The sequence below is a fragment of the Deltaproteobacteria bacterium genome, from assembly GCA_029860075.1.
Taxonomy (GTDB): domain Bacteria; phylum Desulfobacterota; class JADFVX01; order JADFVX01; family JADFVX01; genus JAOUBX01.
Genome location: JAOUBX010000035.1, coordinates 1 through 43,180 on the forward strand (window position 1 = coordinate 1; position 43,180 = coordinate 43,180).

44 protein-coding genes are annotated in these 43,180 nt (G+C 45.5%); 36 read left to right on the top strand and 8 right to left on the bottom strand.

Features of this window, described 5'->3' with window-relative positions; all coding sequences use genetic code 11:
- From OEV42_11545 to OEV42_11675, 27 genes are all read left to right on the top strand, one after another.
- The coding region (locus OEV42_11545; GenBank protein ID MDH3974902.1) for an NAD(P)/FAD-dependent oxidoreductase at positions 1-234 on the top strand (234 nt) is incomplete at its 5' end.
- Positions 225-1,478: a beta-ketoacyl-[acyl-carrier-protein] synthase family protein gene (locus OEV42_11550; protein ID MDH3974903.1), complete on the top strand. Its 1,254-nt coding sequence runs from the start codon at positions 225-227 to the stop codon at positions 1,476-1,478. The genes OEV42_11545 and OEV42_11550, both read left to right, overlap by 10 nt.
- Positions 1,471-1,731, top strand: a complete 261-nt coding sequence (locus tag OEV42_11555; protein ID MDH3974904.1) for an acyl carrier protein — start codon at positions 1,471-1,473, stop codon at positions 1,729-1,731. The genes OEV42_11550 and OEV42_11555 overlap by 8 nt, the downstream gene beginning before the upstream one ends.
- A gap of 32 nt (positions 1,732-1,763) precedes the next feature.
- Entirely contained in the window at positions 1,764-2,504 is a 741-nt protein-coding gene (locus OEV42_11560; GenBank protein MDH3974905.1) for a 1-acyl-sn-glycerol-3-phosphate acyltransferase, read from the top strand.
- A complete protein-coding gene (locus OEV42_11565; GenBank protein MDH3974906.1) occupies positions 2,494-3,819 on the top strand; it encodes an AMP-binding protein in 1,326 nt (441 codons plus the stop codon). The genes OEV42_11560 and OEV42_11565 overlap by 11 nt, the downstream gene beginning before the upstream one ends.
- Positions 3,820-3,902: 83 nt before the next feature.
- Positions 3,903-4,799: a hypothetical protein gene (locus OEV42_11570; GenBank protein ID MDH3974907.1), complete on the top strand. Its 897-nt coding sequence runs from the start codon at positions 3,903-3,905 to the stop codon at positions 4,797-4,799.
- A gap of 7 nt (positions 4,800-4,806) precedes the next feature.
- The gene (locus OEV42_11575) at positions 4,807-5,280 is read left to right on the top strand and encodes an acyl-CoA thioesterase (protein MDH3974908.1); all 474 of its coding nucleotides are present in this window, start codon (positions 4,807-4,809) and stop codon (positions 5,278-5,280) included.
- Positions 5,277-6,398 (top strand): beta-ketoacyl-[acyl-carrier-protein] synthase family protein, encoded by a 1,122-nt coding sequence (locus tag OEV42_11580; protein ID MDH3974909.1) that lies wholly within the window; start codon positions 5,277-5,279, stop codon positions 6,396-6,398. Before OEV42_11575 ends, OEV42_11580 begins: the two co-directional genes overlap by 4 nt.
- Before the next feature lie 4 nt (positions 6,399-6,402).
- Complete coding sequence (locus OEV42_11585) at positions 6,403-7,119, top strand: hypothetical protein (protein MDH3974910.1); 717 nt, start codon at positions 6,403-6,405, stop codon at positions 7,117-7,119.
- A gap of 3 nt (positions 7,120-7,122) precedes the next feature.
- Positions 7,123-8,367 (top strand): cobalamin-dependent protein, encoded by a 1,245-nt coding sequence (locus tag OEV42_11590; GenBank protein MDH3974911.1) that lies wholly within the window; start codon positions 7,123-7,125, stop codon positions 8,365-8,367.
- 20 nt (positions 8,368-8,387) lie between these two features.
- Positions 8,388-9,755 carry a cobalamin-dependent protein gene (locus tag OEV42_11595; protein MDH3974912.1) on the top strand — a complete coding sequence of 456 codons (1,368 nt, stop codon included), beginning with the start codon at positions 8,388-8,390 and terminating at the stop codon, positions 9,753-9,755.
- Positions 9,752-10,936, top strand: a complete 1,185-nt coding sequence (locus tag OEV42_11600; GenBank protein MDH3974913.1) for a DUF2062 domain-containing protein — start codon at positions 9,752-9,754, stop codon at positions 10,934-10,936. The genes OEV42_11595 and OEV42_11600 overlap by 4 nt, the downstream gene beginning before the upstream one ends.
- Entirely contained in the window at positions 10,929-11,867 is a 939-nt protein-coding gene (locus tag OEV42_11605; GenBank protein MDH3974914.1) for a hypothetical protein, read from the top strand. The genes OEV42_11600 and OEV42_11605 overlap by 8 nt, the downstream gene beginning before the upstream one ends.
- 381 nt (positions 11,868-12,248) lie before the next feature.
- On the top strand, positions 12,249-12,506 hold the full coding sequence (locus tag OEV42_11610) for a phosphopantetheine-binding protein (protein MDH3974915.1): 258 nt from the start codon (positions 12,249-12,251) through the stop codon (positions 12,504-12,506).
- Between the two features lie 6 nt (positions 12,507-12,512).
- Positions 12,513-13,697 carry a beta-ketoacyl-[acyl-carrier-protein] synthase family protein gene (locus OEV42_11615; protein MDH3974916.1) on the top strand — a complete coding sequence of 395 codons (1,185 nt, stop codon included), beginning with the start codon at positions 12,513-12,515 and terminating at the stop codon, positions 13,695-13,697.
- Positions 13,694-14,758, top strand: a complete 1,065-nt coding sequence (locus OEV42_11620) for a beta-ketoacyl synthase chain length factor (protein ID MDH3974917.1) — start codon at positions 13,694-13,696, stop codon at positions 14,756-14,758. Before OEV42_11615 ends, OEV42_11620 begins: the two co-directional genes overlap by 4 nt.
- 204 nt (positions 14,759-14,962) lie before the next feature.
- A complete protein-coding gene (locus OEV42_11625; GenBank protein ID MDH3974918.1) occupies positions 14,963-15,652 on the top strand; it encodes an outer membrane lipoprotein carrier protein LolA in 690 nt (229 codons plus the stop codon).
- Positions 15,653-15,712: 60 nt separating this feature from the next.
- The gene (locus tag OEV42_11630; protein ID MDH3974919.1) at positions 15,713-16,411 is read left to right on the top strand and encodes a DUF3261 domain-containing protein; all 699 of its coding nucleotides are present in this window, start codon (positions 15,713-15,715) and stop codon (positions 16,409-16,411) included.
- A gap of 181 nt (positions 16,412-16,592) precedes the next feature.
- Positions 16,593-19,082: an MMPL family transporter gene (locus tag OEV42_11635; GenBank protein ID MDH3974920.1), complete on the top strand. Its 2,490-nt coding sequence runs from the start codon at positions 16,593-16,595 to the stop codon at positions 19,080-19,082.
- A gap of 158 nt (positions 19,083-19,240) precedes the next feature.
- Positions 19,241-20,794, top strand: coding sequence for a GGDEF domain-containing protein (locus OEV42_11640; protein ID MDH3974921.1), 1,554 nt, complete (start codon positions 19,241-19,243; stop codon positions 20,792-20,794).
- Positions 20,795-21,294: 500 nt separating this feature from the next.
- Positions 21,295-21,846 carry a hypothetical protein gene (locus OEV42_11645; GenBank protein ID MDH3974922.1) on the top strand — a complete coding sequence of 184 codons (552 nt, stop codon included), beginning with the start codon at positions 21,295-21,297 and terminating at the stop codon, positions 21,844-21,846.
- A 460-nt stretch (positions 21,847-22,306) separates the two neighbouring features.
- On the top strand, positions 22,307-22,906 hold the full coding sequence (locus OEV42_11650) for a TetR/AcrR family transcriptional regulator (GenBank protein MDH3974923.1): 600 nt from the start codon (positions 22,307-22,309) through the stop codon (positions 22,904-22,906).
- 229 nt (positions 22,907-23,135) lie between these two features.
- Positions 23,136-23,783 carry a glutathione S-transferase family protein gene (locus OEV42_11655; protein ID MDH3974924.1) on the top strand — a complete coding sequence of 216 codons (648 nt, stop codon included), beginning with the start codon at positions 23,136-23,138 and terminating at the stop codon, positions 23,781-23,783.
- 53 nt (positions 23,784-23,836) lie between these two features.
- Positions 23,837-24,154 (top strand): hypothetical protein, encoded by a 318-nt coding sequence (locus tag OEV42_11660; protein MDH3974925.1) that lies wholly within the window; start codon positions 23,837-23,839, stop codon positions 24,152-24,154.
- A 40-nt stretch (positions 24,155-24,194) separates the two neighbouring features.
- On the top strand, positions 24,195-24,608 hold the full coding sequence (locus OEV42_11665) for a hypothetical protein (protein MDH3974926.1): 414 nt from the start codon (positions 24,195-24,197) through the stop codon (positions 24,606-24,608).
- A complete protein-coding gene (locus tag OEV42_11670) occupies positions 24,605-24,916 on the top strand; it encodes a hypothetical protein (GenBank protein MDH3974927.1) in 312 nt (103 codons plus the stop codon). Before OEV42_11665 ends, OEV42_11670 begins: the two co-directional genes overlap by 4 nt.
- 33 nt (positions 24,917-24,949) lie before the next feature.
- A complete protein-coding gene (locus OEV42_11675) occupies positions 24,950-25,588 on the top strand; it encodes an HAD family hydrolase (protein ID MDH3974928.1) in 639 nt (212 codons plus the stop codon).
- Positions 25,589-25,610: 22 nt separating this feature from the next.
- On the opposite strand, the gene OEV42_11680 is transcribed toward OEV42_11675, so the two are convergent.
- From OEV42_11680 to leuC, 5 genes are all read right to left on the bottom strand, one after another.
- The gene (locus tag OEV42_11680) at positions 25,611-26,933 is read right to left on the bottom strand and encodes a hypothetical protein (protein ID MDH3974929.1); all 1,323 of its coding nucleotides are present in this window, start codon (positions 26,931-26,933) and stop codon (positions 25,611-25,613) included.
- A gap of 86 nt (positions 26,934-27,019) precedes the next feature.
- Positions 27,020-29,299, bottom strand: a complete 2,280-nt coding sequence (locus OEV42_11685) for a choice-of-anchor D domain-containing protein (protein MDH3974930.1) — start codon at positions 29,297-29,299, stop codon at positions 27,020-27,022.
- Positions 29,300-29,519: 220 nt separating this feature from the next.
- Positions 29,520-29,666, bottom strand: coding sequence for a hypothetical protein (locus tag OEV42_11690; protein MDH3974931.1), 147 nt, complete (start codon positions 29,664-29,666; stop codon positions 29,520-29,522).
- Between the two features lie 223 nt (positions 29,667-29,889).
- A complete protein-coding gene (gene leuD / locus OEV42_11695; GenBank protein MDH3974932.1) occupies positions 29,890-30,528 on the bottom strand; it encodes a 3-isopropylmalate dehydratase small subunit in 639 nt (212 codons plus the stop codon).
- Between the two features lie 34 nt (positions 30,529-30,562).
- Complete coding sequence (leuC, locus tag OEV42_11700; protein ID MDH3974933.1) at positions 30,563-31,966, bottom strand: 3-isopropylmalate dehydratase large subunit; 1,404 nt, start codon at positions 31,964-31,966, stop codon at positions 30,563-30,565.
- A gap of 432 nt (positions 31,967-32,398) precedes the next feature.
- On the opposite strand from leuC, the gene OEV42_11705 reads away from it, so the two are divergent.
- From OEV42_11705 to OEV42_11735, 7 genes are all read left to right on the top strand, one after another.
- Positions 32,399-33,865: a B12-binding domain-containing radical SAM protein gene (locus OEV42_11705; protein ID MDH3974934.1), complete on the top strand. Its 1,467-nt coding sequence runs from the start codon at positions 32,399-32,401 to the stop codon at positions 33,863-33,865.
- A 106-nt stretch (positions 33,866-33,971) separates the two neighbouring features.
- Entirely contained in the window at positions 33,972-34,919 is a 948-nt protein-coding gene (locus OEV42_11710; protein ID MDH3974935.1) for a dialkylresorcinol condensing enzyme, read from the top strand.
- A 56-nt stretch (positions 34,920-34,975) separates the two neighbouring features.
- The gene (locus tag OEV42_11715) at positions 34,976-36,127 is read left to right on the top strand and encodes a beta-ketoacyl-ACP synthase III (protein MDH3974936.1); all 1,152 of its coding nucleotides are present in this window, start codon (positions 34,976-34,978) and stop codon (positions 36,125-36,127) included.
- A 162-nt stretch (positions 36,128-36,289) separates the two neighbouring features.
- Positions 36,290-36,700 (top strand): helix-turn-helix transcriptional regulator, encoded by a 411-nt coding sequence (locus OEV42_11720; protein ID MDH3974937.1) that lies wholly within the window; start codon positions 36,290-36,292, stop codon positions 36,698-36,700.
- A 22-nt stretch (positions 36,701-36,722) separates the two neighbouring features.
- Complete coding sequence (locus OEV42_11725) at positions 36,723-37,721, top strand: BtrH N-terminal domain-containing protein (GenBank protein MDH3974938.1); 999 nt, start codon at positions 36,723-36,725, stop codon at positions 37,719-37,721.
- 56 nt (positions 37,722-37,777) lie between these two features.
- Positions 37,778-37,960 (top strand): hypothetical protein, encoded by a 183-nt coding sequence (locus OEV42_11730; protein ID MDH3974939.1) that lies wholly within the window; start codon positions 37,778-37,780, stop codon positions 37,958-37,960.
- A 17-nt stretch (positions 37,961-37,977) separates the two neighbouring features.
- Positions 37,978-38,124, top strand: coding sequence for a hypothetical protein (locus OEV42_11735; protein MDH3974940.1), 147 nt, complete (start codon positions 37,978-37,980; stop codon positions 38,122-38,124).
- A gap of 40 nt (positions 38,125-38,164) precedes the next feature.
- Here OEV42_11735 and OEV42_11740 read toward each other — a convergent pair whose 3' ends face one another.
- Positions 38,165-39,529 carry a B12-binding domain-containing radical SAM protein gene (locus OEV42_11740; protein ID MDH3974941.1) on the bottom strand — a complete coding sequence of 455 codons (1,365 nt, stop codon included), beginning with the start codon at positions 39,527-39,529 and terminating at the stop codon, positions 38,165-38,167.
- A 189-nt stretch (positions 39,530-39,718) separates the two neighbouring features.
- Positions 39,719-39,955: a hypothetical protein gene (locus OEV42_11745; GenBank protein MDH3974942.1), complete on the bottom strand. Its 237-nt coding sequence runs from the start codon at positions 39,953-39,955 to the stop codon at positions 39,719-39,721.
- 86 nt (positions 39,956-40,041) lie between these two features.
- Here OEV42_11745 and OEV42_11750 point away from each other — a divergent pair, with 86 nt between their 5' ends.
- Positions 40,042-40,566, top strand: a complete 525-nt coding sequence (locus OEV42_11750; GenBank protein ID MDH3974943.1) for a helix-turn-helix transcriptional regulator — start codon at positions 40,042-40,044, stop codon at positions 40,564-40,566.
- A gap of 58 nt (positions 40,567-40,624) precedes the next feature.
- Here the strand turns inward: OEV42_11750 and OEV42_11755 are convergent, their stop codons facing one another.
- On the bottom strand, positions 40,625-40,858 hold the full coding sequence (locus OEV42_11755) for a hypothetical protein (GenBank protein ID MDH3974944.1): 234 nt from the start codon (positions 40,856-40,858) through the stop codon (positions 40,625-40,627).
- Positions 40,859-41,126: 268 nt separating this feature from the next.
- On the opposite strand from OEV42_11755, the gene OEV42_11760 reads away from it, so the two are divergent.
- The coding region (locus OEV42_11760; protein MDH3974945.1) for a NapC/NirT family cytochrome c at positions 41,127-43,180 on the top strand (2,054 nt) is incomplete at its 3' end.

Below are 43,180 nucleotides of genomic sequence, written 5' to 3' on the forward strand. Positions count from 1 at the left end.
CACGCCTTTTACCTTGAGAGATATACGGGTTCCCCCGGGGGCGCATCTTATGGATTAAAACAGTCTGTACAGGAGATGAAGCTTGGCCCTGTCACATCCATTCTGGGCCTTTATCTGGCAGGCCAGAGTATTCTCATGCCGGGCATTATGGGAGCATCTATTTCGGGACTCATCGGCGCTTCTAATATAATAGGCATGGAGTCCCTTTGGAATGAGGTTAGAAAATGTCGCTAAGAAGAGTCCTTATTACAGGAAGCGGTACCGTCTCCCCCTTCGGACTGGGAAGGGAAGCCCTCATAAATGGCCTCTATTCAGGTTCATCAGCCGTCACATCGCTTAAAGAGCAGTGGAATGATAAAATAAGCGACCTCAACTGCTGGGTAGGCGCTCCCTTAAAAGAAAAGCTTCCCCTGAAAAGTATTGGCCGTAAATTCAGAAGAACCATGGGTAATACGGCCATTATGGGCGTTTTGGCAGCAAAAGAAGCGATAGAGAACTCGGCCGTAAGCGACAATATCTTTCAATCAGGCAGATGTGGCGTCAGTTTTTCATCAACCACAGGGAGCACACACTCCTTATCCAGTTTTTTTAAAGAATATTATGATAAGGCTTCCCTGAAAAATGTCTCATCGGGGCTTTTTTTCCAGGTAATGAGCCATACGACGGCAGCGAATGTGGCCCATGCCTTCAATATTACGGGGAGAGTCATATCACCTGACGCAGCCTGTTCTTCCTCGGCTCAGGCCATTGGTCTCGGCTTCGAAGCGATCAAGCATGGAATTCAGGACGTTATGCTCTGTGGCGGGTCAGATGAACTTGATGCGATTGTCTGCGGCACTTTTGACTTGCTTAACGCTACTTCATACAGATACAATGACCATCCTGAAAAAACACCGAGACCTTTTGATGCAAATCGTGATGGCACTGTCTGCGGTGAAGGTGCAGGCTGCCTGGTTCTCGAAGCTGAAGAATCTGCTTTATCGAGGGAAGCGCCCATACTTGCCGAAGTAATCGGCTTTTCAACTCTCTCTGACGGTTCACACCTTGCCCAGCCTCACAGTGAATCGATCGTAAAGTGTATTGAAGGGGCCCTTCATAATGCAGGCATTGCACCGGGAGACGTTGACTATATTAATGCCCATGCCACAGGGACCCTTCTTGGTGATGCAGCAGAAGCGGAAGCGATCAATAAGGTTTTTGGCGATAAGGCCGTTCCCGTAAGCAGCTTAAAAGGACACATGGGACATACTCTGGGGGCCAGTGGCGTTCTGGAACTGGCCGCTTCACTTGCCATGATGGAAAGAGGTAAACTTGTTCCGAGCCTGAACTTTGAACTTGCAGGGGAAGGATGCCGGGAAATAGACTGTTTTAAATCGGTCAGGGAGGGTGAAATAAATATTATTATGAAAAATAGTTTTGCCTTTGGCGGTATCAATGTTGTGTTAATTTTGAGGAGGTATAAGAAAGATAATGACTGAACAAACGATCGCTCAACGTACCAATAATATTCTCGTTGAACTTTTTGAACTGGAAGGTGAAGAGTTAACTCCCGAATCATCACTTTATGAAGAACTGGGACTGGACAGTCTCGATAGTGTCGACCTTATCGTTGCCCTGGAGAAGGAATTTGGATTCAAGGTTGTAAGAAGCGTTGACGAAGAAAAAATCCGGGCCATAAGACTGCTTAAAGATTTATACGGTTTCATCGAAGAAAAAATTAATCAGGGCTAGCGTTTCCACGTTACCTTCATTGCCCGTTTTATATGAATTATCTATTATACCCATTAAACGGCATCTATCTTCTCTATCTTTTATTAGGGACTTCTTTATTTGCCTGCTCTCTCCCCCTCTATTATTTAATCTACAAAATGGTCAATGGAGGAAGAACGGATGACGCGCTAAGATATTATAACTACCTCTACGGCTCATTTCTCATCAGGATTTCCTGGCCTTTGCTTCGTGTAAAGCGGCTGGGGGAAGAGAATATTCCCAAGGGTAAACCTTGCGTAATCGTCGTTAATCACAGGTCCACTGCGGACATATTTCTGGCCCCCCTATATACGACGAAGAACACCATCGTCTTTGTACGCTCATGGCCTTTTAAAATATGGATGTTTAAATGGTTTATGAAAGGCGCCGGTTACGTCGATATTGAAAGAACACCGTTGAATGAATTTAACAAAATAAAAGGAAAGGACCTTGCCGCCGGAGGAGCCGCCTTTCTCTTTTATCCCGAAGGACACCGTTCACGTGACGGAAAGCTTCAGCGATTTCAGTCAGGCGCCTTTATTACGGCTGCCGGCCTCAATATTCCCGTCCTTCCCGTTTGTCTGACAGGAACGGAAAAGTTTCTGCCAATGAAGCAACATCTCGTAAGACCTGCTACGGTTAAAGTGGAAATCCTCCCGCCTGTATTCCCTTCTTCCCTGCCCGAAGAAAAAAGGGCCTTAAAATTGAGAAGGCATATCGAAAATATTTTCAAGGAACATCTCAATGAAAAATAAGTTTGAGCAACTTATTAAAGAGACACATGCTTTTAAAAACAGGGACTTTGATTCTCGGGAAGCGATAAGGGCTATGCAGGACACCCTGCTAAGCCACCATGTAACCTACGCGGCCAATCATTCCCCTTATTACAAAGCCCTCTTTAAAAAACTCTCAATCAATGCCGAATCAATAAAAAGCGCGGGTGACTTATCTAAAATTCCCTGCATTGCCAAAAAAGAACTCACTTCCCATAACAATGAATTTCTGGCCATCAGTGAAAATGATACGGCAGACATATGCCTTACGTCGGCAACGACGGGAAACCATCCTACCGTGATTTACCAGTCTTCAGAGGATATTGCGCGGCTTGCCTATAATGAGGAAGCGGCCTTTCGTATGGTGGGTATTAATAATAATGACCGTATAATGGTATGCGCTGCCATAGACCGCTGCTTCATGGCCGGTCTTGCCTACTATCTGGGTGGTCTCACTTTAGGCTCAACCATGATTAGAGCCGGATCGGGAAGCCCTGCACAACAATGGGAACTCATAAAAACAACGAAACCCACCGTTCTTGCAGGAGTCCCCTCACTGATAAGAAAGCTGGGGCAATTTGCCAAAAAGCAGGGTGAGGACCCCAAAAGCATGGGGATCAGAAAAATTGTCGCCATTGGCGAACCTATACGTTCTACTGACTTAAAACTGCTTCCTGTACCCCATGAAGTGGAAACCCTGTGGGGAGCCAGGCTCTATTCCACTTATGCCTCAACAGAAATGGCAACCGCCTTTTGTGAATGCCGGGAACGGTGCGGAGGCCATTTAAGACCGGAACTGCTCATCGCAGAGATTGTCGATGACGAAGGAAACCCCCTTCCTCCCGGTGAAAAAGGCGAGGTAACGGTTACACCGCTGGGAATAAAGGGAATGCCGCTGTTAAGATTCAGAACGGGAGATATATCTTTCATCATTCCCGAACCCTGCCGCTGCGGCCGGAATACGATTCGTCTCGGCCCCATTATCGGCCGCAAAAACCAAATGCTCAAACTGAAAGGAACAACGCTCTTTCCCGCATCCCTGCTTTCAGCCCTCGACAGTATGAAAGGTGTTGAAGGCGGTTATATTGAAGCAAGAAAAAACGACGATGAAACAGACAGGGTTTTGCTTCACGTGGCCCTTTCTGATCCGGCAGTTACCGTCAAAATGATCGTTGATCATATCAGGGCCAAAGCGAGGGTCGTTCCCGAAATTTTTATTATTAAAGAGGAAGAATTAAACAAAAAAATATTTCCCCCTGAAAAGAGAAAAAAAATGACTTTTTTCGATTACAGGTAAGGGTTTTAAGCATAATCAACCATCCCGAAGCAAGCTGTGGGAAATTATACCCGCCGGGGATTAAACTTTAACGCAGGTTAACTATGGAAAGTATGAAATCAATTTTTCAGTTGCCCACAAACTCGACTGAATTTATCCCACACAGAGAAACCATGCTTCTTGTCGATGAACTGCTCCAATACGGTGAGGGAAAAATCAGGGGAACGGCTAAAATAACGAGAGACAATCCTTTTTTGGATGAGTCAGGCGCCGTGGGGCAAAACTGCCTCGTAGAGATCATGGCCCAGACCGTGGCAGCCGGTAACGGTTATGACTGCATGCTAAGGGGTGATACGCTTAAAACAGGATTTCTCGTCGGTGTCAATGACTTTTCCTTCTATGAAGACGTTAGAATCGGTGATGAGCTGACTATTACCACAAAGGAAGAATCAAGCTTTGGAGATTTTTCCTTTGTAGAGGGGAGCATTAATGCAGGAAGCAGGTTAATTGCAAAGGGAAATCTCAAACTGTATGAAATAAAAGGCGCGCCGGAAAAAACAGCAGATTGGAAGCCGCCGGAAGAAGGTGACGGCACAGCAGAAGGCAGGGCTATTCCGGTAAATGACAAGACGCCTTTCTTTAAAGCCATCTCCCGATCTTCAATCAACTTTCATATTAATGATGATAAGGAGCAGGTAACATCGGACTTTTGCTTTAAAGATAACTTTCCCGGTTTTAAAGGACACTTCCCTCAATTTCCCATCCTTCCCGGTGTGATTATGATGGAAACCATTATGGTACTTGCTGAAACGCTATGCCGGAAAGAACTGAAAATCATCAATATCTCGAAGGCCAAGTTTTCCAGGCAATCCTATCCCGGTGATCTCTTGAGCGGTGAGGTCTCCATAACGTCAAGGGGAAATCTCCGGCAAATCAACGCAAAACTAACCTGCAATGGAAGACCTGTTTCCTCCCTTATATTGGAAGCAGCTTCAAAGTGATAATAAAATGAGCAGACGTAAAAAAGCGATATATTTCCAGAGAGAGGCAGGCAGGCCTGCCCCCCTGGTTGCCGCATCGATGAGAAAGGTAAGGTTTGAAGAAGTCGATCCTCTCGGCATCGTCTGGCATGGGCGCTATGCAAGCTATCTGGAGGATGGACGTGTCGCCTTTGGTGAAAAATATGATTTAAGCTACATGACGATGAGAAAAGAAAGATTCCTTGCCCCCATCGTTCAGATGCACGTTGACTATCATTCTCCTCTTCGCTATGACGACGACTTTACGATTGCGGCAAGGCTCGTCTGGAGTGATGCTGTAAAACTGAACTTTGAATACATACTTGAAAACAGCAAAGGCATGGTAGCGGCAACGGGCTATACGGTGCAACTGCTGACAGACCCTGAACAGAATGTCCTCCTGGCCCGTCCCCCTTTTGTAGAAAATTTATGCCGGCGCTGGATGAAAGGAGAGATCACTTGAAAGAAGTTGTCGTCACCCAAATGGCTGCTTTGTCCGCCATTGGAGATTCTCTCCATGAAATGTGGGAAAAACTGCTGGAAGGCCGGTCTGCCGTCAGAAAAATAGACCGTTTTTCTACTGAAAAACTTGAATTTCATTCCGGCGCATCCATCCCCTGGCTCGATAGCTGTGAGAGCGATAACAGGATCATCGAACTGACGCGAAAGCTTTTAAATCAAAGCATTGCGCCACCTGAAAAGACTTATGTCATCTGGGCAGGCATTAAAGGGGATACGGAATATATCGAACAAAAAGCGGAAGGGACCATAAAAACATCTCATTTCCTTGCAAGCCATTACCGCCGCTTTGCATGCCGGGCATTAGGCATTGAGGAAAATGGTATGGACCTTAACGCCGCATGCGCTTCTTCCACAGTTGCTCTCGCCATAGGAGCTGAACTCATTGCCTCAGGACAACAGTCAAGCGTACTGGTTTGTTGCGCCGATATACTGAGCCGTTTCAGCTTTACCGGTTTCGCGGCGCTAAGAGGCCTTTCAGCAACCCAATGCCGCCCCTTTGACGCCCAAAGAGACGGCCTGGTCCTCGGAGATGGCGCGGCGGCAATACTTCTCACCCATAAAGAGACAGCCAGAGACAACAATTATCCCCTTCTTGCCAGGCTTTCCGGCTGGGGTATCGCCAATGACGCCAATCACATTACAGGACCTGCAAAAGACGCAAGAGGACTCATTAAGGCAATAAGCTCGGCCACGGACCAGGCAGGCATATCACGGGACCAGATAGAAGCCTACTGCGCACACGGCACGGGAACAGTCTATAATGATGCCATGGAACTAACGGCAGTAGAATCAGTGTATGGATCGCGCAAATTTCCTGTCTTCTCCGTCAAGGGAGCCATCGGCCACACCCTGGGAGCAGCAGGTGCTCTGGAAGCAGCCCTGTCTGTTAAATCACTGGCTGAAAAAAGAGTCCCTCCTACGGCAGGCTTTGAAAACCATGAAGAGAGGACGGCAGGCCGCCTTTCATCATCGTCCCGGAATTTCGAAGGCAATTGCATATTAACGACAAATTCCGGTTTTGGCGGCTGCAACGCTGCACTCATATTCGAAAAGGTATAAGCATATGGAATTCAACATCAGAGGCGGATCATGGATAAATGGTGAAGGTTTCGGGATCCTTTCCGAAATCGGCGCCAACAAGTCGATAGCGCTGACGCATTCAGATCCGATTATTCCCGGAGCAAAAGAGCTCTTTCACGAACCGCTGCAGCGCTATGGCAGATTCGATACCTTTACAAAGCTTGGTTGTGCCGCCGCTGCCCTTGCCCTTGCCGATGCAGACCGCGGAAAAGCGGCTAATGGTGAGACATGGGGCATGGTCATCGCTTCCGATTATGAAGTCATGGCGACGGACCTCGAATACTACGAAACAACGGAGGAAGAAGGAGGCGCTTTTTCAAGCCCCAACCTCTTCTCCTATACCCTTCCCGTTATTACCCTCGGCGAATGCGCCGTTTACTATAAACTGACGGGGCCCACATTTTGCGTGGGCGACAACGGTTTAAGAGGCCTTAACGCGCTCAAATGTGCAGCATCAATGATGGCTCAAGGCAAAGCGACATCGATGATAGCCGGCTGGCTCGATGCCCCCCCTCCCCTCCCGGAAAGGGGACAACCTCAAAAAGGACATGCCGGTGCACTTTTTATTGTTCTTGACCTCTCCGATGAGAAAATAATATCATTAGAAAGAAAATTACATTATAAAAACAATACTTTTTACAATTATCAGGGCAATGAACTCAAATCATTACTTGATCTATTTTCATCAAAGGAGAATTAATCAATGGAGCTGAAACTTATTTATCCCAAATGGCGCAAACTCGACAGGCAGACACATTTTCACCTCCCTCCTCATGGGCCGGTTGTTTTTGCCGCTTCTCTCCCCGATTATGTGAACGTTACTTTTATAGATGATAATGTTGACGACCTCGACATGGAGGATTCTCCCGATATTGTTGCCCTCTCCATCATGCTTGTTTCCCAGATGCCAAGGGCACGGGAAATAGCCGCTCATTACCGGAAAAGGGGGGTAACAGTTATGGCGGGCGGTATTTCAACGGCCCTTCTCGCCGACGAAATGACCGAACATGTTGACTGCGTTTTTGTCGGTGAGTCTGAAGGTCGCATTGAACAGGTTCTTGATGACTTGAGGGCAGGCAATCTAAAGAAAATGTACCGTGATGCAGCCATGCCTGCCGTCGAACTGGTTGGGACGGCAAGGCGTGATATCCTCAACAGGGAACTTTACACCTACAAGGGAGTAAAAATGCTCGATCTCGTTCACGCATCGAGAGGCTGCCGTTTCGACTGTTTTCCCTGCTGTACCCCTTTTCTCGGTGGTCAGCTTTTCCGCCCGCGTCCCATCGATAAAGTGGTAGAAGAAATCAAATCCATTGACAACAACAGGCTCTTCGTCGTCGACAATTCACTGGCACAGAATTACGAATGGGAAGAAGAACTCTTCAAGGCTCTCATCCCCCTTAAAAAGAAATGGGTCAGTCATCCTATTGAAGATGACGACAAACTTCTCGACCTTGCTTACCAGGCCGGCTGCTGGTATGTCTACCAGGCTGTTTTCGACACCTCCGATATGATACGTAATCGTATTAAACGCTATAAGGACCACGGCATAGGCGTGGAAGGAACGATTATCCTCGGTACAGACAACCAGGACATCGATTATATTAAACGCCTTGTCGATTTCCTGCTCGAACTTGACCTGGATCTTGCTGAATTTACCATTTTAACACCCTTCCATCATACACCCATCAGGGCCGACCTTGAAAAGCAGGGACGAATCTTAAGTAACGGTCTTGAAGACTACACCTGTGACAGAGTTACTTTCCAGCCTAAAAACATGACCGTTACCGAGCTTCAGGATATTTACTACTATGCCTGGGAAACTTTTTACAGGGAAAGACCACAGGAACTGAAGATGGGTGACCTCTTTATGAAGGTTGTCGAAAGAGAGATGGCCGACGGAACCTATGAGGCGCCCAAAAGAGAAGCCAGAGTATCTGCACAATAATTTAAAAGTATCGGGAGTTCATGACTAAGATACTTTTAATATCGGCAAATGTAACGAAAGAACCTTTTCCCGTCTACCCGCTCGGTATGTCGACCGTTGCCCATGATTTACGCAGCCGGGGATATGAGGCTGTCGAATGGGACTATCTTGCCCAGGATGAATCAGAGGAGAAACTTCTCGAATTTGCAAGATCCCAGTCGCCTCACTTTGTCGGTTTATCTCTTAGAAATATAGACAACTGTAATTCAAAGCATACAGCTTACTATTGCGATCTCTACCGGCAGCTTGCCGACAGCCTGAGAAAGATCACAAATGCCGTTATCGTCCTCGGCGGCCCCGGCTATTCTCTTTTTCCTCAAGTATTGCTTGAAAAGATCGGCGCCGATTACGGTATTGAAGGGGAAGGAGAAGGCGTCTTTGCCGACCTGATTCAACTGATTGAATCAGGGAAAAAACCGGAGCAAAAGGTTCTGAGATCAACATCACCTCTTTCCGGTGAAATGATTTCGTCACCGGAACGGGATGATGAAACGGCGAACTATTACATAGCGCACGGAGGCATGCTCAACATCCAGACAAAGCGCGGATGCCCCTTTCGCTGCGCTTACTGCACCTACCCTGTCCTTGAAGGTAAATTCTACCGTTACAGGCCTGCAACAAAGGTTGTCGACGAAATCGAGATGCTGACGGAAAAGCATGATCTAAAGTATTACTTTATTGCCGATTCAGTATTTAACGATGCAGACAAACGTTATCTCGCCATTGCCGAAGAGTTGGTAAAAAGAAAAATAACCATACCCTGGATGGCCTACTTCAAACCTGACCGTTTTCAATCCCGGGAAGTTGCCCTTTTGAAAGAAGCCGGCCTCAAAGCTGTCGAATGGGGTACGGACTGTGCCAGTGACCGCACCTTAAAGGGGATGTGCAAAAACTTTACCTGGAGTGAGGTGGAAGAAAGCAACAGGCTATTTTCTGATGCCGGTATTGCTTCGGCTCATTTTATTATCTTCGGCGGCCCCGAAGAAACGGAAGAAACCGTCGAAGAGGGGATAGCCAACCTGGCAAGGCTGGAAAAATGTGTTGTCTTTGCCGCAACGGGTGTCCGGGTACTTCCGGGAACCCCCATGCACAAGCGGGCAATAGATGAAAAGGCGCTTTCACCGGAAGAGGATGTGCTGAAACCTTTCTTCTATTTTTCACCGCATACGACAAGAGAATATTTGCACGAAAGACTTATCAGGGCTTTCGAAGGAAAAACGGACAGGGTTTATCCCATGGGAGAAGATACGGACCGCGTCAATGCCTTTCATAAACTCGGTTATAAAGGACCCATTTGGGACCTTCTCCTGGGAAGAAGGGAAAGCAGAAGAAAAAGGAGCAGCCCGTGAACAGACCCCTCATTGTCATTCCCACATACAACAACAGCAATACACTCAGTAATGTTGTCCAAAAGGCCCTTTCTACGGGCCTGCCCCTGCTTGTCGTCAATGACGGCTCTACCGACGGCGCCATTGAAACCCTTGGCGGCAATAGGGAAGAAATTCTCCATTTTAGTAAAAATCAGGGCAAGGGCAAGGCAATCGTTGCCGCTGCAAATTGGGCCCGAGATCATGGCTACTCTCACCTGATTACTCTCGATGCCGATGGACAGCACGACCCTGCCGAGGCGCCCGGTTTTATTGAAAAACTGGAAGCCCATCCTCTGGCCATAATCATAGGTAAACGTAATTTTAAAAATGCTCAGGTTCCGGCGTCAAGCCGCTTCGGCCGCTGGTGGTCCAACTTATGGATAAGAATTACAACAGGCCAAAGCGTTGGGGACAGCCAGAGCGGATACAGGGCCTACCCCGTTGACGCCATTATAAAAGTTCCCTGCAAGGGACAAAGGTACAACTTTGAAGTTGAAATTATTGTAAGAAGCGCCTGGGCGGGACTGGAAATGATAGACCACGACATTTCAGTTAATTACTCTGCCGAAACAAAAGCGGCTTCCCATTTCCGTTCTTTCCGGGATAATTACCATATATCAGTGACTTACGCAGGGCTTGTTGTCAGGAACTTTTTGCCTCTTCCCCATAAAGTCATTTTCAAAAAGGAAGCAAATGATAAACCGGAAAACAGGCTTTCACTAAGGCACCCCTTGAAATCACTCAATATCCTGCTCAAGGAAAATACCACACCCAGGGAGATCGTTTCAGCCTCCATGCTGGGTATTCTGCTGGGCACACTGCCCCTTATCGCCATGCATTCCCTTTCTATTATTTTTATTGCCACCCGGCTTCGCTTAAACAGACTTATCGCGCTCAACATCAGTCATCTCTGCGCTCCTCCGCTCGTTCCTGCCATTGCCATTGAAGCGGGTCATTTCATTCGCCACGGAAGATTTCTGACGGAATTTAACTACCAGACCCTTGGCCATGAGGCCCATTTAAGGCTTTATGAATATATAATCGGCGCCATCGTCATTGCGCCCTTTCTTACGATATTTGCCGGTATGGCCGTCTACCTGCTTATCCAGGTCTACCAGGCCATTGTGCCGGTCAAGGGAAAGGAGGAACCCCTTGGCTGAAATAAAACCTGAGAAAGGCCCTGTTTATGGAAACCATCTCGGTTTCCGGTTTTTCCATGTGCTCATTAAAATGGCAGGGCCACTGCCTGCCTATATGCTTCTTGCCTTCATTCTTCCCTACTACCTTCTCATCCGGGTCAGCGCCAGGAAATCAGCTTCTTACTACCTGAAGCGCCGGTTTCCCGGCTACGGTCCTTTGAGGATCTTCTTTACCACCTACTATTATTTTCTCCAGTTCGGCAAGGTACTCATCGACCAGGCCTGTATGGGCATTATTGACAGGAATAAATTCGCCGTAGACTTTAAAGATGAAGAAATATTACGCGCCATTGCAGATACTGAAAAGGGGATGGTTCTTCTTACTACCCATGCCGGAAACTGGATGACGGCCATGGCAACGATGAATAAACTCTCCGTCCCGGTCAATCTTCTTCTTAACGTGGAAAATAGCGAAGGCAGGCATTTCTTCGACCTCTCGGGAGAACGAAATATCTTTAAATTTATTCCTCCCACAGGGTTTATGGGCGGCCTTGTAGAGGCAACAAACGTTCTCAATGAAGGTGAAATCCTTTCAATTATGGGAGACCGAAAAGAAGGAGCGAGGGTTATTTACCTGGATTTTCTGGGTGAGAAAGCCCCCTTTCCCGTCACGCCCTATCACCTCTCCCATGTGACAGGCGCCGATATTGTGGTACTTCTAACAGCAAGAACAGGACGGCTCTCTTTTTCTATCGAGGCCCATTGCATTACGGAAAAACTGGATCTGTCCGATAAGGGCCGTGATGAGGCAATGAAGCTGCTTGCAGAAAAATATGTTACATTGTTAGAAAAATATACCAGTAAACACCCCTTTATGTGGTATAACTTCTTTGACTTCTGGAGTGAAGAAGAAAAGGGGATAAAGCGGGTGACGGCCGGCGCCGGAAATTAGTTTCACCATTTAATTCTAAACCTGTAAAAGCATTTGGACAGAGATTTCCACTGATATATTATACTATTTCCGTGATCCGCACTGCGGGGATTGCATGGTTTAAATATTCAAAGAAAGGGACTAATTGACAAGGAACAGAGGGAAATCTAAAAAGACCTCTCCAGCTTTTGAGTGATGATTTCTACTTTCAATCGAAATAACAGGCTGTGGCAATTTTCCAGGGGAACAAGCTTTAACTAAAGCCATAATTGACCGTTAATTCGCATACTGCCTGTTATTATCGAAAACCATAATTATGAATATCTGTGAAAATCATCTATTATCTGTGTTAATCTGTGTTTAACTAAATTGTCAGCATAAATCAATTAGGAGGTTTTTCAATTGTCACTGGAAAATGAACTGAAAGAACTAATTATCAAGGACCTTAAGCTCGTCGATGTTACAGCTAAAGACATTCAGGACGATGATCAGTTATTTGGTGATGGTCTCGGACTCGATTCTCTGGACGCCGTCGAACTCGTTGTCCTTCTGCAAAAACATTATAAAATAGAAACAAAAGACCTGGAAGAGTCGCGCGAAGTCTTTACATCCATAAAAACGCTTGCTGATTACGTAAGGTCTAAAAGGGGTAACGCATAAAAATTAATGGAAGCGGTGATTACAGGACTGGGCCTTATCTGTGCGGCGGGGGAAACCGTTAATGAAGCCATGACCACTCTTTATTCGGGGATGCGCAACCCGGCCCTTCCCCTGAGAATAAAGACGGAACTTGATAAAAAACCACCTGTCTTTGAAGTCGCATCGGACCTCGATAAATTCAATCCCGGTAATGACGAATCAAGAACGACCCTTCTCCTTTTGTCCGCCCTTGATGAAGCGCTTGCTCATGCAGGTATTGACAAGGATTACCTTGACTCAATCCCTGTTGGTGTCGCCATGGGAACAACGGTGGGCTGTACGCTTAACAGGGAAAGCTTTTACCGCGCCTACCGCAGGGGTGAAAATCCGGGCATAGAGCCCATAGGAAGGTTTTTGAGAAATAACCCGGCCCTCTATGTAGCCCGGCGGCATAATTTCAGCGGTCCTGCCATTACCATTGCCAACGCCTGTTCGTCGGGAACGGACGCTATCGGCATGGGAAAAAGCTGGATAGAAAGCGGGCTTTGCCATATGGTCATTGCCGGGGGAAGTGATGAACTCTGCCGCACTACCTATCTCGGTTTTAATTCATTGCTTAACACCGCTCCCGAACCCTGCCGGCCCTTTGATAAGAACAGGAAGGGACTCAATCTCGGTGAAGGCGCAGGCGTGCTCATCCTCGAATCGGAGAGCTCCCTCAAAAAAAGAGGGGCAAAAAAGCTTGCCGCAGTGGCAGGCTATGCCACAAACAGCGATGCCTACCACCCTACAGCCCCCCACCCTGAAGGACGCGGTCTGACACGTGCCATGGCTCATGCCCTTAAAATGGCAGAAACTTCACCGGCCCGGGTATCATTTATCAATGCCCACGGCACCTCTACAACAGAAAATGACAAAGTGGAAGGAAAAACCATTGGCCGTCTTTTTCCCGATGCCCTGCCTGTTGTTTCAACGAAGGCCTTCACAGGTCACACTCTGGGGGCGGCAGGCGCTGTAGAAGCCATTTTCAGTGTTATGGGACTCATTGATGGTAAAATTCCGGCAACCATTGGTTTTGAAGCCTTCGATGAGGCCTGCGCCATCGAGCCGACGAGTGAGGTGACGCCCGTTAAAGGTAACATAGCTGTCTCCAATTCTCTGGCCTTTGGCGGCAACAATTCAGTGCTTGTTTTAAGGGGGAAGGGTTTATGACACCTTCCATACTCGGTATGGGCTCCGTATCTGCCCTTGGTTGCGGCATTGAAACATTAAGAGAAGGCCTTATCCGGGAAAAACAACCGGCCATTACAAAAAGGGAGTTAATGACCCCGGAGGGACTTAAGTCGCTCCCCGTCTACACATCCCGCGTTGAAGGCCTGGAACGCTTTATCCCCAGAAACAAATTAAGAAGGATTGATCCTTTTCTCCAGATGGGACTTTTGTCCTCTTACCTGGCTATTGAAGACAGCGGCATTGACATTGCCCGTATGGAAGATAAAAGCCGTGTGGGAATTATTTTCGGCACAGGATACGGCCCCCTGCAAACATCCTTCAATTTTTTCGATACCCTCATAGACGATGGAGACAAGTGCGCCTCGCCTACCATGTTTGCCAATTCGGTCCATAATGCCCTCGTTTCCAACGTTTCTATCGCCTTAAAGATAGAAGGCCCCTGCCAGACCTTGACCTGCTTTGATATGACGACATGGGCTGTTTTTTCAACAGCATCTGACTGGCTCGAAAGGGGTATCGTCGATTATGTCCTGGCAGGCGTAGGCGATGAATACTGTGAGGTAAGGGGTTATGCCGTCCTTCTCTCCACTTCAGACAGGGCAAATGCCTTCTCACCGATGGACTTTAACGATTGCACCTATCTTCCGGGAGAAGGTTTCATTACTTTTCTCATGGGAAAGGACAAGAGTAAACAGGGCTACGGAAGGATTGAATCGCTTGGATCAGGAAAAATATCAAGCCTCCATACGGGGGGGTGTGACGCTCATTTTCTTGCCGCCAATGGTAATTCAGAGACGGGCCCTTATTACAATCAATTAAAGAGAGAGACGATTCCTGCATTTGCCTATTCAAACCTTTATGGCGGTATGCCCGCCGGGCAGGGCTTCGATATAGCGATTGCAGCGCTGTCGCTGAAAGAGGGCGCCCTCTTTTCACCTCATCATAACACCGGTAAGCAGAGTAAAACCTCACTAAAATCGATAGGCTGCATTCAATGTGATAATAATGGAAATGGCAGCATTATCCGTATTGCATCTTAAATAGTTTTCATCCGGAAACTATAATAAATGAAACTTTGTTTTCAATTCGGAAAGGAGGGATTTTTTGCAAGGTCAAGGAAATCAAGGGTTTCGCCGAGTTGTACTACTGTACATCGCACAAGCAAAACCGAAGATTGACGCAGAGATTGCGAAAAAGCACCCTTTCCGGATGAAAACTAAATAGTAATTATCGGAAACTGTAATATGTCAGGCAAAAAAAAGTTAATATTCCTTACAGGAACACTTCTCTTTTCTCTCCTCGCCTTGAGTGTGACTCCTGTCACAGCTGAAGAGAATAAAAAATATGCCGTCGTTTCAAAAAAGAGAAAAGCTCAAATAACAAAAAACATTGAAGACAATCTTCATACCCTAAAAACGCTGAGAGCCGACTTTATCCAGGAAAGGCATATCGCCCTCTTTCTTGACGTTCTTAAATCGGGCGGCCTTCTCTCCTTTGAAAGGCCGGGCAAGTTGCGATGGGAACTGACGGAACCCTACAGAACGATTATGCTCTTTAACGACAATAAGGTTGCCAAATTCCGCATTGAAAAGGGAAAAATTGAAAAGGCCGGCCTCGGCATGGAGGACCTCCTTCGCGGCGTTTTGGGCCAAATAATCTCCATCCTTAAAGGGGATTTCAGCAAGTCAATGAAGGCCTATAATATGGAGGTTTTTGAAGGGGAGAACTATCTGCTTAAGCTTACACCCAAATCAGAAAAAATGGCGAAAACCATTAACTCCCTTGAACTCTTTTTTGATATTGAATCATTAAACATGTCACAAATCATTATCAGAGAACCGCAGAACGATTTTATGAAAATAACCTTCTCTAACCAGAGAATCAACGAGACGCTGAAGGCCAGGCTTTTTAATTTAGAAAGTCCGGAATTTTAAAGAATTCCTGCCGGAAAATGAAGCAGGGATTTCCATAATCTATTAAGCCTAAATCAATTAATGCAAAGCAAATACACGTCTCTTATTCTCCTTATCTTCTGCCTCTTCATTACCTCAGGCTGCGCAAGCCCGACTATTGAAAAGAAACCTCCTCTTCCCCAATTGCAGCCTCTCGAAGAAGCGCTCCCTGAATCGCTCTATCCGGAAGAATTTACCCTGAACCAGCGTATCATCCTCACCCTTGATGAAAAGGAGTATGACTTTATCGGCTACCTTGCGGCAGACCGTAAATCAGGATTCAGGGCCATGACCTTTGGAGAGATGGGAGGAAAGGTATTCGACCTGGCCTTTGCCGGGGGGAAAGCCGAAATATTTAAAAAACCGGAAAATATGCCCATCAGGCCCATTATAGAAGGCGTCATAGGCGATATAAGGCATATCTACTTTCAACCTGATTTCCATGAGGCCTTTCAACTAAAAGGGGAAGAAGGAAAATCCTTCTTTATTATACTGAAAGATACAACAGAACAGACGGAATATCATTATTCAGCCGACAAAACGCTTTATCACTCCAAACAGGTATCTGAAAATCGCATCGTGCGGGAAGCAAGCCACCTTGATTACAAAATATTTCCCGGATGGGACAAGGCGCTTCCATCACGGATAAGGGTTGTCAACCATCGCTGGGACTATACTATGGATATAACCCTTATCAAAATATCAAGAGGAATAAAAAATCAGAGGGTTACCAGGCATTGATCTCGCTCTAAATAATCGGGCAAAAGAGATTTTTTGACAGAGATCTTCACTATTTTATTATGATCTTCACAGCATTAATTAAAAGAAAATTTCCACCATTCTTAATAAAAATATTCGTTATTTTTATCTCTGATAATCATAAGTTATCCCTCTTTATCGATCTTTAATTAAGGTTTACCCTATGACCGACCTTCAAAATCAAAAAACCCCGGAGGCTTTTTTTCTCAAGCTTTTTAAGCTAAAAACCCCTCTCCTCATCGCTTTTGCATTCCTTTTAACCCTCCTGGCTATTTCTTCAACAGGTATCCGGCTGAAGGAAGACATTATGGACCTTCTCCCCCTTGATGATCCCGTCATCAATAAGCATCATACCATCATCAAGGGATTCAACAGGATGGACCTCACCTTCTTCGATATAGGCCCCTTAAATGATAAGGCGAAGGTAAGTCCCGACGATATGATCAAAACCGGAGACAGGCTGGTGGAAAAGCTTAATGGAGAGGGACTTTTTTCAGAAATCTTCTACAGGTGGGATGAAAGCGACTTAATGGAGACACTGGAATTGCTTGGAAAGCACCGGTCATCACTTTTTACGGCGGAAGATGAAATAAAGCTTGAAGAAAAACTCGAACCGCAAAGGATCAGGAAAAACCTTATCAACTGGCGGCGTATTCTCACTGAATCTCCAACGCCGGCAATAAGCCGGTCCTTCTACAATGATCCTCTCTCCATGGACAGCCTCATTCTCTCAAAAATTGCAGCCTTAAGAACGAGCGGAACAGCGGTAAAAATGGAACAGGGCCGTGTTTTTTCTTCTGATTTGAAGCATCTTCTCATATTGGCAAAACCGAAATTTCCCGGCACAGACAGCGTTCATGCAAAAAAGCTGGTTGCTTCAATAGAGCAGGCCATTCATGAAATCACCCATAGCCCCAGGAATAAAGGAATAAGAATTGCCTATCTCGGCAGCCACCGCTTCAGTCTCGACAATTCAACGATGATCAAGGGTGATATTGAAAGGACGCTCACCATCTCGCTTATTGCCATTATCATCCTGTCGCTCCTCGTCTACCGACGTCCTCTTCTCTCAATCATTACCGTGCTGCCCGCCTTTTTCGGCGCCTTTTTTGCCTCGGGCATTTTGAGGATTATTTCACCTGAAATTTCCGCCATATCCATCGGCTGCGGAGCCATGCTGGCAGGAATTGCCGTCGATTACGGCATCCACATCCTCTTTCATATAGACAGGTCTTTAGAAGCCGAACATGATCACAATGAAATCGCTGCAACCCTTGGCCGCCTCATAAGGCCCCTCTTCCTGGGCGCCACTACGACGATAGGCGCCTTCCTCTGTCTCCAGGCTTCTCTCATGCCGGGCCTTAGACAACTGGGGCTCTTTGCCGCTTTTGGTATTGGTGGCGCATTTCTTTTTTCCATCCTTGCCCTGCCCCTCATTATTCCTAAAGGAGCAGCCAAAAAAGGGAGAGAACCCGTCATTAAGGTAAGTAATATTTTTCCCCCTTATTTTAAGTGGGTGGAAAAAAACAGGGCCATTATTATTATTATCGTTTCAGGGCTCACATTAATCTCACTTTATGGATTAAAGGGACTTGGCTTCGAAGGTGATATTCAAAAATTAAACGCTGCATCGAAGGAAACAAAAAAAGACTGGAAGGAGATTATTAAAAACTTCGGTTCTACCATGAGTTCAACTTCAGTTGCCGTAAAATCCTCTTCAACAGAAGAAGCCTTAAATCTTAACGACAAGCTCTTTGATGAATTGCTGAAGCTCAGGGAGGAGGGACTTATTGCATCAATTCAATCAGCTTCGGAACTGATCCCCGGCAGTGAAAAACAGCAAATGAACATAAAGCGGTGGAATACCTTCTGGCACGAAGAGCGCCTTGCAAAAGTGGCTGACGATCTGAAAAAAGCGGCGCTGGAAGTAAGAATGCGAACACAAATATTAATGCGGGCCCTTGCCGGCCTGCCGGGAGTCTCACCATCCCTTGCCGTTGAAGAACTCAACAAAGGATTTCTGAAAAATATCCTTTCCAGCAACCTCTCTATCACAGAGGAAGAAACATTTATTCTGACCAACCTCAAACTGACCGATTACAAGAACTATAGCCAGGTAGCAAGATCGATAGAAAGCAGCGTCCCGCAAGCCATTATTACCAATAGCCGTCACTTTGCCCAACATATGATTAACCTTATTTACAATGAACTTGAACGGCTGGGCGGGCTGGCCTTAATAATCGTCACCTTTATTATCATTGCCTGGAGAAGAAAAAGGGGAAACACACCGGCCCTCATCCTCCCCCTCCTGCTTAGCCTTTTCTGGACCTTCGGAATTATGGGACTCACAGGAATTAAACTCAATATTATGAACGCCATTATCGTCATCTTCATCTTCGGCCTCGTCATCGATTACGCCATTTTTCTTCAGGCAGCCTGGAGAAATTCTGATGCAGGGGAAGCTAACCACCTCTCCATCACCTGCGGCGCCATCACCATTTCAGCGACAACCACCCTCTGCGGCCTCGGCTCCCTTCTCTTTGCTGACCACCCTGCCCTGCACGCCATCGGCCTTACCGCCTTTTTGGGCATATGCTGCGGCCTTGCCGCTGTTATGCTGCTTATTCCGCTGTCCGGGAAGAGAGATCTATAACAATCTGCTCACAAGGCAAAATAAAGGCGCCCTCTCTCACCACCCGACTAAACGATTTTACCATACTCAATTAAAAGCTTTTCCGGAGTTACTTCCAGTGCTATAATAGGCATTCCTTGTTGATAGATGCAAACAAACACCAATACTCTCTTTAATCTATGAGCGTGATTACCGGGAAAAACCTGAATATTCCAACACGGCGTTATCTGGCAGCCACAATTATACCGCTTGCGCTCTTTTACTCTTCCATACTTCTTCTTATTAACAACATTAATACTCAATATGAATTTACCCAAAAAGAGATAAAAGGCGTATCCGTCATCAGCCAGCTGCATAATTCCATCATCGGACTTCAAAAAATAAGGGGTCTTTCAGGAATTACCCTGGACGACACTGATGATATTATTGATGAGGTAAAAACACTTCAGTATGAGTTTAATGATTCCTTAAATAGAATAACATTTGATGATAATTTTCAGAATATTGTCTTTTCCGGCGAATTGCATAGCGTAAAAAACAGGATCGATAATCTTTTCAGAGCTAATTCATTAAATACAAGCAGTGACGATCTCTTTCTTGAATATACCAACTCTATTGCCCGGCTTAAACAAATCATAAAAATAGCTGCCGACCGTTCTAACCTGACACTGGACCCTGAACTGGAAAGCTATTACATGATGTCTCTCATTACGGTGCAGTTTCCCGAAATCATTGAACTGCTTGGCAGAGTAAGGGGAAAGGGAAGCTCGCTCATTGCCGGCACGAATAAGAGGGATGAAGAAACAGGCCGGCTCCTTGGCCATCTGGCAGTCCTCAAGGTTGGCCTTGAAAACATGAAAAATACCACAAAAATTGTTTATGCAGCATCACCTGAACTTGAGAAACGTTTACAGAAAATGATTATAAAGGCCGAAGAAAAGGCAAATCTCTTTATTTCTTATACAAACGAGGCCATTTATGGAACAAGCCGCCTTTCTCCTCTTGAGTATTTCAATAAAGGGACGGAAGCCATAACGGCATACCTGGCTCCTCACAGAGAAATTGGCAGGATGCTAACAGGTCACCTCCTGGAAAGGGCCGACAGACTCCGCCTGCTTCGTAATCTAAGCTTTACCGGCACCCTCATTGCCGCCATTCTCATTATTTACTTTGCCTTCTCTTTCTATAAATACAACAAGGCCATATTTAATAAAATTCAGCACATGTCCATAACGGATATGCTGACAGGACTTTATAACCGGCGATATATGCATATGATAATCAATAAGGAAATCAACAGGGTTCACCGTGAAAAAAAGAGCTTTTCTCTCGCCATTCTCGATGTCGACTATTTTAAACCCTTTAATGATAATCATGGACACCTTGAGGGAGACACAGCCCTCATTGAAGTTGCGGCAGCATTAAAAGAAAACCTCAAAAGAGCAGGCGATTTTCTATTCAGGATTGGAGGGGAAGAATTTTGTTTTTTCTTTTCCGGTGAAAGCAGTAAAGCAACACTTGCCATTGCCGATGAAATCCGCGCATCCATTGAAAAGTTGGAGATCCGCCACAGGAAAAGCGCCATATCGTCTTTTCTCACTATTTCCATCGGTATCGCGCACAGCAATGCACTATCAAAGGAAACCTACAGTCTGCTAATGCAAAAAGCGGATGAAGCCCTTTATAAAGCGAAGCTCAAAGGAAGAAACCGCTGTGAAATTATTCACTTGTAGCGCTACAACCGGGTGGAACTAGTCCAGCATTTCCACCATCATCCTGCAAAAAGCAGAAACAGGGGTTCTCTCCCTATTCCGCCCCCAAACCTGTCGCCCTGGCCCTTCAACAAGCCTCTGCCGAGTCTGCCGAAGCGCTCATGACAGGCCCGTCGGAGGGCCATCTATAAAACACCAAACATGCCGGATACAACAATGTCATTGACAAACAACTTTGATTAAGGTAGAAAAATTGCAGGAGAATCAGAAAACCCGAACCGAATACGGTTCCAGGCTTTTTTTGTAATAATTTAGAGAATAGAAATCCGCTGTTGTCCATTAAAACCGGATGAATGCCTTTTTTTAAATCGATGAGGACAACTCATTTCTTGTGGAAAAATGCATAATAAATACATACAAATGAAATTAATTGCCCCATTGATAAAAAGCTATTTACTCATAGTCGTCGCTGCACTTTTTTTAATCATCATAAACACTTCAAACAGAAAGGACCATAAACCATGAAAATCATTAAAATTACACTCTTACTTATCGTTTTTTCAAGCACTTCAGTCTATGCAAAAAATGCTTCAGAAACAGCAAAAGACTATTTCAATAGGCTAAAGAAAAAGGACTATAATGGCGCCGCATCCTATTTTGACCCGAATGCATTAAATGAATTTCGTCAAATGTTGAGTTTCATCAACGAAATACCTGCTGAAGGGCAAAAGGGCTTTTTAGAGGCATTCTTTGGCGCCGGCGCTACGAAAGAATCCGTTTCAAAATTATCAAATTCCGACTTCTTTTCATCCTTCCTAAAAGCCGTCATGAGCCAGGCAGAAGCTGCCGGTGGAATAAATTTCGATGGAATGGAAGTGTTGGGAGAAGTTTTGGAAGGTTCGAATATTTCTCATGTAGTCACAAGAAACAGAGTTTCCATGGGTGAGATCGAAATGGAAGCCATGGAAGTTGTTTCTTTCAAAAAAAATGGGAAAGAATGGAAGGCGCTTTTGTCAGGGAAAATGAAAGGGATGGCAAGACAGTTACGTGCAGTTATAAAACAGCAACAGTAATCTCTAAAAGAGGCTTTATAAAATAAAATGGAAGACAATTGGAACAAGCCACCTAAGTGAATCACCGCCGGCAAAGCCGGAGGCTTGATTTTGTGAACCGCTCAAAGCGGTATATTGAAAATAATTCTGACCACCTAAAGGTGATTATCCCTTTAAAGTATTTTCGGAGTTGACCATACAAAACCATTCGACAATATTTCGGTATCCAACAACGTTATACTTTCATTCTCATTTCCTGTGACATAAACTTTGAATATTTTCCATGTGGCGTCTCCTTTTCTGGATTGAGCGGTTCACATCATGGAGGCTCCACTATTTTCCTGTATCTGTCAAACTCTGATCCCCCGGCTTTGCCGGGGGACTACCTAGAGGAATATACGGTAATCAGCAAATGACACATCTCTAACTATTCATTTTTTAATGGTTTTACCATCTCTATACTATATGGTACAATTTAAAAATGAAAGCTATTCAGGAACGGGGACAAAAAACCAGGCAGCGCATTATTGATGTTGCTTTTAAATTATTTCATAAACAAGGCATCCATGCCACCAGCGTTGATGAAATCCTTAAACACTCTGATGCAGGCAAGAGTCAGTTTTATTATTATTTTAAAAATAAAGATGATTTGATTCACGCTGTAGTACAGGATTTTTATCAAAAGCTAAAGGGCAAAGACTCTGCTTTGTCTTTTGATATTCAATCCTGGGGAGATTTGGAAAACTGGTTTGCTTCTTTTATTAATTTCCAGAAATCCACCGCATGTTCCCTGGGTTGCCCTTTGGCGACAATTGCTTATGAACTTGGTCATGACCAGCAGTTAATCAGGCAGGATATTCATCTCATTTTTGAATTCACATGCAATGCCCTGGCACGATTTTTCACCGCTTTAGCCGATAAAGGAGAATTGAAAAAGGGTGCGAACCCTGATGAAATGGCTAATCTTTGTTTTGTCACTATGCAAGGTGGAATGCTGATTTCTAAAGTCAGGAAGGAAACTCATGATTTTGAAAGCTCCGTTGCTCATGTGCTGAACTATTTAAAGTCATTTAAAAAATAAAGGCTCCTTTAAAAAATCTGTTCCACCACACCGGCTGCATTTAAAATACTCCTTTTCTTCTTATAAAGGCCTTTTTTTCATCCTTTTTCCCTTCTCAACATGAATGCCCTAAAACACCTCAAAGTGATAGATTTAAAAAAATATCTTTCTTGTTGACACAAATTGTACTAATTGGTATACATATTTGTACTTAACGGTACATATCTTAAATAATAAAAAAGGAGACAATATGAAACTTCACGGATTAGACGTGTCATCACCAACCAACAAAGTTCGTTATTTGGCCAATGCCTTAGGAGTTGATTATGAGTTTAATTTGGTTATGCCTCTAAGTGAACAGACACAAAATGAGGATTATCAAAAGCTCCACCCGGCGGGTAAGGTTCCGGTTTTGGAAGATGGAGATACTACCCTTTTTGAAAGTGCTGCAATTATTAAATATCTCGCCAGAAAATATAAATCTTCCTATTATCCGGAAGATATTGAAATTCAGGCAAAAATTGATCAGTGGATAGATTTCGTTTCAGTCCATGTCCGTAGCGCCATGGTCCGTGTTTTTTGGAATACGGTCGGTATTAAATTCATGGGAGAGGAAGTGGATGAAAAATCCTTGCAGGCTGGTCGGGAATTTTTAGACCGTTTTTTACCTATCCTTGATAAGCAATTGGGAAAAAATAAATATTTGGCCGGTAATGAGTTGACCCTTGCTGATTTTAATCTTTTAGCCGAACTCGATGCGGCAGAACCGGCAGGAGTTGATATTACACAATATCCTAATCTGAACACCTGGCGTGAGAACCTTAGAAAAGAAGATTTTTATCAGGTCGATCGCTCTTTCGGAGAATCTTTGCTTGCAAAACATTTAAATGCAAACTAAATTGCACTTTAAATAATAACTCAAACGCTAATGCACATTTAAAGGAAGTCAATATGGCCCAATACATTATTAGTTACATAGGTGGTAATCAGCCATCCAGTCCGGAGGAAGGTAAGCAACATTTTGCAAAGTATAAGGAATGGTTATCTTCATTGGGTGACTCAGCTATTAGTCCTGCTAATCCTTTAAAGAATACAAACACAGTAAACCCTGACGGTACTGTCACTAAGGGAAGTATAACGGCAATGTCCGGTTACACTGTCATTGAAGCTGATTCTATGGAGTCAGCACTGGACATGGCAAAAGCTTGCCCCTTTCTCCATATTGGCGGTTCACTTGAGGTGTCGGAGTTAATACAGATACCTCGATAAAATTATCATAACACTCACTTACAGAGGGAAGAAAAATATAATGGATTGGCTCTATCCGGCAAATACAAAGTTTTATGATGTGATTGGCGCTTTTAGTCAGGCTGAAACCTACTGGCCCGTTAATTCAAATGTCATCGTTGGCGATACCGTTTATATTTATCTGGCTGCACCATACAAACAGATAGCTTTTGTTTGTCAAGTTAGTGAAATGAATCTTGGTGAAGAAAAAATTATTGATTATATTCGTCCTTTCTTCAAAAAGGCTCCTCAAAATAAAAAACCATCAAAATCCTTTATGAAGCTGCAGGGGATATCAAAAATTCCTATCGAAAAAGAATCGCGTCTCTCTTACAGCTTTCTTAAAGAGAATGGTTTGAATGGAATGCTCATGGGTCCGCGAAAACTTGATAATAATCCACTTCTATTCAATTATATAAAAGGGAATTTGTCATGACTTATGAAGAGGCAGTAAAAAAAGTTACTAAAGAAGAAGGTGTTCAACTTTCAACAATGATGAAAACTCCCTGCTTGCGATACAAGGGAGAGTTTATGGCAATGATCTTTGAAAAAGAGGACTCTCTTATCATAAAGGTTTCTCCCCGGCGAGTTAATGAAATTATTTCATCAGGCAAAGGCAGGGAATTTAACTTTACAAAGAAAAGGTTTAAAGAATGGGTACTCATTCCTTCAGCTTATGAAGATGATTATGAAGATTTCATTTATGAATCACTGGAATATGCGAAAGAGAAGCTAAGTGATTAAGACTTTCTTATAGCTTTAAAAAGGAGCACCTCCTTGCACCACGTAATGTTCGATATCGATGGCACACTGGTCCAATCTTATGACTTTGATGCCCGCTGCTTTGTTGAGGCCATCGAAGAAGTAATGAACCTGACAATTGACAGCGATTGGTCACAGTACAAATATGTGACGGATGCCGGCATAGTTGATGAAATCATCGATTTGAATAGCCTCGGTGGGAAGAAAGATGAAATCAGTGAAAAAGTAAAAAAATGCTTTGTGCGAAAAATTTCAGAACACCTTGAACAAAATCCGGCTCAAGAAGTACCCGGCGCCTCTTCATTTTTATCCCGCTTGCATTCAATGGATAATGTCGCCCTCTCAATTGCCACAGGCGGCTGGTATGAAAGTGCAATACTCAAATTAAGTTCAGCAGGAATTTGTGCCGCTAATATTCCTATTGCCTCTTCCAATGATCATTTCAGCAGAACTGAAATTATGAAAATTGCTGAGTCCCGGTCAAATACCAAGGGTTCAGCAAAGCACACCTATTTCGGGGATGCCGGCTGGGACAAAAAGGCCTGCCATTTACTGGGCTGCAATTTTGTGCTTGTCGGAAATAAAATTGATCACCATCAGCGTATTAATGATTTCCTGTCAGTTAACGAAGCAATGGCATTTATTGGTTTATAAAATCCCATATTTAAATTGCCTCTTATTCCACTTCAATCTTGCTCACAAAAAGAATGGCCGGAAAGTTCTTCTTTAGCTCCTTGCTGTAGAAATTGGACATAAAAACGCCTTTGCTGTAGTGGATTTTTGTTCCCACTTTTAGATTTATCTGCGGCCCTGCCAGCCATTCGCCCGTACCATTCTTGGATACGAGTATGTAAGTATATCGCTTTGTCTGCAAGAGGTACTTGACAATCCCTGTGTTGGGAAGATTTGACTGTTTTTTAATTGTTTTTTCTTTTGCTTTCTCCTTAACAACTTTAGCCTTCCCCTCTTCAGCCCAGTAACCGATATGGCCCTTATCGTTAAATGTTGCATACTCGACACTATTCTGATAGCCATCACTGTTTGTCCCTCCCAGGATGTATATCCAATCCTTATAAACGGCTGAACCAAGCATTGACCGGGGTGACGAAAGGGGTGTTGTCAATTGCCAGGAACTTAATTCTCCATTCTCGTTGGCTGTAGCCATTTCAATGCTGTCAAGGTATTCCGCCCCTGTAATCCCGCCAATGGCGTAGAGTCGCTTCTTGTTTGTTGCCGTTGATAGCCCGTACCGGCCTGTCTTAAGAGGTGACGTTTTCTTCCATTCCTCGTATCCCGCTTCATCGATGACTTTAGACCACTCCACATCCTGAATACCGATGCCTTCTGTTTCATGATGCCCCCCCACAACGTAGGTCAAACCTCCGACCATTTTGACACCGTTAATATAGCGCAGCACCGTCAAAAGTTCTCCCTCCTCATACCATTCATCGAGTGTGCCGTCTTCCATAATTCGGGCATGTTCAACACTCTTTAACATATCTCCGGAAAATCCACCGTAAACAAAAAGCATGTCATTAGCTGCCGTTACTTTCGTGCATCTGCGGCGCATTGTCATAAGATGCTTTTCCATTTGCCAGGAAGAAAGAGAGCCGTCGGGCAATACCCTGGCGCGTTCTGTTGAACGGAGCAGAACCTTTCCATACTGCCCTTTACCTCCGCCGACAACATAGATGTTACCTTTATAAAATACGGCATCAATAAAACCTCTCGGTTCATTTAAGGGCGGACCTTTCTTCCAGGGGCCGAGAGAGCCGTCATTCATAATTTTTGCATATTCTGTTGTATTGATAAAATTCCTGCCGTCTACGCCCCCGATTGCATAAATATGGCCATTAGCGACAACAAGGGCAGCGCCTGCCCTGGCGGTAGTCATGGGAGAGGTCTGCTTCCAGCCGCTTACCCAGACATTTTTTTGTTTTTCACAAGCAATGGAAAAAAGAGGAATGGAGATCACAAGGATGAATAAAAATTTTTTCATGAAAGTATTTTAGTGAATGCAGCAGAATAAAAAAAGAAAAAAAGAGGGCATTCAAGCCCTCTTTAATGATTAACGCAGAGAAAACATTACGCTTTGCTTCGGCGCCTGAAAAAGATGAAAAGCGTTCCGCCAATGATGGCCATGAAAAAGGGAACTGCAAAGGGATGCTTTATTCCATAAACAAGGGGGGTCAAGGCCCACCTCGTCATCATGCGGAGTCCTTCATACCTCTCTATTACCTCTGCAAGAGGCGGTGAATATTTATAGTACAGCGCTACAAATTTCCTGCCTGCTGAATGAGTCAGCAAGTGATTATCTCTGAACTGTCTCAGTAGGGTAACTTCCGACGCCATATAGCTTCCGTAAGCGGCTGTAGCGATAAAGCAACTTCCACCGCTTCCCCCTGAAGGAGCTGTTACATTTGTACCGGTTCCCGTAAAGGCAACATTAACGGTGCTTTCATCAGCATCGTCGGACGTTATCACCAATGTAGCGCTTTTGGCCCCTGTTGAGCCCGGTGTGAAGGTAACTCCCATGGTGCAGTTAGTGCCGCCGCTGACTGTCGTAGGCGTCGCAGAGCAAGGATTCAGCCCTTTAGATAAATCGTAACTGAATTCAGACGCATTGGTGCCGTTGATTTGAATGTTGCTTACCGTCAAATCCAGATCACCCGTATTTAAAATGGTGACAAAATGTTCCAGTGAATTTGTATTTACAACAGTATTGCCGAAATCGATTTGGAGGTCATTATTTATGCCTTGAGAGTCAAATACATCTATCTCCTGAGGAAGAACGGATGCCGATTCATATGCTCCCATATCGCAGTCAGGGGTACCGTCTCCATCACCATCGGTGGGGCGAAGATTGCCGCGCTGGTCAGTGATGATGGTCGACCCCGTGTGGTCCGTGCATGCGACCGGATTTCCGGCATCGATTGCCGGACTGCCGCTTTGCAGCGCATGGGTCTGCGTATTTCCGCCATTATTGGCAAGTGATCCCAGGAGCGGATTCTGTCCCGTAATATCACCGGTGCCGTCATTTTTTGTACATCCCGCCATATCCTGAATTAGATTGTAAGTACTTGATGAGATATTACCGAAGCAGTCCACACCACCGCCGGCTGTATTGCCGGCAACGATACTGTTTTGCAACTGAAAATTTCCTACGGCGATGGATACGCCACCACCCGAGCCTGCGCTGCTTGAATTACCGGTAATGGTCACATTATTTAATTTTGAAAGGGGGCTCGTGGCTTGTAAAATACCGCCGCCGTTTCCCGTTGACGCCGTATTGCCTGAAATAGTCACGTTGTTTGCGTTAAGCGTGCCTGCATTGTAGATTCCGCCCCCTGCTGCGGCTTCATTGGTGGGACCTATAGTGCTTCCGTTGAGTGTTATGGTACCGTCGTTATTATATAATCCGCCACCCATTGAGGTGATTGAAGTAACGGCATTAAAGCTCACCGTGCTGTCCGTTAAGGTTATAGTTCCGAGGTTTATTTCATAAATTGCGCCGCCGTTAAGGGCTTTATTGTTGGTAAAATTACTGGTACTAATAGTCACCGTGCCGGTCATATCGTAAATGGCGCCGCCATTTTGAGTTGCCCTGTTGGCATTCATTGTAATGCTCGTAATAGCCATCGTTCCATCGTTATTATAGATGCCTCCACCGTGTGAAGAAGTGGCTCTATTGGCGTTTATCTGAGTATCACTGATTGTCACTGTACCGCTGTTATTATAAAAACCGCCGCCCATTGTGCCTTCATTATTGGGACCGATTTCACTGCTGCTGTATACTGCAAGCGTACCGGCGCTTCCGTTGTATAGCCCGCCACCCATAGCAGATGATGTGTTATTCGCCACCTGGCTGCCGTAAAGCGTGAGCGATGCACCGTCGGCATTATAGATACCGGCGCCGCTGCCCGTTACGTTACCACCGCTAATGGTCAAGTCGTTCAGGCTCCAGTTCACACCACCTGTGGGATTATGGAATACCCTGTCAAACAAGACAAGACCATTGCCATCAATCGTTGTCGCCGTCTTTCCTCCACCATTAATGGTCAGATCTTCCAGGATATCAAGATCGCCCGTAACAGATAGATCTTCACCTGTTCCCGTAATGGTCAATTGATAAAATCCGGCAGGAAGGGTGATGACATCGGCCCCTGAAGTTCCGGCAGTGCAGGAATCAACGGCAGCATTCGTATTTGCCGCGATGATCGCCTCACGCAGAGAACAGGAACCGTTATCAACTGAAGGATTATCATCAGCTGTTTCATTCACAACAATGGTGGCAGCCCACAGGGGAGAAGAACATAAAAAAGGAATAAACAGGAACATTAAAAATAAAATCTTTTTGATTTTCATGACTGCCTCCTTTTTCAGATGATAGGAAATCATTTTTCACCTCATAAAACGTTAGCAAAGGAAGGTCCGTTCCGCAAAAGAACGGCCTTTTTCAAATAACAGACAGGTTAGCAAAAAGCAGGGAAGAAAGAAAGGGCATTAGGCAGAAATATAAAAAAATCTTTTCAATCACCTTAATAAGGCTGACACAGGTTTGCCAAGGGACCCTTAATTTACGCTCCTATTCTCCGTCCTTTGACAAACGACGAGATATTTTTTTATAGGCTGAATAGAACATTTTGAGGAAAGGGATACCGAGAAAAAAAGCCATGGCAATCAGGCCTATCGTATTTGCAATGTCTGACTGGAAGAATTCGATAATTGCCATTGGGTACCTTTGAGGGTTAAATTGACACTGATGAAGACTGACTGACTATGATTTTTGATGATTATAAAATAGTTATTACATTCTCTGTCTTCAATATTCTTATCATTTTGCCACAAACAGGGGTTCCTCTTCAACAGGATTTAAGGGAAGCAATTTAAAATAAAGGGGTCAAGTATTAAACTTGACCCCTTTTTATAATTTTCGGCTTTTACTAATATTGCAATTAAGCAAAAAGCCAGGGCGCTTCCGTGGCCCTCTTTTCTTCATAAGCTTTTATTTTATCGGCATCCTGAAGGGTAAGGCCGATGTCATCAAGACCTTCCATGAGACAGTGTTTACGAAAAGGGTCGACTTCAAAACTAAAAGAAGTCCCTGAAGGCGTAGTCACCGTCTGCACCGACAAATCAACCTTGAGTTGATATCCGGATGCGGCTTCACATTCCTTAAAGAGGCGCTCTACGGTCTCAGCAGGAAGAACTACAGGAAGAATGCCGTTTTTAAAACAGTTGTTATAAAAAATATCGGCAAAGCTCGGCGCGATAATGCACCTGAAACCGTAATCGAGGAGCGCCCAGGGCGCATGCTCCCTTGAAGATCCACAGCCGAAGTTTTCCCTGGCAAGGAGAATACTCGAATTCTCGTAACGCTCCTGGTTTAGAACAAAATCCTTGTTTCTGGGACGGTTGGTGCAGTCCATATCGGGCTGGCCCTGATCAAGATAACGCAACTCGTCAAAGAGGTAAGGGCCGAAACCTGACCTTTTGATTGATTTCAGAAATTGCTTGGGAATAATGGCGTCCGTATCGACGTTGGCACGGTCGAGCGGCGCTGCCATTCCCTCAAATACTTTAAATACTTCCATAATAAATCCTCTTTAATTCTTTTTTAAAGTCGCTTTAAACCAGATCACGCACATCGACAAAGTGGCCGGCGATAGCCGCAGCGGCAGCCATTTCAGGAGAGACGAGGTGCGTCCTTCCACCGGCGCCCTGGCGGCCTTCGAAGTTCCTGTTGCTTGTCGATGCACAGCGTTCCCCTGGTGCAAGCTGGTCCGTATTCATGGCAAGGCACATGGAACAGCCCGGATCACGCCATTCGAAACCTGCCTCCCTAAAAATTTTATGAAGACCTTCTTCTTCAGCCTGCTTTTTCACAGGCCCCGAACCGGGAACAACAAGGGCCAGTTTCACATTATCAGCCACTTTACGGCCTTTTGCTATCTCTGCAGCTGCGCGCAGGTCTTCAATACGGCCATTGGTGCAGGAACCAATGAACATCTTGTCAATCCTGATGTCTGTAATTTTTGTGTTGGCTTCGAGGCCCATATACTCAAGCGCCCTCTCCCATCCCTTTCTCTGCGTTTCATCCTTCGCCTCAGCCGGATCAGGCGTAGAACCGCTGATGGAAGTTACCATTTCAGGAGAAGTGCCCCAGGTAACCTGCGGATAGATCTCTTCAGCCTTGATATTAAGCTCGGCATCAAAATGGGCGTCCTCATCAGAATGGAGTTCTTTCCATGCCGATTCCGCCTTATCCATAAGCCCGCCCTGCGGCGCAAAATTACGCCCCTCAATATAACCGATGGTCACATCATCAACAGCAACCATACCGCTCCTCGCCCCCCCTTCGATGGCCATGTTGCAAAGAGTCATTCTCCCTTCCATTGAGAGCGACCTGATAGTGGAACCGGCAAATTCAATGGCATAGCCTGTTCCACCGGCCGTACCTATTTGACCAATAATATAAAGGGCAATGTCCTTGGCTGTTACGCCTTTAGCAAGCGTCCCTTCAACATTAATACGCATAACTTTCGGTTTCTTCTGAATAAGACACTGCGTAGCAAGCACATGCTCCACTTCGGACGTTCCGATACCCATGGCGATTGAACCGAAAGCGCCATGAGTTGACGTGTGGGAATCACCACAAACAACAGTCATGCCGGGAAGGGTCAATCCCTGCTCGGGCGCAACGACGTGAGCAACACCCTGACGCTCGTCATTCATTCCGAACTCCATAATACCGAATTCGGCACAGTTGGCATCGAGCGCCTCTACCTGCGCCCTGGCTACCGGGTCCTCTATCCCCTTTTCACGGCCGATGGTAGGCACATTGTGGTCAGGCGTCGCCATAACGGCCTTTGGACGCCATACCTTATGATTTTTCAGCCTCAGTCCCTCGAAGGCCTGCGGGCTCGTAACTTCATGCACAAGATGACGATCGATATAAAGCAGCGCCGAACCATCTTCCTTGGAAGTTACCACATGCTGATCCCAAACCTTGTCGAATAATGTTTTACCCATTCCTGCTCCTTTATGAGAAGTTCCCTTCCCGGTTAATAGTCCTTTTAAAAATAATTTGAAAAATGGTATTTTACTAATTTAAGGCATTATGTCAATAAATACCTCTATATTTGAGCAATTCTTTTTATCTTTATCGGGCACCACAATATGCCCTGGTGAAGCGTAAAGACCTGAATTGAATCTTCATGAGGGAAGATTATTTTTTTCTTCAATCCTTACAAATAACGAACCGATAATCCCGGTAGGGGCAGTCGAAACACGACTTTTGGCAAAAGCTCATTTTATATGGCGCCTTTTGCCGGTCCGGTGAGAAAAAGCGCTTATCTTTTCAGGGGAACAGTTGTCTTAGGTCTTTCAAAATGTTATATTTAGAACCTGTTGATTACTTTAACCCTTTCATAAAGTCAAACCTATCAAAGATGCAGGTAATTTATGGCAAATAAGAGCAAAAAGCGATCAATCCTTTTTATTCATCCAAGGGGAGAAAACTGGATGCCCGGGGAAAAGGACATGTCGCGCATTGCCAACATCATGCCCCCCATCGGCCTTTGCAGCCTTGCGGCATGGGTGGAAAAACACGGCCATCAGGCTTATATACATGACTGCTACGCCTTTCCCGGCCGTGACGATAAAATCATGGCACAGATTGCTTCAAACCCGCCCGACTTTATCGGCTTTACATCGACAACATCAAGCTTTCTCGATGCCATAAGGATTGCAAAACAGATCAGAGAAATGAGACCGGAGATTCCCATCATCTTCGGTGGTGTCCACATTACCTCTATGCGGGAAAAACTGATGCGCCACTACCCTGTCATTGACTATGGTGTTGTCGGCGAAGGTGAAATCCCCCTGGCCTCACTTATGGAGAGCGATTTCCAGGACCTTTCTGAAATTCCGGGGCTTCTCTACAGGAAAGCAGACGACATTAAATTCACAGGTTACGGGAAAAAAAACCAGCTTCTTAAACTTGATGAACTCCCCTTCCCTGCTTACGGCAAGCTGGAAGGTTTTCCCGAGGCCTACAAACTACCTATCTTTAACTACCCCAAATCACCTAACGCAACGATTGTGTCGAGCCGGGGGTGCCCCTATCAGTGTTCCTACTGTGACCGCACCGTCTTTCAGCAGTCCTTTCGATATAACTCGGCCAGGTACATGTTCGATCTCGTCAAACACCTCAACAAGGAATATGGCGTAAGGCATATTAATTATTACGATGATCTCTTTACTCTGAAACGTTCCAGAGTAGTCGAATTTTGCGAACTCATGATAAATAACAAGCTCGGTGTTACCTTTAACTGTGCGGCCCGTTCCGAACATATCGATCTGGACCTCCTTAAGTTAATGAAAAAAGCCGGTTGCTGGATGATCAGTCTCGGTATCGAAACAGGCGATCCCGACCTTCTCGCGCTGCACCGTTCCAATTCCGATCTCCAAATGATAAGGGAAAAGGTCGCTCTCATCCGCAAGGCAGGCATAAGAACAAAGGGGCTCTTCATGGTAGGCCTGCCCGGGGAGACGGAAGAGAGCATCGACAAGAGTATTAACTATGCCCTTTCTCTACCCCTTAACGACATGAATGTGGCCAAGTTCACCCCCTTCCCCGGTTCTCCCGCCTATGACACGATCCATGACTACGGCTCCTTTGAAGAAAACTGGGAAATGATGAACTGCACCAACTTCATCTTCATCCCCAGGGGATTCACAAAAGAGAGGCTTGAAGAGCGTTACCATGAATTCTATCGCCGCCATTTCGAACGCACTCACATCCTCTTTGATTATGTAACCATGCTCTGGCGTTCTCCCAACAGCTGGCTCAGGTTCCTATCGAACCTGGGTGATTTTCTAAGCGTCAAGAACGCTTTCAAGAGCGCCGGTGAAAAACCGGCAAACTAATTCATTTCCCGGGGGAGCAAATGAAAAATCGTAATTTTCTTGCCTTAACCCGTAAGCTTGAGTATATTTATTTTCTTCCGGTGCCAATAAGCTATTCAACAAAGATATGAAACGTATACTCATCTTACATTACTCACAAACAGGTCAGCTTAACAGGGCGGTAAAGTCAATGGTTGCGCCATTGGAAGCGTCGGGGACGTTTGAAGTTGTCTGGCAGGAACTGGTTCCGAAGAAACCTTACCCCTACCCCTGGCCTGTTCTCGATTTTTTCGATGTCTTTCCTGAATCGGTCTACCTCGATCCACCGGAACTGAAGCCCCTTGAATCGATAAAAGATCGGGATTTCGATCTCATTCTGCTTGCCTACCAGGTCTGGTTTTTATCACCCTCCTTACCGATAACGGCATTTCTAAAATCCGAAGAGGCAAAAAAAATCCTCAAAGACAAGCCCATTATTACCTTTATCGCCTGCCGCGGCATGTGGCTCTGTGGCCATGACAAGGTAAAAAGCATGCTCCAGGCAAGGGGAGCGAAACTGATTGATAACGTGGTTCTTGTTGACCAGGGGCCCCCCTGGGCCACCTTCGTCACGACACCGAGATGGCTTTTGACAGGGAAAAAGGGAGGATTCTGGGGCATATTCCCTCCTGCAGGCGTTTCCGACAAGGATATCGATGGCGCGTCACGGTTTGGAAAGGCGCTTGTTGATGCCCGTAACAGGATAGATAAAGACCTCCATTCCCCCCTCCTTAAAGGCCTTGGCGCAGTCAAGGTCAATCCACGCTACATTGCCGGAGAAAAAATGGTTCACAGGAGTTTTTACATCTGGGGCAAGCTCTTCAGGTCTATTGGAAAGCCCGGTCATCCTTTGCGCCGAATGATGCTCATTATCTATATTATGTTTCTTATTACCATGATTCTTACTGTTATGCCACTGGGTGTAATCATCCGTTTCATCATGAGACCTTTCATGGAAAAAAAACTCCAGTCGAAAGTCAGGAAACTGGAAGAACCTTCAGGATCTTCTACGGAAAGAGTTACAGACTACGTTTGAATTTTTATCTTATTTAGTATATAGTTAGCCATTATTTTTTTCACATGGGGTAATTAATGACAAAAGCTGTTTACATTAACGACATTGCGAGCTTCCTCCCAAATAATCCCGTAAGTAACGACGAAATCGAAAATATACTCGGCATGGTTGACGGCCGTAAATCTCGTTCACGGAGAATAGTCTTGAAGAATAACGGGATAAAAACCCGCTACTATGCAATTGACCCCGCTACAGGCGCTTTTACTCATAACAATGCCCGCATGGTATCTGAGGCCATACACAAGCTGATGGATAAAAGCGGCATTTCGACGGGCGACATTGACTGCCTATCCTGCGGTACTTCAAGCCCCGACCAGATCCAGCCCGCCCACGGCCATATGGTTCAGGGTGAGCTCCAACTGCCGCCCTGTGAAGTGGTTACAACGGCCGGAGTGTGCATATCGGGCATGTCAGCCATGAAGTATGTTTACATGAGCATAACATCGGGATTATCCAACTGTGCCGTTGCCACCGGTTCGGAATTTGTATCCAGTTGCATGAAAGCCTCAAACTTCGAGACAGAAAGGGAAGAACAGGTGAAAGCGCTAAAGAATAATTCCGCCCTCGCCTTTGAAAAGGATTTCCTGCGATGGATGCTGTCTGACGGTGCAGCAGCCGCTCTCATAACAGATCAGCCCAACAGCGAGGGACTGAGTCTTTCTATAGACTGGATTGATAACATCTCCTACTCCGGTGAACTGCCTGTCTGCATGTATGCAGGTGGTATCAAAAAAAATGACGGCACCTTTCAGGGAATGAGAGAAGTTGATGATCCCTATGTTATTCTTAAAAAACATTACCTCTCACTCAAACAGGATGCGAGAACCCTGGAGGAGTACATCATGCCCAAATCCGCCGACGCCCTTAAAAGGATCTGTGAAAAGCGGAACTTCGACGTTAACAGCATTACCTGGTTCCTGCCGCACTACTCTTCCCAGTTCTTCCGTTCCAGGCTTTATGACAGCCTTGTCGATAAAGGGGTAGGCATCGGCTATGACAAATGGTTTACCAATATGCAGCGTATCGGCAACGTAGGTTCAGCCTCCATGTACCTTATCCTGGAAGAACTTTTTTATTCGAATAAACTTAAGAAGGGAGATACTCTTCTTTGCTACGTGCCTGAAAGCGCCCGCTTTTCAATCTGCTATATGCATGTAACCGTAGTCTAAACAAAGCTTTTAGACACTGATTTTCACTGATAATTTATGATTTTATACAGGTAAACTACAAAAAATTTTGCCCTTTAAGGTCATAATCAAATCCGTGTCAATCTCTGTCGAATTAATTATTTCACTGAATCTCCATCATGAATAAGGTAATTACAGGGTAACATGAAAGCCAAAGACGTACCCCAGGAAGAATGGATTAAAGGTTACGGCACCCGCGCCTGCTATGCCGAGGATGAAAATGGTAAATACGTTGTTGTCCAGAGCAAGGGATGGGAAGTGGAGAAGATCGTCAACTCCCAGGCCCATAACGTTATAAAAAACAGGATAGAGGAAGCGAAAAAAGAAGTAGAACAGGGAAAGGCAAGTCCTTTAAGATACTATATGGAGATCAATCAGATGGATCTTTCTCTTCTGGCAAGCAATGCCGGTATCTGGAAGTGGCGCGTCAAAAGACATCTCAAAGCGGAAGTTTTTAGGCGTCTTAACAGATCGACGCTTCAAAAGTACGCCCATGCCCTTAGAATAAGCGTCAATGAGCTTCTAAATCTGCCGAAGTCAGATCCGGCGCCCTGACTTTTTCCGGGAAAATATTTTAATGCCAAGAGATTTTGATCATCGACATTCAGGACACTGCGAAACGGGAACAGTGAGCGCTCTCTTCAGGGACTGCGGTATGGACATTTCCGAAGCGCTTCTCTTCGGTATCGGCGGAGGCCTTTTTTTCGTACACCTCCCCTTTCTGAAAATGGGTGACATACCACTTACAGCCTACAGGGATGCTCCGGGAACAATAATTAAAAACGTTTGCAAACGTCTCAAAATCCCCATGAAGTATCGCAAGTTCAGAAGCGAAAAGGAAGGCATGGACGTGATGGATGAAATGCTATCATCGGGCAACGCCGTGGGACTAAGAACAAGTGTCTACTATCTCCCCTACTTTCCCCCCGACATGCGTTTCCAGTTCAATGCCCATCACCTTGTCGTTTTCGACAGGGAGGACGATGACTACTTCATTAGTGATCCCGTCTTCGACCATATCGTCACCTGTTCTTATGATGACCTGAGAAGGTCGCGCTTTGCCAAGGGGACCTTTGCCCCCAAAGGATACATGTTCTACCCCTCTTCACTCCCCCAAAATCCCGACTTGAGCGGCGCTATCAGGAAGAGCATTGCCTATATGTCGAAAAGGATGCTTTATGCGCCCATTCCCTTCATCGGTATCAGGGGAATCCGCTACCTTTCCAAAAGAGTCCGCAAATGGCCTGCCCTGTTCGGCTCCGAAAAGGCGCTTGTCAATGTGGGAACAGTGGTAAGAATGCAGGAAGAAATCGGTACGGGAGGCGCCGGATTCCGGTATATGTACACGGCATTTTTGCAGGAGGCTGCTGAGATTACCCGTAACAAGGCCCTCTCGGAGGCTTCGCAAATGATGGCCGAGACAGGAGACAAATGGCGTGAATTTGCCGTCATAGGAGCCCGCATGTGCAAAACCAACGACCATTCGCAGGAATCTTACAATGCCCTTTCCGACAAAATCATGGAAGTTTCAAAGCGGGAAGAAGAGATTTACAGGTTTCTCAAAAAAAATATCTAGGTTCAGCTTCAATTGTGACTTTGGCAGGAGAGCTTACCTCAAAACAATCAGAATTCATGAGAGATATGGAGGAAAGCCGCAAACGACTTCTGTCGCTGATAAAGGATCTCCTCGATCTTGGCAAAATAGAATCAGGCAACGCTGATCTTGACTATTATTCAGTGAATATTAATGATCTTATTGAGAGAAGCATGCTCTTTTTTAAAGAAAAAGTTATGAAAAAAACCTCCATTTCTTAATAGATGCGGAAGAAGACATGGGGACTCTTGCCGTTGATGAAAGGTTAGTAAAGCAGGTGCTTGTCAACCTCATCTCCAATGCCGCCAAGTTTACTCCCCGCATGGCACTATCAGGATTGGCGCCATGTTACATAAAGCGGACGAAAAAATTGAATTCTACGTGAAAGAAGACTCAAACTAAAGTCTCACTGCATTCTCGCCACTTCAAGCACCCCCTTCACTTCTCCTTTTCAAGCGGTTCATAATATCGCTCCCCTTGGTAATCGTCTTATAGCTGTCATAGTTCCAGAAAAAAGAAATACCTGTGCTGAACATGCTTTTCGTCTTTACAAATGTTCTAATCCCTCTTTTGAGGGAAGCGCCGAAGGAAGAGACGGCGCTGTATGAATCGACAAGGCCCTGGTAAAGCTCTTCAGGAGACATGTTTTTCGGTTCAAAAACGGGCTCAAAGAGGTTGTAATATTCCCAGTCGTGAGGATAGTCCTTAAAAAGCAGCCTCCCCTCAGCATCCAATTGACTGTAAAGCGCCGTTCCCGGCAAGGGCGTCTGGATGCTTAGCTGAACGGCATCGAGACCCGAATCCATAATAAAATCTACCGTCCTTTTAAAGCTGTCATTGTTATCATAATCGGTGCCGAGAATAATCCCCCCGACAATGGCCATGCCGTGATCATGGATTTTATTGATAGCATCCTTAAAGTTCATCGTATTGGGCCTTAAATTCATGGACTTATTCATACTGGTGAGCGCCTCTGCATCAATCGATTCAAAGCCGATAAGAAAGCCCCTGGCGCCACTCTTCCAGGCCGCCTTCAAAAGTCCCTCATGCTCGACAATATTGAGGCAGGTCTGGCCACACCACTCCTTGCCCGTATCTTTAAGCCTTTCAAAGAGCTGAAAGGCCCGCTCAATATATCTTTTGCCCGATCCGATAACGTTATCATCAATAATGAAAAGTCGCTTATCTTCCATGCTGTTTATTTCATCAATTACCTTATCGATGCTTCTCAACCGGTAGCGGCCGCCGTTAAAAAGAGTCACTGAACAGAAATTGCAGTCATAGGGACAGCCCCGCGAGGTCTGAACAGTCTGCACAAAATAATTCCCCTTGAGCAGGTCCCTCCTTGGACGGGGAAGATTCTCTATGTCGGGCCTGTTGTCCCCTCCCCTGTAGAATTTCTTCATGCTTCCATTTTCAAAATCTTTTAGCAGGTCCTGCCAGAGATACTCCCCTTCGCCAACAACAATGGAATCTGCATATTGGGCCGCCTCATCAGGCACCATGGAGACATGAATTCCTCCCATAACAACGGGTATGCCCCGTGACCTGAAGGCCCTTGCTATTTCATAGGCCCTGGGCGCCATAGGCGTCATACAGGTAATAGCGACAATGTCTGCATGAGCTTCAAGGTTTATGTCTTCTACGGCTTCATCAACGATTTCAAGGTCGTAATGCTCCGGTGTGTGGGCGGCAATAATCGTCAGGTTAAGGGGAGGAAGGGCAAGAACCCGAAGGTTTTCCAGAAGTTTCGTCCTGTAGGCAGGACTGATAAAGAGTATCTTTTTCATGGCATTCTCATATCGATTTATGGTTTTGAGACATAAGAATACAATATTTATTAAAAATTGCAAAGCTTCATTGATAGCCCAACGACCTTATTATCACTTCTTGTCTGCAACACCATGAAAGAGATAAACTTGTATAACAAACATTTTTCTGTTAGTCTTTTATGGAAATAAAAACAGAGAACCCCGCCTTCAGCCACCCCATGGATCGGGCGGGGTCTCTGCGTCTACAGCACAAAATACCCGATGGTGAGGAGTAACCTTCTCATTGGTGCTTTTTTTTGTGCTTTCAACCTGTTGAAGTTTTAACAGTCGATCCAGCTCTTGACTGATGTATACCTGAAATTTTGACCGCACCGGCCCTTTTGGCAGGGAGGCAATCAGGTGGTCGGCTTTTCGAAGCTCATGAAGATAAGATCGTAGATTCATGAAAGGCCCTCTCTAAAAACTGGATTAACTGATTAATACATCAAAATATAATTGCAATACCTGTAATTGTCAAGGATTTCGTTACAATGAATGAAAGAAAATTTGTCTGCACTTCTGATGATCTAAAAAAGATTCGTAAAATCACAGGGTTAACGCAAACCGTCTTTGCCCAGGAAATCGGACTGGCCGGCGCCTCCGCCATTTCAATGATTGAAAACGGTCGTTCAAAACCGAGTGGCTCCACCTGGTTTGCCGTCCAAAAGCGATTTGGTCATCTCTTTGAAATTCAGGACCGGGGCGGTATACAATATATTGAACCGAAACCTCAACCCGCCCTGACAGCACAGGACAGCGGCGAAACATCAGAAAGGGGCCCCTCTGAAGACACAGCTTCTACGCTTACGGCAGACATACCGGAAAAACTTGCAAAACTTAAGCTAAACCAGGAAAAACTTGAAGACGCCGTTTTTAATATGCTCAAAACGGTGCTTAGAAGTTCTAATGAAAAGGCCAAAACCGATCTCTTAAGCTTCATCATCCTGTGGCGTGACATTATTGAAAGTGAAGAGAAGAAGGGGAAAAAGACCCCTGAAAGCAAGGGTACAAATTAAGGGTTTACTGCCACTCGATTTCCAATCCTTTTATGAGGCCTTCTTCATCGCCGCCCCTTTACAGGATAACATCCAAAGCGATCACTAATACACACACCCGGTAAGCCCGGCCCGGGCAATAGGCTGCGCCGCAATTTTCAGTCCCGGGATCAGGCTTTTTTCCGTCTATCGCCGCAGCACCTGAATAACCCTTATCATTCGGATTCACCCTCCTACGGGATAGCCTTTCCTGAAAGGGAATTGGGAGGGTAATTACAAAGCGTTTTATGGTAAACCTTTTTATCGCAACCACTTCTTTTCCCCTGCATAATCATTTGGAGTAAGCGCTCATTATTATGTGTATTTTTTGCGCTTTTTCTTGCCGTCAACCTCTCTCTTTAACATAGAAATATCAAATTAAAATTTCAGCGCCGCTCATTTAAAGAAAATAAAAGCAAAATAAGGCTTGAAAAAAATGTAGACCCTGATAGAATTCGCTTGCTGGTTACATCATTTTTCTTGCGCCTTATGTAGCACAACTAGCCTATTCTATTACTATAATTAAGAGAAGCTATTTATTCATGATGAGAGTCAATATTAAGTCATTTACAATTACGCTGTATTTTATTTTTTCGTTGCTCTTTTCTATAGCTCTTTTAGAAGAGGCAAGCGCCGATGTAACGGCGCCTGCTATCAGTATCCTGGCTCCGGCGGACGGTAAAACCATATGGGCGGACGGTCCGGGAATTTACCCTGTCAAAATCGTCTTCAGCGCTGTCGACGTGGCTGGCGACAAGCCGCTGTCCAACTTCAACCTCGGTATTGACGGCATATTTACACCGATAACCTCGCTTACTCCCTGGGGAAACATATCTGATACTTATGTTAATCACTGGACACCTGCTTCGGGCGCCAAAAGCTACACCTTGCAAATCAGGGCAGATGACAATGCCGGAAACAGAGGCTTTTCGAGAATAATAACAGCCAATGTCAGAATTGAAACAACAATGAATTTGAGCACCTTTCCCGGAGACGGTAAACTTCTTGTCCGGGATAACGACAACACCATCTGCATGTCCTGTCATGAATTAAAATCCCATTCTTCGGCTGCAACGGGCTCAACCACATACGGCAACTGGGAACGGGTTTGCCGTGATTGCCATACGCCGCATAACACACGAAACATTTTCCTTCTTGCTTCGTCGTTCAAAATCTATACGGGAGAGAACCAGGGTTATTCAACTAACCGTAAAGTCGATTTCAGAAACCTGTCGGGCAACTCAGTTTATGGTTTTACGACTAAAACAGGTTATGAGAAGAGGGGTCCCTGTGAAGTCTGCCATACAAGGACAAGGCACTTCCGATATGACGGAACAGGCCCCCAACAGGACCATGAGAATGTGGGAGGGCCGAGCCGCTTTGCCACAGAAACCTGCATCAATCAGTGTCATCTTCATACAAGCGGCTTCGCTCATGGAGAGGGCACCAACTGTATTAACTGCCATGGACATGAACCGGGAACATTTTATGATCCCGATATGTCCCTGCCCTATTCACCGGGCCCTCAAGCCTCACCGGGAAGAGGAACGGTGGTTCCCCATTCTACCCATACAGAGACAGACAGTGATGACCAGCGCGGACCCGGTCTTTATTGCAGCAGCTGTCACGATACAAACAACTTCCCCCGTTTTAAATCAGGTACGGACAGCAATGGAGACGGTCTTTATGACCTTTCCGAAACCGATGTCTGTGACCTGTGCCACAGTCCCGGCGGCGCTTTTAACGGCGTTAATTCAACGGCCGGATCGGTGGGTGCAAAAAGTAACTGGCACACAGGGGGTGTTTATAATAACAACACAACCCTCAAAGCCGGTAAAAATAAGTGGTGTGTCGGCTGCCATGATCTGGGGCAATCCGTCATCGGCAGACAGGCCCCTGACATTGCGGGAAATAATACTACCTACGGCTTCTATATTTCCGGTCACGGCAGCAAGGCCCAGGAGTGCGCCAGTTGTCACAATATCTCTGCAAAGCATAACTTTGACGGCAAAAAGACTTATGAGGCTGCACAGGATAATTATCAGGCAGGCTACCGTCTGAAGGATGTCGATGGACAGCCGCCCATGAATATCCCTCTCGACGGCAGAGATCCCTTCGATAATTTCTCAACCGCTTATGACAAACAAAATTGTAATTTTGACGTCAACAACTATCGTTTGTGCCTGACTTGCCATGAAAGTCAGGGACCGCAAACAATGGGAACGGCGAAAAACCTTTTCAGCAACACAACGTCTGCCGGTGGACAGGGCTGCGCTGACGAAACTTATTTTAACGCCCCCCAAATGGTTACCGGATTCCGCAATGAATCATATGACGGTTTTAATTTCGGTTCCGTCGTCCCCGGCAACGGCCATTGGGACCATCTTGTCGATATTCATAACGTAAGCGAAACATTCGGATCTCTGCTCTGGAAGTCTGATGCAACAGGCGCGGCAAACTCACGCATGAGCTGCCCCGCATGCCATAATCCCCATGGAGAGAGCTACGGCGCGGACATTCCAACCATCCGTATGACGCGTGGCGCTTTTGAAATCCAGTGGCGTGCCGATGACAGGGGAGAATATGGAATAATGCG

What these genes read in the sequence shown, in the direction of transcription:
- OEV42_11550 (MDH3974903.1), top strand. Translation starts at nt 225, where the DNA reads ATGTCGCTAAGAAGAGTCCTTATTACAGGAAGCGGTACCGTCTCCCCC.
- OEV42_11555 (MDH3974904.1), top strand. Translation starts at nt 1,471, where the DNA reads ATGACTGAACAAACGATCGCTCAACGTACCAATAATATTCTCGTTGAA.
- OEV42_11560 (MDH3974905.1), top strand. Translation starts at nt 1,764, where the DNA reads ATGAATTATCTATTATACCCATTAAACGGCATCTATCTTCTCTATCTT.
- OEV42_11565 (MDH3974906.1), top strand. Translation starts at nt 2,494, where the DNA reads ATGAAAAATAAGTTTGAGCAACTTATTAAAGAGACACATGCTTTTAAA.
- OEV42_11570 (MDH3974907.1), top strand. Translation starts at nt 3,903, where the DNA reads ATGGAAAGTATGAAATCAATTTTTCAGTTGCCCACAAACTCGACTGAA.
- OEV42_11575 (MDH3974908.1), top strand. Translation starts at nt 4,807, where the DNA reads ATGAGCAGACGTAAAAAAGCGATATATTTCCAGAGAGAGGCAGGCAGG.
- OEV42_11585 (MDH3974910.1), top strand. Translation starts at nt 6,403, where the DNA reads ATGGAATTCAACATCAGAGGCGGATCATGGATAAATGGTGAAGGTTTC.
- OEV42_11590 (MDH3974911.1), top strand. Translation starts at nt 7,123, where the DNA reads ATGGAGCTGAAACTTATTTATCCCAAATGGCGCAAACTCGACAGGCAG.
- OEV42_11595 (MDH3974912.1), top strand. Translation starts at nt 8,388, where the DNA reads ATGACTAAGATACTTTTAATATCGGCAAATGTAACGAAAGAACCTTTT.
- OEV42_11615 (MDH3974916.1), top strand. Translation starts at nt 12,513, where the DNA reads ATGGAAGCGGTGATTACAGGACTGGGCCTTATCTGTGCGGCGGGGGAA.
- OEV42_11620 (MDH3974917.1), top strand. Translation starts at nt 13,694, where the DNA reads ATGACACCTTCCATACTCGGTATGGGCTCCGTATCTGCCCTTGGTTGC.
- OEV42_11625 (MDH3974918.1), top strand. Translation starts at nt 14,963, where the DNA reads ATGTCAGGCAAAAAAAAGTTAATATTCCTTACAGGAACACTTCTCTTT.
- OEV42_11630 (MDH3974919.1), top strand. Translation starts at nt 15,713, where the DNA reads ATGCAAAGCAAATACACGTCTCTTATTCTCCTTATCTTCTGCCTCTTC.
- OEV42_11635 (MDH3974920.1), top strand. Translation starts at nt 16,593, where the DNA reads ATGACCGACCTTCAAAATCAAAAAACCCCGGAGGCTTTTTTTCTCAAG.
- OEV42_11640 (MDH3974921.1), top strand. Translation starts at nt 19,241, where the DNA reads ATGAGCGTGATTACCGGGAAAAACCTGAATATTCCAACACGGCGTTAT.
- OEV42_11645 (MDH3974922.1), top strand. Translation starts at nt 21,295, where the DNA reads ATGAAAATCATTAAAATTACACTCTTACTTATCGTTTTTTCAAGCACT.
- OEV42_11650 (MDH3974923.1), top strand. Translation starts at nt 22,307, where the DNA reads ATGAAAGCTATTCAGGAACGGGGACAAAAAACCAGGCAGCGCATTATT.
- OEV42_11655 (MDH3974924.1), top strand. Translation starts at nt 23,136, where the DNA reads ATGAAACTTCACGGATTAGACGTGTCATCACCAACCAACAAAGTTCGT.
- OEV42_11660 (MDH3974925.1), top strand. Translation starts at nt 23,837, where the DNA reads ATGGCCCAATACATTATTAGTTACATAGGTGGTAATCAGCCATCCAGT.
- OEV42_11665 (MDH3974926.1), top strand. Translation starts at nt 24,195, where the DNA reads ATGGATTGGCTCTATCCGGCAAATACAAAGTTTTATGATGTGATTGGC.
- OEV42_11670 (MDH3974927.1), top strand. Translation starts at nt 24,605, where the DNA reads ATGACTTATGAAGAGGCAGTAAAAAAAGTTACTAAAGAAGAAGGTGTT.
- OEV42_11680 (MDH3974929.1), bottom strand. Translation starts at nt 26,933, where the DNA reads ATGAAAAAATTTTTATTCATCCTTGTGATCTCCATTCCTCTTTTTTCC.
- OEV42_11685 (MDH3974930.1), bottom strand. Translation starts at nt 29,299, where the DNA reads ATGAAAATCAAAAAGATTTTATTTTTAATGTTCCTGTTTATTCCTTTT.
- OEV42_11690 (MDH3974931.1), bottom strand. Translation starts at nt 29,666, where the DNA reads ATGGCAATTATCGAATTCTTCCAGTCAGACATTGCAAATACGATAGGC.
- leuD (MDH3974932.1), bottom strand. Translation starts at nt 30,528, where the DNA reads ATGGAAGTATTTAAAGTATTTGAGGGAATGGCAGCGCCGCTCGACCGT.
- leuC (MDH3974933.1), bottom strand. Translation starts at nt 31,966, where the DNA reads ATGGGTAAAACATTATTCGACAAGGTTTGGGATCAGCATGTGGTAACT.
- OEV42_11705 (MDH3974934.1), top strand. Translation starts at nt 32,399, where the DNA reads ATGGCAAATAAGAGCAAAAAGCGATCAATCCTTTTTATTCATCCAAGG.
- OEV42_11710 (MDH3974935.1), top strand. Translation starts at nt 33,972, where the DNA reads ATGAAACGTATACTCATCTTACATTACTCACAAACAGGTCAGCTTAAC.
- OEV42_11715 (MDH3974936.1), top strand. Translation starts at nt 34,976, where the DNA reads ATGACAAAAGCTGTTTACATTAACGACATTGCGAGCTTCCTCCCAAAT.
- OEV42_11720 (MDH3974937.1), top strand. Translation starts at nt 36,290, where the DNA reads ATGAAAGCCAAAGACGTACCCCAGGAAGAATGGATTAAAGGTTACGGC.
- OEV42_11725 (MDH3974938.1), top strand. Translation starts at nt 36,723, where the DNA reads ATGCCAAGAGATTTTGATCATCGACATTCAGGACACTGCGAAACGGGA.
- OEV42_11730 (MDH3974939.1), top strand. Translation starts at nt 37,778, where the DNA reads ATGAGAGATATGGAGGAAAGCCGCAAACGACTTCTGTCGCTGATAAAG.
- OEV42_11735 (MDH3974940.1), top strand. Translation starts at nt 37,978, where the DNA reads ATGGGGACTCTTGCCGTTGATGAAAGGTTAGTAAAGCAGGTGCTTGTC.
- OEV42_11740 (MDH3974941.1), bottom strand. Translation starts at nt 39,529, where the DNA reads ATGAAAAAGATACTCTTTATCAGTCCTGCCTACAGGACGAAACTTCTG.
- OEV42_11745 (MDH3974942.1), bottom strand. Translation starts at nt 39,955, where the DNA reads ATGAATCTACGATCTTATCTTCATGAGCTTCGAAAAGCCGACCACCTG.
- OEV42_11750 (MDH3974943.1), top strand. Translation starts at nt 40,042, where the DNA reads ATGAATGAAAGAAAATTTGTCTGCACTTCTGATGATCTAAAAAAGATT.